The sequence below is a fragment of the Dactylosporangium sp. NPDC050588 genome (assembly GCF_040654975.1).
In the GTDB taxonomy this organism is placed as follows: Bacteria; Actinomycetota; Actinomycetes; order Mycobacteriales; family Micromonosporaceae; genus Dactylosporangium; species Dactylosporangium maewongense.
In genome coordinates this window covers 12,462-63,685 of record NZ_JBFAJA010000082.1, presented here as the reverse complement: position 1 = coordinate 63,685, position 51,224 = coordinate 12,462, and the positions used below count along the sequence as shown (strand labels likewise).

Annotated in this window: 40 protein-coding genes, 1 pseudogene and 1 CRISPR repeat array; of the genes and pseudogenes, 31 read left to right on the top strand and 10 right to left on the bottom strand. The window is 72.7% G+C overall.

What is annotated here, in order from left to right:
• Window positions 1-76 precede the first annotated feature (76 nt).
• Window positions 77-2,001: direct repeats of the CRISPR family, unit length 28 nt; unit sequence GTGCTCCCCGCGCACGCGGGGGTGGTCC.
• A gap of 528 nt (window positions 2,002-2,529) precedes the next feature.
• Window positions 2,530-2,913, top strand: coding sequence for a hypothetical protein (locus tag AB0I21_RS43415; RefSeq protein WP_360569619.1), 384 nt, complete (start codon window positions 2,530-2,532; stop codon window positions 2,911-2,913).
• Window positions 2,914-2,965: 52 nt separating this feature from the next.
• On the opposite strand, the gene AB0I21_RS43410 is transcribed toward AB0I21_RS43415, so the two are convergent.
• Window positions 2,966-3,592, bottom strand: coding sequence for a TetR family transcriptional regulator (locus AB0I21_RS43410; RefSeq protein WP_360569617.1), 627 nt, complete (start codon window positions 3,590-3,592; stop codon window positions 2,966-2,968).
• A gap of 99 nt (window positions 3,593-3,691) precedes the next feature.
• Here AB0I21_RS43410 and AB0I21_RS43405 point away from each other — a divergent pair, with 99 nt between their 5' ends.
• A complete protein-coding gene (locus tag AB0I21_RS43405; protein WP_360569615.1) occupies window positions 3,692-4,057 on the top strand; it encodes a nuclear transport factor 2 family protein in 366 nt (121 codons plus the stop codon).
• A gap of 74 nt (window positions 4,058-4,131) precedes the next feature.
• Here the strand turns inward: AB0I21_RS43405 and AB0I21_RS43400 are convergent, their stop codons facing one another.
• Both AB0I21_RS43400 and AB0I21_RS43395 read right to left on the bottom strand, forming a co-directional pair.
• The gene (locus AB0I21_RS43400) at window positions 4,132-9,114 is read right to left on the bottom strand and encodes a discoidin domain-containing protein (RefSeq protein ID WP_360569613.1); all 4,983 of its coding nucleotides are present in this window, start codon (window positions 9,112-9,114) and stop codon (window positions 4,132-4,134) included.
• A 266-nt stretch (window positions 9,115-9,380) separates the two neighbouring features.
• Window positions 9,381-10,556, bottom strand: coding sequence for an ROK family transcriptional regulator (locus tag AB0I21_RS43395; protein WP_360569611.1), 1,176 nt, complete (start codon window positions 10,554-10,556; stop codon window positions 9,381-9,383).
• A gap of 139 nt (window positions 10,557-10,695) precedes the next feature.
• On the opposite strand from AB0I21_RS43395, the gene AB0I21_RS43390 reads away from it, so the two are divergent.
• The 6 genes from AB0I21_RS43390 to AB0I21_RS43365 all read left to right on the top strand — a co-directional run bounded on the left by AB0I21_RS43390 (window position 10,696) and on the right by AB0I21_RS43365 (window position 19,417).
• Window positions 10,696-11,559 carry a substrate-binding domain-containing protein gene (locus AB0I21_RS43390; protein ID WP_360569609.1) on the top strand — a complete coding sequence of 288 codons (864 nt, stop codon included), beginning with the start codon at window positions 10,696-10,698 and terminating at the stop codon, window positions 11,557-11,559.
• A gap of 210 nt (window positions 11,560-11,769) precedes the next feature.
• A complete protein-coding gene (locus AB0I21_RS43385; RefSeq protein ID WP_360569607.1) occupies window positions 11,770-13,053 on the top strand; it encodes an extracellular solute-binding protein in 1,284 nt (427 codons plus the stop codon).
• Between the two features lie 177 nt (window positions 13,054-13,230).
• Window positions 13,231-14,184, top strand: a complete 954-nt coding sequence (locus AB0I21_RS43380) for a sugar ABC transporter permease (RefSeq protein ID WP_360569605.1) — start codon at window positions 13,231-13,233, stop codon at window positions 14,182-14,184.
• Window positions 14,181-15,017 (top strand): carbohydrate ABC transporter permease, encoded by an 837-nt coding sequence (locus AB0I21_RS43375; RefSeq protein ID WP_360569603.1) that lies wholly within the window; start codon window positions 14,181-14,183, stop codon window positions 15,015-15,017. Before AB0I21_RS43380 ends, AB0I21_RS43375 begins: the two co-directional genes overlap by 4 nt.
• On the top strand, window positions 15,014-17,554 hold the full coding sequence (locus tag AB0I21_RS43370; protein WP_360569601.1) for a glycoside hydrolase family 2 TIM barrel-domain containing protein: 2,541 nt from the start codon (window positions 15,014-15,016) through the stop codon (window positions 17,552-17,554). The genes AB0I21_RS43375 and AB0I21_RS43370 overlap by 4 nt, the downstream gene beginning before the upstream one ends.
• Window positions 17,555-17,764: 210 nt before the next feature.
• Window positions 17,765-19,417, top strand: coding sequence for a glycoside hydrolase family 71/99-like protein (locus AB0I21_RS43365; RefSeq protein ID WP_360569599.1), 1,653 nt, complete (start codon window positions 17,765-17,767; stop codon window positions 19,415-19,417).
• Between the two features lie 36 nt (window positions 19,418-19,453).
• Here the strand turns inward: AB0I21_RS43365 and AB0I21_RS43360 are convergent, their stop codons facing one another.
• Window positions 19,454-20,644 carry a hypothetical protein gene (locus tag AB0I21_RS43360; RefSeq protein WP_360569597.1) on the bottom strand — a complete coding sequence of 397 codons (1,191 nt, stop codon included), beginning with the start codon at window positions 20,642-20,644 and terminating at the stop codon, window positions 19,454-19,456.
• A 266-nt stretch (window positions 20,645-20,910) separates the two neighbouring features.
• On the opposite strand from AB0I21_RS43360, the gene AB0I21_RS43355 reads away from it, so the two are divergent.
• The 7 genes from AB0I21_RS43355 to AB0I21_RS43325 all read left to right on the top strand — a co-directional run bounded on the left by AB0I21_RS43355 (window position 20,911) and on the right by AB0I21_RS43325 (window position 28,869).
• Window positions 20,911-22,290, top strand: a complete 1,380-nt coding sequence (locus AB0I21_RS43355) for a cytochrome P450 (protein ID WP_360569595.1) — start codon at window positions 20,911-20,913, stop codon at window positions 22,288-22,290.
• Entirely contained in the window at window positions 22,287-23,921 is a 1,635-nt protein-coding gene (locus AB0I21_RS43350; protein ID WP_360569593.1) for a prenyltransferase/squalene oxidase repeat-containing protein, read from the top strand. Before AB0I21_RS43355 ends, AB0I21_RS43350 begins: the two co-directional genes overlap by 4 nt.
• Window positions 23,922-24,108: 187 nt before the next feature.
• Window positions 24,109-26,568 carry a nitrate- and nitrite sensing domain-containing protein gene (locus AB0I21_RS43345; protein ID WP_360569591.1) on the top strand — a complete coding sequence of 820 codons (2,460 nt, stop codon included), beginning with the start codon at window positions 24,109-24,111 and terminating at the stop codon, window positions 26,566-26,568.
• Between the two features lie 33 nt (window positions 26,569-26,601).
• Entirely contained in the window at window positions 26,602-27,021 is a 420-nt protein-coding gene (locus tag AB0I21_RS43340) for a roadblock/LC7 domain-containing protein (protein WP_354900824.1), read from the top strand.
• Between the two features lie 65 nt (window positions 27,022-27,086).
• Window positions 27,087-27,398: a DUF742 domain-containing protein gene (locus tag AB0I21_RS43335; RefSeq protein ID WP_354900875.1), complete on the top strand. Its 312-nt coding sequence runs from the start codon at window positions 27,087-27,089 to the stop codon at window positions 27,396-27,398.
• Window positions 27,379-27,978 carry an ATP/GTP-binding protein gene (locus AB0I21_RS43330; protein ID WP_360569588.1) on the top strand — a complete coding sequence of 200 codons (600 nt, stop codon included), beginning with the start codon at window positions 27,379-27,381 and terminating at the stop codon, window positions 27,976-27,978. The genes AB0I21_RS43335 and AB0I21_RS43330 overlap by 20 nt, the downstream gene beginning before the upstream one ends.
• Window positions 27,979-27,993: 15 nt before the next feature.
• Window positions 27,994-28,869, top strand: a complete 876-nt coding sequence (locus AB0I21_RS43325; protein ID WP_360569586.1) for a terpene synthase family protein — start codon at window positions 27,994-27,996, stop codon at window positions 28,867-28,869.
• A 59-nt stretch (window positions 28,870-28,928) separates the two neighbouring features.
• Here the strand turns inward: AB0I21_RS43325 and AB0I21_RS43320 are convergent, their stop codons facing one another.
• Window positions 28,929-29,747: an MBL fold metallo-hydrolase gene (locus tag AB0I21_RS43320; protein WP_360569584.1), complete on the bottom strand. Its 819-nt coding sequence runs from the start codon at window positions 29,745-29,747 to the stop codon at window positions 28,929-28,931.
• The gene (locus tag AB0I21_RS43315) at window positions 29,741-30,337 is read right to left on the bottom strand and encodes a dihydrofolate reductase family protein (RefSeq protein WP_360569582.1); all 597 of its coding nucleotides are present in this window, start codon (window positions 30,335-30,337) and stop codon (window positions 29,741-29,743) included. The genes AB0I21_RS43320 and AB0I21_RS43315 overlap by 7 nt, the downstream gene beginning before the upstream one ends.
• A 74-nt stretch (window positions 30,338-30,411) precedes the next feature.
• On the opposite strand from AB0I21_RS43315, the gene AB0I21_RS43310 reads away from it, so the two are divergent.
• Together AB0I21_RS43310 and AB0I21_RS43305 are read left to right on the top strand one after the other, a co-directional pair.
• Window positions 30,412-30,906: a helix-turn-helix domain-containing protein gene (locus tag AB0I21_RS43310; protein WP_360569580.1), complete on the top strand. Its 495-nt coding sequence runs from the start codon at window positions 30,412-30,414 to the stop codon at window positions 30,904-30,906.
• A gap of 111 nt (window positions 30,907-31,017) precedes the next feature.
• Window positions 31,018-31,359: an STAS domain-containing protein gene (locus tag AB0I21_RS43305; protein ID WP_360569578.1), complete on the top strand. Its 342-nt coding sequence runs from the start codon at window positions 31,018-31,020 to the stop codon at window positions 31,357-31,359.
• A gap of 11 nt (window positions 31,360-31,370) precedes the next feature.
• Here the strand turns inward: AB0I21_RS43305 and AB0I21_RS43300 are convergent, their stop codons facing one another.
• Window positions 31,371-33,296, bottom strand: a complete 1,926-nt coding sequence (locus AB0I21_RS43300; RefSeq protein WP_360569576.1) for an amino acid transporter — start codon at window positions 33,294-33,296, stop codon at window positions 31,371-31,373.
• Between the two features lie 464 nt (window positions 33,297-33,760).
• Between AB0I21_RS43300 and AB0I21_RS43295 the strand changes: the two genes are divergently transcribed.
• The gene (locus AB0I21_RS43295) at window positions 33,761-34,021 is read left to right on the top strand and encodes a hypothetical protein (RefSeq protein ID WP_360569573.1); all 261 of its coding nucleotides are present in this window, start codon (window positions 33,761-33,763) and stop codon (window positions 34,019-34,021) included.
• Between the two features lie 469 nt (window positions 34,022-34,490).
• A complete protein-coding gene (locus AB0I21_RS43290) occupies window positions 34,491-34,862 on the top strand; it encodes a DUF2750 domain-containing protein (protein WP_360569571.1) in 372 nt (123 codons plus the stop codon).
• Window positions 34,863-34,888: 26 nt separating this feature from the next.
• Here the strand turns inward: AB0I21_RS43290 and AB0I21_RS43285 are convergent, their stop codons facing one another.
• Window positions 34,889-35,998, bottom strand: a complete 1,110-nt coding sequence (locus tag AB0I21_RS43285) for an AI-2E family transporter (RefSeq protein WP_360569569.1) — start codon at window positions 35,996-35,998, stop codon at window positions 34,889-34,891.
• A gap of 113 nt (window positions 35,999-36,111) precedes the next feature.
• Between AB0I21_RS43285 and AB0I21_RS43280 the strand changes: the two genes are divergently transcribed.
• The 9 genes and pseudogenes from AB0I21_RS43280 (at window position 36,112) to hpnH (ending at window position 45,579) form a co-directional block, all read left to right on the top strand.
• Entirely contained in the window at window positions 36,112-36,825 is a 714-nt protein-coding gene (locus AB0I21_RS43280) for a polysaccharide deacetylase family protein (RefSeq protein WP_360569567.1), read from the top strand.
• A gap of 144 nt (window positions 36,826-36,969) precedes the next feature.
• Window positions 36,970-37,836, top strand: coding sequence for a squalene synthase HpnC (gene hpnC / locus AB0I21_RS43275; RefSeq protein ID WP_360569565.1), 867 nt, complete (start codon window positions 36,970-36,972; stop codon window positions 37,834-37,836).
• A complete protein-coding gene (gene hpnD / locus AB0I21_RS43270; protein WP_360569563.1) occupies window positions 37,833-38,702 on the top strand; it encodes a presqualene diphosphate synthase HpnD in 870 nt (289 codons plus the stop codon). Before hpnC ends, hpnD begins: the two co-directional genes overlap by 4 nt.
• The gene (hpnE, locus tag AB0I21_RS43265) at window positions 38,699-40,096 is read left to right on the top strand and encodes a hydroxysqualene dehydroxylase HpnE (protein ID WP_360569561.1); all 1,398 of its coding nucleotides are present in this window, start codon (window positions 38,699-38,701) and stop codon (window positions 40,094-40,096) included. The genes hpnD and hpnE overlap by 4 nt, the downstream gene beginning before the upstream one ends.
• Complete coding sequence (locus tag AB0I21_RS43260) at window positions 40,093-41,106, top strand: polyprenyl synthetase family protein (protein WP_360569559.1); 1,014 nt, start codon at window positions 40,093-40,095, stop codon at window positions 41,104-41,106. Before hpnE ends, AB0I21_RS43260 begins: the two co-directional genes overlap by 4 nt.
• A complete protein-coding gene (gene shc / locus AB0I21_RS43255; RefSeq protein ID WP_360569557.1) occupies window positions 41,106-43,016 on the top strand; it encodes a squalene--hopene cyclase in 1,911 nt (636 codons plus the stop codon). Before AB0I21_RS43260 ends, shc begins: the two co-directional genes overlap by 1 nt.
• Window positions 43,013-43,450: pseudogene (locus AB0I21_RS43250) on the top strand (hypothetical protein); the annotation flags it as partial. The gene shc and the pseudogene AB0I21_RS43250, both read left to right, overlap by 4 nt.
• A 174-nt stretch (window positions 43,451-43,624) precedes the next feature.
• Complete coding sequence (ispH, locus tag AB0I21_RS43245; protein WP_360569621.1) at window positions 43,625-44,578, top strand: 4-hydroxy-3-methylbut-2-enyl diphosphate reductase; 954 nt, start codon at window positions 43,625-43,627, stop codon at window positions 44,576-44,578.
• Window positions 44,575-45,579, top strand: a complete 1,005-nt coding sequence (gene hpnH, locus AB0I21_RS43240) for an adenosyl-hopene transferase HpnH (protein ID WP_360569555.1) — start codon at window positions 44,575-44,577, stop codon at window positions 45,577-45,579. Before ispH ends, hpnH begins: the two co-directional genes overlap by 4 nt.
• Before the next feature lie 19 nt (window positions 45,580-45,598).
• On the opposite strand, the gene AB0I21_RS43235 is transcribed toward hpnH, so the two are convergent.
• The gene (locus tag AB0I21_RS43235) at window positions 45,599-46,351 is read right to left on the bottom strand and encodes an SDR family NAD(P)-dependent oxidoreductase (protein ID WP_360569553.1); all 753 of its coding nucleotides are present in this window, start codon (window positions 46,349-46,351) and stop codon (window positions 45,599-45,601) included.
• Between the two features lie 75 nt (window positions 46,352-46,426).
• On the opposite strand from AB0I21_RS43235, the gene AB0I21_RS43230 reads away from it, so the two are divergent.
• The 3 genes from AB0I21_RS43230 to AB0I21_RS43220 are packed head-to-tail and all read left to right on the top strand — an operon-like array spanning window position 46,427 to window position 49,959.
• The gene (locus AB0I21_RS43230; RefSeq protein ID WP_360569551.1) at window positions 46,427-47,578 is read left to right on the top strand and encodes a glycosyltransferase; all 1,152 of its coding nucleotides are present in this window, start codon (window positions 46,427-46,429) and stop codon (window positions 47,576-47,578) included.
• An 18-nt stretch (window positions 47,579-47,596) separates the two neighbouring features.
• Window positions 47,597-48,505: a DMT family transporter gene (locus tag AB0I21_RS43225; RefSeq protein WP_360569549.1), complete on the top strand. Its 909-nt coding sequence runs from the start codon at window positions 47,597-47,599 to the stop codon at window positions 48,503-48,505.
• A 26-nt stretch (window positions 48,506-48,531) separates the two neighbouring features.
• Window positions 48,532-49,959, top strand: a complete 1,428-nt coding sequence (locus AB0I21_RS43220) for a transketolase C-terminal domain-containing protein (RefSeq protein ID WP_360569547.1) — start codon at window positions 48,532-48,534, stop codon at window positions 49,957-49,959.
• On the opposite strand, the gene AB0I21_RS43215 is transcribed toward AB0I21_RS43220, so the two are convergent.
• Entirely contained in the window at window positions 49,950-50,852 is a 903-nt protein-coding gene (locus AB0I21_RS43215) for a DMT family transporter (RefSeq protein WP_360569545.1), read from the bottom strand. The genes AB0I21_RS43220 and AB0I21_RS43215 overlap by 10 nt on opposite strands.
• Window positions 50,853-51,224 lie beyond the last annotated feature (372 nt).

Here is a 51,224-nt window from a genome sequence, read left to right as displayed (position 1 = left end):
CTCAACAAAGACCGCACCAACCACAACTGACCAACCACGGGAGGGGTCAAAATTCCCGAACCCAAACGGGGTCAATTTTCAAAAATCGGCGACAGGGGTGGTCCGACGCTGACGTTCGCGGGCTGGACTCGAACAACGTGCTCCCCGCGCACGCGGGGGTGGTCCTGGATGACCGTCGAACAGGCGGCCGAGTTCATCGTGCTCCCCGCGCACGCGGGGGTGGTCCGGAACGCCTCGCGGTCGACGCCCGGACGGCCGCGTGCTCCCCGCGCACGCGGGGGTGGTCCTGGGAGTTCTGCGACCGGCCCGAGAGCGACCCCGTGCTTCCCGCGCACGCGGGGGTGGTCCCACGCGGCGGGCGTCGGCCGGCGCCGGTGGCGTGTGCTCCCCGCGCACGCGGGGGTGGTCCGTCGTCGACGCCGGCGAACGCCCCGGTGAGGTACGTGCTCCCCGCGCACGCGGGGGTGGTCCCAGGCTGTCGAGAACGGGCCGGATCGCGTCGATGTGCTCCCCGCGCACGCGGGGGTGGTCCGACGTCCGACCAGTCGTTGCTCGTGCTCATGGTGTGCTCCCCGCGCACGCGGGGGTGGTCCGCGTAATATCCGGCGGCGCGACGCCACAGCACCGTGCTCCCCGCGCACGCGGGGGTGGTCCGTCGCGGTTGAACGGCAGGATGAACACGCCGTTGTGCTCCCCGCGCACGCGGGGGTGGTCCGTTAAGTGGATTCCGATGCTTTTCGCCGCATTCGGTGCTCCCCGCGCACGCGGGGGTGGTCCCCGGTCCAGGCTGGCGCGCAGCTTGGTCAGGGCGTGCTCCCCGCGCACGCGGGGGTGGTCCCTGGAAGCCCGCCGCGCAGGGCGGAAAGCCGTCGGTGCTCCCCGCGCACGCGGGGGTGGTCCGCCGTGGCGGTAGCCGACGCGCTCGTAGGACGGGCGCTCCCCGCGCACGCGGGGGGTGGTCCCTGAACCTCCCGGGCTACATGCTGCGGTCGGTGGTGCTCCCCGCGCACGCGGGGGTGGTCCGGCTTGGCACGTCGGCCGTTCGTGGGAGATCGAGTGCTCCCCGCACACGCGGGGGTGGTCCCCAGTTCACTGGCGCGATGTCGGCACAGCTGACGTGCTCCCCGCGCACGCGGGGGTGGTCCGTTCCTCAACAAGGCGCCTGATGGGAGTTGGCTGTGCTCCCCGCGCACGCGGGGGTGGTCCGTCCGACGTCTGCCCCAGGTCGATCACGTCGCGGTGCTCCCCGCGCACGCGGGGGTGGTCCCGGCGCCGGAGCCGGAGGCTGCGGCACGGGTGCCGTGCTCCCCGCGCACGCGGGGGTGGTCCCAGGGTGTACGCAAGCGAACCCGTCGCGGCGTCCGTGCTCCCCGCGCACGCGGGGGTGGTCCCTGGGAGTTTCGGATCTTGCGGGATGGCACGTCGTGCTCCCCGCGCACGCGGGGGTGGTCCCGAGTCGTTCGATGCCCTGCCGGGTGCGGTGGCGTGCTCCCCGCGCACGCGGGGGTGGTCCCAACCGCGGGTCCGCGGTCAGGGTGGTGTAGTAGTGCTCCCCGCGCACGCGGGGGTGGTCCTCGTCGGTCGTCGTCATGGGTGCCTCCCTCCGTGTGCTCCCCGCACACGCGGGGGTGGTCCCCGAAGCGAGGTGAGACTGAGGTTCCCCAGGCTGTGCTCCCCGCGCACGCGGGGGTGGTCCCAGCAGGCGCAGCCGGCGGTAGGTCGCGCCGTCGTGCTCCCCGCGCACGCGGGGGTGGTCCCCACCAACCGCGCCAGACGGACCGCCCGAAGACGTGCTCCCCGCGCACACGGGGGTGGTCCGACGCATCCAGGTCTGCGCAGCCTGACCAGGTCGTGCTCCCCGCAACACGCGGGGTGGTCCCGCGGCGGCGCCGAGCAACCCGAGCGCGACAACGTGCTCCCCGCGCACGCGGGGGTGGTCCGGTGGTGTGTAGCTGCCACTCCCCGTGCCCGTCGTGCTTCCCGTGCACGCGGGGATGGTCCCTGGGCAAGGGTGGTCCGGACAATGGCCTGTACGTCGAGACACACACCAGCGTCCCCGTGTATGCGGGGTCCCTCAGTTCGTAATGGACTCACGGATCGCGCCGCCACGACCCTGCGCACGCGGAGCAGTTCCGAGATCGTCCAGGATCGGCACGTTCTTGCGCTCTCCGCGCACCCGGGAACGATCCCGGTCCGGCTCGAAAGCGTGCTGCGCACCGGGGCGCAATGCGGAACGCTGACTCCGCCGGCCAGTTGCAGAGACACTGTCGAGGGCCTGGTCGACGACGGTCCACAGTGGCTCTAACGCGGCGTCGGAACGTGCGCCGGCTGCGGCGTCGCATCGGACCGGGCCGCGCTGACGTTGCCGGCGGCCATGCCCGTACGGTGTTGGCAGCGCGGAACGGCTTCGGCGATGACCGAAACGGTGATCCGGAATTCGGCCGCCTGGTACTGGAGATTTATGTCCGACTATGGTATGATTAGGTGCCTTTGTGTCTACGGTGGGTGTACGCCTTCGAAAGGACACACATGGCGACTTCTGCCAATGTCGAACCGAACGTCCACGCGTTCCTGGCAGCGCTCGGCGGTGCGGGCAGTGTGGAGCTGTTCGCGGACCCGTTCCTGTTCGCCGACGCGAGCGGCGCCCGGCCGGTCTCCAGAGCGGACTTCCTCGCGACACTTCCCCGCAGGGCCCAGATGTTCGCCGCCGCCGGCTACGGGCCCGCGCAGCTCACCAGCACCGAGCAGCAGCGCCTCGACGAGCACTACCTGCTAGTCCGCACCGACTGGTCCGCGCCCAGCATCACCGGAGGCGAGCCGGCTGAGCTGTCCTCGTCGTATCTGCTGCATGAGGACGGCACGTCGGTGTCCGTTGTTGCCTACCTCAACCACAAAACCGTGCCCGGCATGTAACCGAATCCCGGCGGGCGGGGCGTCGAGCACCGTGACGGCCCGCCCGGCGTGATCACGATCGCGGGCGTAGCCCGTCGAGGATGATCTGGGCGATGCGGGCCGAGCGTTCGGGGCTGGTCTCGGCGCCGGCGTGACGGATCGCGCTGAAGGCGCCCGCGACGAGCGCCATCACGTCGTCGGCCGTGACGTCCGGGCGTACGGCGCCGGCGGCGTGCGCGCGGGCGAGCAGGTCGGCGACATGGCGGGTGAGGTCTGCCGCGACCTTCGGGGCGGCGGTGCGCAGGTCGAGCTCGGCGGCTTCGAGGGCGCTCTTGACGGTGACGTTCTCGGCGCCCGTGGCAATCATCCGGGACAGTTGCGTGAACAGGGCCGCGGGGTCGTCGGTGGTTGCGAGTTCCTCCGCCTCCGCCACGAGCCGTTCGAACTCGTCGGTCGCGACGGCGAGGTACAGCGCCTCCTTGCTGGGGAAGTGCCGGTGGACGGTGCCGGGGCCGACGCCCGCGCGGCGGGCGATCTCGTCGAGCGAGACGCCGAGGCCTTCCGTCGCGAACAGCCGCTGCGCCGTGCGCAGGACCCGCTCGCGATTGCGACGCGCGTCGGCTCGCAGCGTCCGGTCACTGCCGGGAGCTGCCGGCGACTCCGCTGAGGCTGAGGCCCGTTTGGGCGGTTGGCTGTTCATGGCACGCCTAGCTTAACCGGGGCGGCGCACCGTATGCTGGCCACATAAACGGGGCGGCGCACCGCTTACAAAAAAGCCAACCACGAGGGAGACCATGCGATGAACACGCGCGACGATGCCGGCGCACTGGTCCTGCGGATGCAGGAGTGCTTCAACACACGGCAGTTCGACGAGGCAGAGGGCCTGTTCACCCCGGACTATTACAGCCATGCGCTCGGCACCATCGGGTTCGAGGCGGGCAAGGAGGTCTGGCGTCAGGTCGTGACACAGTTCCCCGACATGCGCGTCGTCGCCGAGGACGTTCTGGTCGACGGCGACAAGGTCGCCATCCGCTCGTCCGTCCACGGGATCACGACCCCGGACGGCGCCGTGCAGCCGACGCTGATCGAGATCTTCCGTATCGAAGACGGCCGCCTCGCGGAGACCTGGGGAATCACCGAAGGCCCGGACCCGCGCTCGCGTTGACCGCGTGCCGGTGCTCGCTGTGGACGCGGCCGCGCGGGAGGGGCGCCGACACCCCTCCCGTGCGGGCCGGGAGATCAGGCGTACACCTCCATCTCGTACAGCGAGTAGCCCCACTGCCCGGACTTGGCGGTGCCCAGCATGCGGACGTATCTGGCCGGGCCGGTCACCGCCAGCCGTTCCGTGCCGCCGGGTGAGTTGGCCTGGACGTAGACGTCGCGCCAGGTGGAGCCGTCGGTGGAGGCCTGCAGCCGGTAGGACTTGGCGTAGGAGGCCTCCCAGCGCAGGACGACCTCGCGCAGGTTGTACGTCGTGCCGAGGTCGACCCGCAGCCAGTTGTCCACGGCCTCGCTGGCGGCCCAGCGGGAGGACTGGTCGCCGTCGAAGGCCTTCGCGGCGGTCTGTTGCGCGTTGGACTCCGACGACGCCGTGGCGGGCTTGCCCTCGGCGAGGTTGGTGGCCGTCGCGCCGAGGGTCAGGTCGAGTGTGACGGTCCGGCCCTTCTGCAGCGGCACGACGCGGGCGATGCCGCCGAGCGGTGAGCTCTGGACCGCGCCGCCGGTGACGGCCGTGATGCCGGAGCGCTGGATCAGGGTCAGGTTCTGGTCGATGCTCGAGGTCAGGGTGACCTGGACCTTGCGGGCGTCGGTGTCCCAGACGAGGTTGTCGATCTTGAACTGGCCCTTGCCGAGCATGCCGGCGACGCCGCCCTTCTTCAGGCTCTTGGGCAGGGCCGGCAGCAGCTCCAGGGTGCCGGGCCGGGTCGCGGCGAGCATCTCCATCATGATGGTGGGCACGGAGTTGACGACGTCGGTGGCGAACACGCTGTGGTTGTTGTAGTGCGACGTGGCCATGCTGCTGTAGTAGTAGTCGTCCTTGGCGAACCGCAGCAGTTTGGCGTTGACGGAGTCGGCGTTGTTGAGGTCGGCGGCGATCAGCGCGCCGTGCAGGAGGCCGTGTCCGGCGTTCTCGTAGCTGCCGGTGTCCTTCTTCTGCAGGAACACCTTGGCCGCGTTGTACTGTGCGAGGTTCGTCTCCGGGGTGATCTCGCGGTACGGCCAGACGGGCATCAGGCCGCTGGAGTGCCGGTGCTGGTACTGGTTCTGGTTGGCCAGGCCGGGCCACGCCCATTCGGCCAGCGCGCCGTCGTTGTTGATGAGGTACGGCGGCAGGTGGTCGAGCTTCTCCTGCCAGACCGGGACCTTGTCGGCGTCGCGGCCGAGGGTCCGGCTCGCCTGGATGAGCGTCGACAGGGCGAAGCGGGCGCCGGAGATGTCGTACACGGAGTTGTTCGTCAGGGGCACGCCGCCGGCGGGCCGGTTCTCCGGCGAGATCGATCCGGCGAGGATGTACCGGCCGTTGGCGTCCTTCTTGACGAGGAAGTCCTCGTAGAAGTCGCCCATGTCGCGGATCAGCGGGTAGTACTTGTCGGCGAGGAACGTCGTGTCGCCGGTGACCTGGTAGTACTCCCAGAACGGTTGCAGGAGCCAGGATTCGCCGCCGGTGACGTACTGGTACGGGTAGTCGAAGTTGATGTTGGAGATGAGCCCTTCCTCGTTGGGCGTGTTGCCGCCGGTGAGCATGCCCCGGGTGCCCAGCAGTTTGCGGGCGTTGGTGCGGAAGTCGTTCTGCCACTGCTGGTTGAGGTAGAAGTACCCGGCCATGGCCTCGGGCATGTTGCCGACATTGCCGCCGGAGATCTGCAGGTTGAGGTTCGCGTCGAGGTGGTAGTAGCCGTCCCAGCCGACGTTGCTGTCGCCGGTCCAGTTGCCCAGCAGGTCCGGTGCCGCCGTCTCGTTGCTGGAGGCCAGCAGGTGGTAGCGGCCGGCGTAGAACATCCGCTCGTACAGCGCCGGGACGGGGTTGCCGGCGGTCTTCTGCTCGGCGAGCAGCTGCTCGGTGGGCTTGGCGCGGTCCGCCGCGCTCGCGCCGAGGTCGAGCGACACCCGGCCGAAGATCTCCCGGTGCTTGCTCGTGTGCCGGTTCAGCAGCGCCTGGTAGGAGTCCGTGATCGCCGACAGCCTCGACTGCAGCAGCTGCCGGTTCCATTCCGTCTCGGCGGTGACGCCGCCGTTGTAGGTGCCGTTGTACCGCTGGGTGAGCGACAGCAGCGTCACGTAGGTGGCGTTGGTGACGGTCACGTTGGTGCCGGACATGGACTTCGTGCCGTCGGTGACGATGCGGGTGACACCCTCGTATCCGGCGTTGTAGGTGCCGTTGGGGTACTTCACGCGCAGGTTGAGGAAGTTGGTGTTGGAGGCGTTGGTGGCGGTGACGCCCTTGTTGGTCAGGTTCATGCCCGGGTCGATCGACAGGCCGAGCGTCACGTTCAGCCGCTGCCCGCTCGGCGCCGGCAGCTGCTGCACGGTGACGCCGTCGGTCCTGGACACGAACGAGTCGCGTTGCCAGCTGCCCTTGTCGTCGGTCCACTTCACCGACACGACGCCTGAGGCGTAGTCGGTCGAGCGCACGTAGTTGCGCACGGTGCCGGCGTCGGGCATCTGCATGGTCATCTTGAAGCCGGGGTGTTTGCTGCCCTCGCCGCCGCCCTGGTACCCCTGGACGTCGGCGGCGAGCTGGTTCGCCTGCTGGTACTGCCCGGCGATGGACAGGTCCCGGATCCGGTTGATGTTGTCGGCGCTGACGGTGTTGAAGGTGCGGTGCGGGCGGGCCTCGGAGCGGGCCATGAAGAACCGCTTGTCGTTGAACACGACGGTCTCGTTGCGCGGGTTGCCGAAGACGATGATGCCCTGCTTGCCGTTGCCGGCGAGCAGCCCGTTGGCCCAGTCGCCGTAGGTCTGCGGGTAGGTGTTCGACGGCGCGACGGTCGCCGTGCCGGTGCCGCCGCCGGTCGGGCCGGTGCCGTACACCTCGAACTCCCACAGCGAGTAGCCCCACTGCGTGTTCGGCGTGACCCCCTGCATCCGCACATATCGAGTGGTGCGGCCGACCGTCACCGTGTCCGAGCCGCCGTCGCCGGCGGTCGTCGAGTACACGTCCGTCCACTGTGCACCGTTGTCGGAGACCTGCACCTTGTACGCCTTCGCGTACGCCGCCTCCCACGACAGCACCGCCGTCGTCACCGGGTACGCCGCACCGAGATCCACGGTGATCCAGGCGTTGTTGTCGTTGCTGTGGTCACTGGACCACCGCGTCGCACCGTTGCCGTCGATCGCGTTCGCCGCCGTCAACGCACCGTCCTGATAGGACGCCGTGGCACGAGCGCCGGGGTTGCGGGACAGGTTGACCGGCCCGGCCGGGTACGCCGGCGGCTTCGGCACGCTCTGCCCGGCCGGCGGCCACAGCGTGAAGGTGTTCGCGCCGTTCTTCGCGGCGGCGAACGGGCCGGCCATGACGTTGCCGGCGTTGACCGCGGCGCCGAAGAAGTCGGTGGTCACGTCGGCGGCGATGCTCTCGTTGGCGCGCGGGATGGTGCCGACGCGGGCCTTCGTCACCGGGGTCAGCCCGCTGATGCCGGTGGCGTTGAGGGTGAAGCTCAGCTGCATCGCCGTGTTGGTGGCGGTGTACTGCACGTTGGACACGACGCCGGTGAAGTTGCCTTCCTTGACGTGGGTCTTGCCGGTCGCGTTGTCCGGCAGGGTCGAGCCCTGGACGAGGTTGTTGAACCAGAAGTCCTTCTGCGGTGAGGTGAGCGCCGTCGACTCGTTCATCGTGCCGGGCTGGAAGTAGTAGGCGTCGCGGCCGCCACCGTCGATGGCGAAGCGCCCGTTGTCGATGAACAGGTTGTTGGCGAAGACGATGCCGGTGGCGTCCAGCGTGCGGATGTCGCTGTTGCCGATGAAGACGTTGTTGTCCACCAGGATCGGGCCGTGCACGGCCTCGGCGTAGTAGCCCCACGGGCTGTTCATGACGATGTTGCCGGTGACGCGGACGTTCTGGTTGCCCCAGTCGGTCCAGATGCCGGCGGAGTTGCCGCCGCGGGAGTTCTTGATGTAGTTGCCCTTGATGAGCCCCTCGTTCATGTAGTGCACCTTGATCGGGGCCGTTTCCGCGCCGCTGAACTCGTTGCGGTAGTTGGTGTCCTCGATCATGTTGTAGAGGATGTCGGAGTTCCAGGAGAAGACGCCGGCGATGCCGGACTGCCCGGACCTGCCGATGTAGTTGTTGCGCACGACGTGCGAGCCGTACTTGCTCGTGTCGCGGAAGTTGGTGCGGGTCGTGCCGGGCCGGTTGCCCGCCCACTCGTCGTTGCCGAGGCCGATGTCGATGCCGATGGTGCGGGCGTTGAGCACGACGTTGTTCTGGATGACCCACCGCAGGCCGCCGTTGACGCTGATGGCGCCGGCCTGGCGCCGCGTCGGGCTGTCCGGGAAGTCGGAGTACGTGTTGGCCGCGTGCTTCACCGTGAACCCGTCGACGGTGATGTAGCCGAGGCCCCACGCGTCCGGCGCGAAGATCTGCCGGCGGACGTTGATCTCGCCCAGCCTGGCGTTGGGGTCGGCGCCGCCGAAGTTCGCCGAGATCGTCGTGCTCGACGCGCCCACCTGCGAGTACCAGGTGCCGGCCGCGGCCTGGACGTCGCTCAGCGCCGGCTTCTCCAGGTACGCCTGCTCGTCGAGGTAGACGTCACCGGCGTTGTAGCCGGGGAAGACGCCGCCTCCCCCGCCCTGCGGGTGTCCGGTCGCGTAGGGGTTGTAGGCGCCGAAGAACGTGTTGGGCAGCGTGACGCTCCAGACGTTGCCGGTGCCGCGGGTCCAGGTGTTGACCTCCTCGGAGCCCTTGATCACCACGTCGCCGTCGCCGGCCCTGGTGTAGGTGATGCGGTTCGTGTCGCCGGTGCCTCCGCGGGCCGGCTTGACCGTCTCGCGGTACAGCCCGGCGTGCACGTAGACGGTGTCGCCGGGCTGCGCGTCCTGCGCGGCGCGGTTGATGGTCAGGTAGGGCGCGGCGGCGGTGCCGGCGTTGGCGTCGTTGCCGTTCTTGGCGACGTGGATGGCGCGCACCGCTTGGACCGCGGTCTGCGCCGCGATCGAGGGCACCGCGATCCAGACGAGCGCGAGGGCGGTGCCGGCGGCGCCGAGCGCCTTGAGGTACTTCATGTGGCGGTCCTTCACGAAGGCGGATTCGTGCGACGTGATCGCCGTTCGCAGGGCGCGGGGGTGCGCCGCCTGGCGAGGACTCAGGCGGTTGGCGGTTGCGAACGGGCGCCCGGCCGTGGCGGATGCGGCCGGGCAGCGAGGCGTCTCGGGCCGCCGATGACCCAGAGCGCCCTACTAAGTTAGATTAATAATCTATGCGTGCTGATGCGGGACGTCAACCTGACGGTCGTTGATCCGTGCACCGTACCCGGGCCCGGCGGGCGGCGCTAGACCCTCGCGGCGAGCTCGGGGCCGTGGCCGGGCGCGACCGAACCCTGCAGGACCAGCGCCGCGCCGCCGATCGCGGCGGAGTCGCGCGGGTTGCTCGACAGGTCGACCCGCACGTCGTGCACGTCGCGGGCGAAGGCCCGCTCCGCCAGGCGGCGGCGGATCTCGGTGACGTAGATCGACCCGGCGACGGCGAAGCCGGGCCCAGCGAGCACGAGCGTGTCGATGTCCCACATGTTCGCCAGCAGCACGGCACCCTCGGCGAGCATCGCCGCGGACTCGTCCAGCAGCGCGCGCGCCTGCTCATCGCCGTAGATGGCGGCGCGGGCGAGCACGTCGAAGGCCCGCGCGTCGTCGTCCTCGCCACGGATGCGCAGGCGGCGGGTCAGCCCCCGGACGGCGCGGGCCCGGGCGACGAGCACGCGCGGCGCGGCGTACTGCTCCAGGCATCCGCGGCTGCCGCAGTGGCACGGCTCGCCGTCGCGGACGACCGGGACGTGGCCGAGCTTGCCCGCGTTGGAACTCGCGCCGCGGTGCAGGGCGCCGTCCAGCACCACGCCGGAGCCGATGCCGGAGTTCATGTACAGGCAGCCGAAGGTGCGCTCCCGCGACACCTGCCGCCCCCAGAACTCCCCGACGGTGGCCGCCGCGGCGTCGCTGTCGACGAGGACCGGCACGCCGAGCCGGCCGGTGAGGGCGTGGGTGAGGTCGAGCCCGGCCGACCCCTGCCGGCCCGGCAGCGCGAGGAACCGGCCCCGCGTCACGTCGACCGGTCCCGGCCCGACGACGGCCATCCCGGCCACGCTCTGCGCCGGCAGCCCCAGACCGTGGGTGACCTCGTGGTACAGGGTGGCGAGCCGGGCCGCGACGCTCTCGGGCCGGCCGTCGGCGGGGGCGGCGACGAGCTGCCGGCCGACGGTGCCGCCGCGGGTGTCGGTCACCACGCAGGTCAGCGTGTCCGCGCCGACGTGGATGCCCACCCCGTAGGCGGCGCGCGAGTTGATGACCAGCATGGCGCGCGGCTTGCCGCGGGTCGCGACGGTGTCGCCGGTCTCCCGCACGACGCCGTCGTCGATGAGGCGGCGCACGATGTTGGAGATCGTCGGCTGGGTCAGGCCGGTCGCGTTGACCAGCTCGACCCGGCTGATCGGCCCGGAGGAGCGGATCAGGTCCACGATGAGCGCACGGCTACCGGGGCCCGCGGCCGCAGACTCCCGTCGCGCCACGCTGAACCGCCTCTCGTCTCGCCGTACGCTGTCGCACGACTACATTACGGGGACGAGGCTAGACCACTGCGTCGGCGAGGAGGAGCGCATGCCCGCGGTACCCACCGCATCCGCGTCCGGGCCGCGGCTGGACACGCCGGTCGGCCTCGCGCTCGTGCGCGACGCGGAGGTGCTGGGCGCCGAGCCGTTCTTCCACGAGTTCATCGCCGGCATCGAGCGCGTGCTGGTCCTGCAGGGCGTGCCGGTGCTGCTGCAGGTCGTGGCCACGGTGCCGCAGGCGGTGGAGCGGATGCGGGCCTGGGCCCGGTACGGGCAGGTGCAGGGCGTCATCCTGATCGACCTGCTGCCCGGTGACGAGCGGGTGGCGCTGGTCAAGGGGCTGGGGCTGCCGTGCGTCGTCATCGGCGACCCGGTCACGGCCGACGGGCTGCCGACGGTGTGGACGCAGGACGAGGTGGCCATGCGCGACGTCGTCGGCGAGCTGGTCGCGGCCGGCCACACGCATCTCGGCCACGTCGGCGGCCCGGCGCAGATGGCGCACACGATCATCCGGCGCCGCACGTTCGAGACCGTCGCGGCGGAGCACGGCGTCCGCACGACGTCGTTCGACGGCGACTACTCCGAGGCGGCGGGCGTCCGTGCCGTCACCGCCCTCGCGGCGCTCGACGAGCGGCCGACCGCGCTGGTCTTCGACAACGACGTCATGGCGCTCGGCGCGCTGCACGAGGCGGCCCGCCTCGGCCTGGCGGTGCCGGCCGAGCTGTCCCTCGTCGCGTGGGACGACTCGGCGCTGTGCCAGCTGGCCGTGCCGTCGCTGAGCGCGGTCAGTCACGACGTGCAGGAGCTGGGTGAGCTCGTCGGATCGGTCCTGGCCGAAGCCCTGTCGGGGGCGCGGCCGCGCACGGTCACTGCGGCGCCGGCGCGCCTGACCGTCCGCCAGTCCAGCCGCTGACCCGGCTCCACTTCACCGGTCCCGGCACACGAAACCCCGGATCTCTGAGTTCATAGATTAAAAATCTTTGTTATTGACTTCGCCTTGGACGTCGGCGACGCTGTGTCGAGCACAGCCCGGGACACCCCTTCCCACGCGGCGAGCAGCGCCGGTCGTCACGTCGACGCGCTGCCGCCTTCCCCTGCCCGAAGACGCGTAAAGGAAGCCCTTATGGACCACCGCACCAGGCCGCGGGCCGTGCGCGCCGTGGCCGCACTCGTCGCCCTCGCCCTCAGCCCCACCCTCGCGGCCTGCGGCGACGACGCCGCCGCCCCGGACTCCATCGACGTCGTCACCCGCTGGTCGGCCGGCAACTCCGCCGCCGCCGCGCAGAACCGCGTGTTCCAGGCGTTCACCGCCGAGACCGGCATCAAGGTGAACGTCACCGAAGGCCTCGAAACCATCGACGACCAGGTCGAGAACGCGGTGGCCGCGGGCAAGTCGCCCGACGTGGTCATCGTCAACCTGTTCGACAAGACGCTCGGCTGGCTCGACGCCGGCGTCACCGTGCCGGTCGACCAGTACGTCAAGGACTGGGGTCTCGCCGACAAGATCAAGCCCGCGGCGCTGGACGAATGGCGCGCCGGCGGGAAGCTGCAGGGGCTGCCGTTCTCCGGGTTCAGCTGGCCGCTGTGGTACAACACCGAGCTGCTGAAGCAGGCCGGTGTCGACAAGATCCCGGCCACCACGGACGAGCTCATCGCCGCGGCCGCGAAGCTGCGCGCCACGGGTGTCGCGCCGCTCGCCGTCGGCGGCAACGACTGGACCGGCCAGAAGTTCTTCTACCAGGTCGCGCAGTCCTTTACCGACGCCGCGACGATGCAGAAGGTCATGCAGCAGGGCGGCTACTGCGCGACGCCGTCGGTCCTGGACGGCATCAAACTGTTCACGCAGCTGCGCGACGCCGGCGTGTTCGTCGACAACGCCGCCGGGCTCATCGCCGACGGCATGTACGCGGCGTACTACTCCGGCAAGGCCGCGATCATGCCGGCCGGCTCGTGGGCGTACACCGAGTCGACGGCCGCCGGCACCGGCATCGACAAGCGCACGACCCTCGGCGGGTTCCCGGTGCCCAGCGGCGCCACGTTCAAGAAGCCGACGGCGTACCGCGGCTTCACCGGCGTCGGGTTCATGATCACGAAGCGCGGCGCCGAGCCCGGCCGGATCGACAACCTGCGCAAGTTCATCACCAAGTTCTACGCCGACGCGTCCGTGGGCGACTTCGTCAAGGACTCCGGCATCCTGCCCCCGACCACCGGCGACTTCGCCGCCTACGCCACCAACCCGCTGCTGACGCAGTCGCTCGGCCTGGACGCCACGGTGGACTACGCGGTGCTGCCCGACGTCTGGATCGGCTCCGCGTCCGATCGCATCATCCAGGTCCTGACCGGCGCCTACGGCAAGTCGACGCCGCAGCAGATCTGCGCCGGACTCGACACCGCCACCAAGGGCTGACCCCCGGAAACCGGGCCCAGCACGGCCTCAAGGTCCGACGCTCCGGAAACCGGGCCCGGCACGGCCCCAAGGGCCGACGCCCCGGAAACCGGGCTCGACACGGCCACCAAGGGCCGACCCCGCAAGCCGGGCGGGACGGCGCGCACCGCCGCCCCGCCCGCAGCGACGAAGGAACGCATGATGTCACCCACCAGCACCCTGGTCCGCACCCGCGCGCGGCCACCGGCCGCCCCGGCCGGCCGGCGACGCGGCGGCGGCCTGCACTCGCCCCGCATCCTCTGGCTGACGGTCCCGTCCCTGCTCTGGTTCGCCGTCTTCGCCGTGGGCCCGCTCGCCGCGATGTTCGTCATCGCGACGCTGCGGTGGAAGGGGCTGCTGTACGAGCCCACCTACGCCGGCACGGAGAACATCGGCAAGGTCTTCGCCGACCCGGCGTTCTACGCCGCGGTGCGCAACAGCGCCGTCCAGGTCGCCGTCGTGATCCCGCTGATGATCCCGCTGGCGTTCATGCTCGGCTACCACCTCAACACCAAACCGCGCGGCTACCGGGTGCTCTCGGTGCTGTACTTCTCCCCCGGCCTCATCTCCATCTCCGTCACCGGCATGGTCTTCTACGGCGTGCTGTCCCCCGACGGCGGCGTCAACGGCCTGCTGCGCGGCGTGGGTCTGGACACGTGGGCCACCGCGTGGCTCGCCGACCCCGACACCGCCCTGGCGAGCCTCATCGTCATCGACCTGTGGCGCGGCATCGGCTGGACCGCCGTGCTGTTCGCCGCCCGGCTGGCGAGCCTGCCGGCCGACGTCCTGGAGGCGGCACGCATCGACGGCGCGGGACGGTTCCGCACGATGTGGCAGATCGCGTTCCCGATGGTCAAGGACTACGTCCGCACGCTCACGATGCTGCAGTACCTCTGGACGCTGTTCACCTCCGCCGCCCTGATCCTCCTGCTCACCAAGGGCGGGCCGGGCACCTCCTCCACCACCCTGTCGTACCTGGTCTACGCGAAGGCGTTCGCGCAGCGGGACCTCGGCTACAGCCAGGTGGTTGGGGTCGTGCTCCTGCTCCTCGGCATCGCCGGGATGGCCCTGATCCACGTCCTGCTGCGCAGCCCACGGGAGAACCCTCGATGAACCCCCGCACGACCCGGCGCACGGCGGGCCGCACCGCGACCGTGCTGTCCTGGCTGTACGCGCTGCTGCTCGCCGCGCCGCTGTACTACCTCGCGGTGAGCGCACTGAAGACGAACGTCGAGATCTTCACGCGGCCGTTCGCGTTGCCGTCGCGGTGGCTGTGGGGCAACTCCGCCACCGCCTGGCGCACCGCCGGCCTCGGACAGGCGCTGTTCAACTCGCTGCTCATCTCGGTCGTCGCGATCGCGCTGACCCTGGCGCTGGCGGTGCCCGCGGCGTACGCCCTGGCCCGTCAGGACACCAGGCTCTCCCGGTGGATCACCGGCGCGTTCTCCGCGGGCTTCCTCATCCCGCCGTTCGCCGCGCTGATCCCCACCGTCATCCTGGCGATCAAGCTGGGACTGTTCTACACCCGCGAGTTCCAGATGCTGTTCCTGCCGGCCAGCGCCCTGCCGCTGTCGGTGCTGCTGCTGACCCAGTTCATGCGGACCGTGCCGCCGGCCCTCGTGGAGTCCGCCGCGCTCGACGGCGCCGGTCACCGGCGGCTGCTGACCAGCGTGTTCATCCCCATCGCGATGCCGGGCATCGTCAGCGTGACGATCCTGCAGCTGCTCACGTTCTGGAACGAGTACCTGTTCTCGCTGACCGTCACCGGCACCGCCCCGAACGTGCGGACGGTCCAGGTGGCACTGCCCACGCTCATCTCCGACGCCACCAACGTCGGGGTGCTCACCGCGGGCACCGTGCTCACCCTGTTGCCGGTGTACGTCACCTACGCGCTCGCAAGCCGTCGTATGCAGGAAGCACTCACCGCAGGGGCGGTAAAGGGATGACACTCACCACGCCGGCGACGACCGCCGCCACCAACCGGTTCGACCTCGGCGGCACCTGGGAGCTGACCTGGGAGGGCGGCCCCGCCACCGTCCCGGACCCCGTGCGCGCGGCGCGGATCCCCGCGCAGGTGCCCGGCGAGGTGCACACCGCGCTGCTCGCCGCCGGGCTCATCGACGACCCGGACGCCGGCTGGGGCGAGCACGCGCAGGAGTGGGTCGGCCGCTCCCACTGGAAGTACCGCCGCCTCGTCCGGTGGGCGCCCACCCCCGGCGCCCGCACCGACCTCGTCGCCGACGGCCTGGACACGGTCGCCGAGGTCCACGTCAACGGCCGGCACGTCGGCGCGGCCCGCGACCAGCACCTGGCCTACCGGTGGCCCGTCGACGACGCGCTGCGGCCCGGCGACAACGTCATCGAGGTGCACTTCACCTCCGTGTGGGACGCCGCGCTCGCGCACGAACGCGCGCACGGGCCGCTGCCCAGCCCGTACGACGAGCCGTACGCGCACGTGCGCAAGGCCGCGGCGAACTTCGGCTGGGACTGGGGTCCGCACCACGTCACCGCCGGCATCTGGCGCGGGATCCGCCTGGAGACGTACACCGGCCGGATCGAACACGTCAGGCCGCTCGTGACGCTGGAGCCGGCGCATGACACCGCGCACGTCACCGCCCACGTCCGTTGTGACGCGCCGGAAGGTGCGCTGGTGCGGGTCGAGCTGACCGACCCCGCCGGACGGCCCGCCGGATCTGCCACGGGCACGGTGACCGGGGACGAGGTGGGGCTCACCGTGCCCGTCGAGGACCCCGAGCTGTGGTGGCCGATCGGGCTCGGCGCGCAGCCGCTGTACCGCGTCCAGGTGCGGCTCGAACACGAAGGCACCGTGCTGGACACCGCGGCCACCCGCGTCGGCCTGCGCACCGTGACCGTCGACGAGTCCCCGGACGCGCTCGGCACCCGCTGGGCGCTCGTCGTCAACGGCCGGCGGGTCCGCGTCCGCGGGTACAACTGGATCCCCGACGACACGTTCGCCGGGCGCGCCACGCCGCAACGTGTGACCGCCCGCATCGAGCAGGCCGTCGCCGGCAACGCCAACCTCCTGCGGGTCTGGGGCGGCGGCCACTTCGCGACCGAGGAGTTCCTGGACGCCTGCGACGAGCGCGGCCTGCTCGTCTGGCACGACTTCCTGTTCGCGTGCGCCGCCTACTGCGAGGACGACGACATGCTCGGCCTCGTCACCGCCGAAGCCGAGCAGGCCGTCGCCCGCATGTCGGCGCACCCCAGTCTCGTGCTGTGGTGCGGCGGCAACGAGAACGTCGTCGGCTGGCACCACTGGGGCTGGGCCGACCAGCTCGGCACCCGCGGGTGGGGCGCCGCCTACTACCTCGACGTGCTGCCCTGGGTGCTCGCCCGCCTCGACCCGACCCGGCCGTATCTGCCGAACTCCCCGTGGTCGGGCACGGTCGACCGCGACCCGGCCGCCGACACGCACGGCCCGAGCCACCTGTGGCACCCGTGGAACGAGGCCGACTACGCGCACTACCGCGATCACGATCCGGCGTTCGTCGCGGAGATGGGCTGGTGCGGGCCGGCCGCCTGGAGCACCCTCGAACGCGTCGTCGACGGCCAGACACCTGGGCCCGGCTCGACGCTGACCCGCCACCACCTGCGCGCGATCGACGGCATGCACAAGCTCACCCGCGGCCTCCAGCCGCACGTGCCGGTGCCCGCCGACGGCGCCGACTGGCACTTCGCGACCCAGGTCGTGCAGGCCCGCGCCGTCGCCACCGGCGTCGAGTGGCTGCGGTCCCGCGACCGCTGCGGCGGCGTCGTCGTGTGGCAGCTCAACGACTGCTGGCCGGCCATCAGCTGGTCCGCGGTCGACCACGCGGGCATCGAGAAGCCGCTGTGGCACGCGCTGCGCCGCTCGTTCGCGCCGCGGCTGGCCACCGTCCAGCCCGTGCGGCCGGGGCCGACGCACGACCCGGCCGGCGACGCGGGGCTCCTGCTCGCGCTCGTCAACGACACCGGCACCGCCTGGCACGCCGACGTCCTCGTCCGGCGGATCGGGTTGGACGGCACGGAACACGCCCGCGCCCGGCTGCGGGCCGGCTGTCCCGCCGGTGGGCTCGTCCACCTGCCCGTCGACGCCGGCGTCGGCCGTCCCGCGGACCCGCACGCCGAGCTGCTCGTCGTGGACGCCGATGGCGTACGGACCACGTGGAGCTACCGGCCCGAGCGGGAGCTGACCGCGCCCCGCCCCGAGCACCGCGCCGACGTGCGCGTCGTGGACGGCGCGCTGCACGTCACGGTCACCGCCGTGACGCTGCTGCGGGACGTGTGCGTGTTCGCCGACCGGCTCGCCGCCACGCTCGGCGTCGCGGCGCACGAGCTGGTCGTCGACGACGCCCTGGTCACCCTCCTGCCGGGCGAGGACCACACGTTCCGTGTCGCCCGCCGCGACGGCGGCGCCGTCACCGCGTTCGACGGGCGGCTGCCCGACCTCGTGGTGCGGTCGTTCGGTGAGGTCGCCCGCTGACACCACCGATGTCTGCACGGTTTACGTTTGCCTTTGGTGTGGTTCAAAACTGTCTTGGGCAGGCATTCATCCGATGTACACATTGACAGCTCGCCATGCGCTTGACACAGTCGTCAACGGCGGTGATCCCTCCCCTCCCTCACGGGAGGTCCCGTCCCAGCAGGTGCGTCGGCGCGCTCCTCCCCGCGTTCCCTCTGGAAGGAACCTCCCATGAGCCTGTCCCGCCGCCAGGTCCTGTCCACCGGGCTGGCCGTCGCCGGTCTCGGCGCGACCGCCTACGTCGCCGGCACCGCCGACGCGGCCAGCGCCCCCGGCGACGTCGTCGGCAAGATCTCCGTCGGCTACCAGGGCTGGTTCGCCTGCCGCGGCGACGGGTCACCGATCAACGCCTGGTGGCACTACAGCGCGAACAACAGCCAGCCGCCGTCGCCGAGCAACACCACCCTCGTGTCGTGGCCCGACATGCGCGAGTACACGAAGACGTACGCGACGGCGTACGCGAACCTCGGCAACGGGCAGCCCGCCACGCTGTTCTCGTCCTACGACCAGCAGACGGTCGACACCCACTTCAAGTGGATGCGCGACTACGGCTGCGACACGGCCGCGTTGCAGCGGTTCAACCCGTTCGGTGGCGAAGGACCCATCCGCGACGCGATGACCGTCAAGGTCCGCGGCGCCGCCGAGGCGTACGGCCGCAAGTTCTACATCATGTACGACGTCACCAGCTGGACCGACATGCAGTCGCAGATCAAGACCGACTGGACGACGAAGATGTCGGCGTACACCGCGTCACCGGCGTACGCGCGGCAGAACGGCAAGCCGGTCGTGTGCATCTGGGGCTTCGGCTTCAACGACTCCGGCCGCCCGTTCGCGCCGGGCCCGTGCCTGGACGTCGTCAACTGGTTCAAGGCCCAGGGCTGCTACGTCATCGGCGGCGTGCCGACCTGGTGGCGCACCGGCGTCAACGACTCCCGCCCCGGCTTCCTCGACGTGTACCACGCCTTCAACATGATCTCGCCGTGGATGGTCGGCCGCACCGGCGACATCGCCGGGCTCGACTCGTACTACGCAGGCGTCAACGTCGGCGACCAGGCCGACTGCAACGCCCGGGGCATCGACTACCAGCCCTGCGTCATGCCCGGCGACCTGTCCGCCGGCGCCCGCGCCCACGGCGACTTCTACTGGCGGCACATCTACAACATGACCCGGCTCGGCGCGCAGGGCCTGTACGTGTCGATGTTCGACGAGTTCAACGAGGGCAACCAGATCGCGAAGACGGCGGAGAACGCCTCGATGCAGCCGACGAACTTCGGCCGGCCCGCGCTGGACGCCGACGGGGTGGCCTGCTCCTCCGACTACTACCTGCGCATCACCGCCGACGGCGGCCGGATGTTCAAGCGGCAGACGCCGCTGACCGCCACCCGCCCCACCCAGCCGATCGCCGGCGGCCCGTCGACGCCGCCGCCGTCGACCGCGGTCGCGCTGCGCTCCCGGGCGAACAACCGGTACGTCTCCGCGCAGAACAACGGCGCCGCGCCCCTGCTCGCCGCCGCCACCGCCGTCGGCGCCGCGGAGCGGTTCGAGCTCGTCGACCTCGGCGGCGGGAACGTCGCGCTGCGCGCCCAGGTCAACGGCCGGCTCGTCTGCGCCGAGAACGCGGGTGCCGCGGCGCTGATCGCGAACCGTACGGCGGCCGGCCCGTGGGAGACGTTCCGGCTGATCCGCAACGGCAACGGCACGGTGAGCCTGCTCGCGACGGTGAACAACCGCTATGTCTGCGCGGAGAACGCCGGCGCCGCGGCGCTGATCGCCAACCGCACCGCGATCGGCGCCTGGGAGCAGTTCGACCAGGTCCCCGCGTAGTAAGCCCGGGTCACGCGTCCAGCGGCCGGTGCCTGATCACAGGGCACCGGCCGCGGGACGGCAGAGGTGCGCAGGCACGCCTGTCTTCGCCAGGGACACGTCGAGCAGCGCGGTCCACTGTGGACGCCACCGCTCGGTGCGGGCGGCCGTCTCTTCGCGGAGCAGCGGCAGGCCGGCGGTGGGGTGCGGTGCCCGCCACCAGCCGGGGGCGTGGTCGTAGGCCCGTTGCACCGTCGTCTCGGGTCCGGTGACGTCGACGCGCAGGTAGAGCCAGCGCCCCGAGTCGGGGTCAGCGTCGGCGTCATGGAGCGCCGTCACGAGGTCGGTGAGCGCGCCGGTGACCTGCTGGCCGGACTCGGTGCTGAACGCCGTGCGATACCGCGGGCCCCACTGCAGCGTCAGGACGGTGGTGCCGTCGGCGCGTAGGTGTGCCGCGAGGTCCCGCAGCGCGCCGCCGTCGGCGGGCGCCGGCCGCGGCTGCTCCGGCGCGTCGCGCATGACGCGCTCGACGAGCGCGGCGTGCTGGTCGGGGCCGCTGAACAGCACCGTGCGCCCGGCCGGTTCGCCGTCGCCGGCGGGGTGCTCGGGCCGACTGCTGCCCGGAGTCAGCCCGGCCCGGGTCGCCGCCGCGAGGGCGGTGGCCGGGTCGATCGCCGGTTCGCGCGCCGAGGTGCGGGCGTGCTCCACCGCGGCGAACAGGGCCAGGTCGGCGGTGCGGTCCCGGGCCGCGTCGCGCAGGCGGGCCAGCAGCAGCTGCCGGTCGGCGTCGTCGTCGGTGAGCTGCTCGACCGCCTCGGCGAGCGCCGTGGCCGCCTCCTCGAGCAGGATCCGGCAGCCGTCCTCGCGCAGGTCCGCCGGGTACCGGGCCCGGCTCCACGCGGTGCCGTCCCACCAGTACACGAAGCCGATCACCTCGCCACCCGCGAGCAGCGACTGGAGGAAGGACCACGGCAGCCACGCCGGACCGCCCGCGAGCAGGTCGACGGGCTCCCGACACAGCTCGATCTCGCTGTTGTCCAGGTCGAGCCCGTAGAGCACCGCCCGGCCGCCGGCCACGGGCAGCAGCGCCCACCAGCCGTTGCCGATGTCGCGCATCCGCAGCCCGTCGGCGGTGACGTCGTAGCCCGGCATGATGCTGGACGGCCGGCCGGCGGCCAGGGCGGACAGCAGGGCCGGCTCGGCCCACAGGTCGTGCGGCGGCGGCAGGTCCGGCACGCGCACTGTCATCGTCGATCCCCCGTCTGGTCCGGTGCGTGACCGCCGCGAGTGTACGGCGCTCGGGCAAAACGCTCAGGACCGTGCGGCAGGGTCGTTCTGCCACAAACGACATCGTCGATCTTCGCACCCGTATGCGGGCAGTCCGGGCGGGTGGGAGCGGCCGATGTGGAAACGCTCTCACCTTCCGCCATTCCCTTACCGATCGTGATCACGTAGCTTCGTCATGTGGCATCGGTGGAAAATGATGGATGCCCGGGCACAAAGGGGCGAAAGACTTGCAGGCAGGCACCCCTCCCCAGCGGCTGGCGCCGCACCATGAGCTGCCGCGGGACGCGGCCACCGTCGCCGCCTACCGCACACCCGTCAGGTTCGCCCGCGACCCGCTCGCCGAGCTCGAGGCGATCTCCGGCCGGGCCGAGGGCGCGGTCGTGCGGCTCAACCTCGGGTTCCTGCGGCCCTACCTGATCACCCGGCCCGACGACGTGCAGCACGTCCTGAGCGGCCACGCCGACCGGTACGTGCGCGAAGGCATGATGTGGCAGCCGGTGCGCCGGCTGACCGGCAACGGCATCTCCGGCGACGGCCCGCGGTGGAAGGCCAGCCGCGAGGTGCTGCGCCCGATGTTCGCCGCCCGGCACGTCGCCGCGCTGACCGACCTGCTCGCCGTGACCGTCAACGAGGCCGTCGACGCCCTCGACGGGCACGCCGCGACCGGTCGGCCGTTCGACGTCGCCGAGGCGATGACCCGCGTCGCCGACCTCGCGCTGGGCCGGGCTTTCTTCGGCGGCGGCATCGCGGCGGCCGACGGTGACCGGCTCGGTCAGGCCGTCGCCACCGCGTTCACCTCCCTGACCGCCCGGATGCTGCTGCCGTTCGCGCCGCGGTGGCTGCCGCTGCCCGGCGACCGCGCGTTCCGGCGGGCGGTGCGCACCGTCGACGAGGTCATGTACCCGCTGGTCGCGCAGCGACGCCGGCAACCCGACGCCGACGACGTCGTGGCGCTGCTCTGCCAGACCCGCGACGGCGACGGGCAGCCGCTGGACGACCGGCGCATCCGTGACGACGTCGTCGGCATGTACGTCGCCGGCACCGAGACCACCGCGATGGCCCTCACCTGGCTGTGGGTGGCGCTGGACGCCAACCCCGCCGTCGCGGAGCGGCTGCGGGCCGAGGTCGAGGACGTGGTCGGCGACGAGCGTCCGGGTGCCGCGCACCTGCCGCGGCTGCGGTACACCCGCATGGTCGTGCAGGAGGTGCTGCGGCTGTACCCGTCGGGCTGGTTCCTGCCGCGCACCGCGCTGGCCTCCGACGTGGTCGGCGGGGTGCGGATCCCGGCCGGCAGCACCGTGGTGATGAGCCCGTACCTGACCCATCGCATGCCGTCGCTGTGGGAGCGGCCGGACGTGTTCGACCCCGAACGGTTCGGGCCCGAGCGGACCGGCCGGCACCGGTTCGCGTACCTGCCGTTCGCGGGCGGCCCGCACCAGTGCCTCGGCAGCCAGCTGTTCATGGTCGAGGCGCAGCTGGTGGTGGCGGCGATGCTCAGCCGGTTCCGGCCGCGGCTGCGCGACGACGGCCCGGTCCATCCGAGGGCCGCGGTGACGCTGCGGCCCAGCCGGCGGCTGGCGATGACGATCACCCGGCGGGAGCGGTGAGCGGCGTGGCCGGCGCCGCGCCGGACCCCGGCCCGGCGCCGGCCGGACCCGCCCTCCAGGCCGCCGCGGCCGACCTCGTGGACGAGGTCGCCGCCACGCGGTGGGGGCGCATCTCCCCGTCGGTGTACGAGACCGGCCGGCTGGTGTCGATCGCGCCGTGGCTGGTCGACCACGCCGCCCGGGTCGCGTTCCTGCGCGCCACCCAGCGCCCCGACGGCGGCTGGGGCCAGCCGGGCGGGTACGCCCTCGCGCCGACCCTCAGCGCGACCGAGGCGCTGCTGGCCACCGCCCGCGACGGCGACCCGTCCGCCGCGGAACCCGCCGGGCAGGGCCTCGACCGGCTCGTCGACTGGCTGGCCGGCCCGGCGCCGCTGCGCGTCGCGGACGTGCCGGACACGCCGGCGGTCGAGCTGATCGTGCCGGCCCTGGTCGACCTCGTGAACGCGCACCTCGACGCCCTCACCGACCGGCCGGTGCCGGGCCTGGACAGGTTCGCCGGCGTCCGGCTGGCGGCACCGGCCGGCATGGACGACCGGCCGCTGCGGGGCATCCGGGCGATGCTGGACGCGGGCGCGCCGGTGCCAGACAAGCTCCTGCACTCCCTCGAGGTCGTCGGCCCGCTCACCGCGAGCCAGCCGGTGCGGCCCGCGCCGATCGGCGGGGTCGGTGCGTCGCCCGCCGCCACCGCCGCGTGGCTGGCCGGGCATCCGGCCGGCCCGACCTCGGCGACGTTGCGCTACCTGGAGGCGGTCACCCGCCGGCACGGCGGGCCGGTGCCCAGCGTCGTCCCGATCGCGCCGTTCGAGCGGGCCTGGGTGCTCAGCCTGCTGATCGGCGCCGGGTTCCCGGTCGGGCGCCCCGACCGGGTCGCCGCCGCCCTGGCCGCGCCGCTCGGCCCGGGCGGGCTCGCCGGCGGTGAGGGCCTGCCGCTGGACGCCGACACCACCTCGGTCACCCTGCTGACGCTGGCGCAGCTCGGCGCGGCGCAGCCCGTCGACTGCCTGTGGCCGTTCGAGGTCGACACCCACTTCAGCACCTGGCTCGGCGAGCGGACCCCGTCGACGACCACGAACGCGCACGTGCTGGAGCTGTTCGGCCACCACGTCGCCGCGCACACCTGGGCGGGCGCGCGGGACCGCGCGGTCGTCGCCAAGCTCACCGCGTGGCTGTGCGCGCAGCAACTGCCCGACGGCGGCTGGATGGACAAGTGGCACGCGTCGCCGTACTACGCGACGTTCTGTGTCGTGACGGCGCTGCACCGCCACGGCCGCCTGGGCGGCGGCCAGCCGGCCGCCACGATCCGCAGGGCGGTGCGCTGGATCGTCGCGACCCAGGCGGCCGACCGGTCCTGGGGGCGCTGGCACGGCACCGCGGAGGAGACGGCGTACGCGGTGCAGACCCTGCTGCTCACCGCCGCGCTGGACGAGCCCGGGGCGCACGCCGCCGCGGCCGACGGGCTGGCCTACCTCGCCGCGACGTCCGGGCAGCAGCCGGACCCGCCGCTGTGGCACGACAAGGATCTCTACGTGCCGCCGCGCATTGTCCGGGCCGCGGTTCTCGCGGCATTCCGGCTGGCCGGATCGGACAATGCAATGCGTTACGGAATTTCGTCGCCGGCCGCCACGGATTAGTGCCGGCACCGAAGTCCGCACACCGGTCACCAGCCAACTTGAGCGGCCGTTCGCACGCTGCTACGGTGCCCGTTGTCGAATGACGGTGACCACACCACTGCATGTCCAACATCAACAGCGCATCGCGTGATCCGGGTTTATCCCAGGTCAATCCGTTGGGCGCGTGGGCTTTCGGGAGACAATGTCAATGAGATCCGGCAGCTCACACGTGCGGGTGAAGATCGTCGCCCTGCTGGCGTCGCTCGTCGCGCTCTGGGGGTTCGCCGCGTTCGTGACGCTGCGGGAAGGCCTCAACCTGCTGACGGTCACGACGCTCGACGAGACCGTCGGCCGGCCCGCGGAGTCCCTTGTGGAGGCGCTGCAGCAGGAGCGGCGGCTCACGGTCGTCTACGTCGCCAACCCCACCGCCGAGCGCCGGCAGGCACTCGCCGACCAGCGGACCCGCACCGACTCGGCACGCCAGGACTTCGAGCGGCTCGCGCGCGGCGGGGATGCCAGGGACGCCGGCAGCGACACGCTCGACCGGCGTATTGAGAATGTCGCGGGAAAGCTCGGCCGGCTCGGTGAAACACGCGCCGGTGTCGACGCCCGCACGGCGGACCGGACCCAGACCGCCGCATTCTTCAGCGACATTGTTTCCGACACGTTACTGGTATTCGGTGCGCTGTCGTCACTCGACGACCCGGCAATCATCAACGACGGCCGGACACTCGTCGAGGCCAGCTATGCCCGTGAAATCCTGTCCCAGGAGGACGCGTTGCTCGCCGGTGTCCTGGCCGCGGGCAGGTTCACCGTCGCCGAGCACACCCAGTTCGTCAAACTGGTCGGGGCGCAGCGGGTCCGGTACGCGGAGGTCGCCGCCGCACTGCCCGAGGCGGACCGGGCCGCGTACGACGAGCTGGTCAACGGCGACGCGTTCAACAAGCTGCGCGCGGCCGAGGACATGGTCGTCGAGCGGGGCCGGGTGAACGGGCCGCCGCCGACGGACCTGGCGACCTGGCAGGCCACCGTGGAGCCGGTCTTCGCCCAGCTGCGGGAGCTGGTGCTGCGCGCCGCCGACCATCTCATCGACCGCGCCGGATCCGCCGCGATCGGCGTCATCGTGCGGATCTCGCTCGCCGGCGGCCTCGGCCTGCTCGCCGTCATCGCCTCGATCATCATCTCGATCACCACCGCACGGTCGCTGCTGCGCCAGCTGGAGCGGCTGCGTAACGCGGCGTTCACACTCGCCAACGAGCGGCTGCCCGGGGTGGTCGACCGGATCCGCCGCGGCGAGACGGTCGACGTCGCGACCGAGGCGCCGCCCCTGGCGTTCGGCCGCGACGAGGTCGGGCAGCTCGGCACCGCGTTCAACCTGGTGCAGGAGACCGCGATCCGCACCGCCGTCGAGCAGGCGGAGATGCGCCGCAGCGTCCGCGACGTGTACCTGAGCCTGGCCCGCCGCACCCAGGGACTCGTGCACCGGCAGCTGACGCTGCTGGACGACATGGAGCGCCGGGAGAACGACCCGGACAACCTCGACGGCCTGTTCCGGCTCGACCACCTCGCGACCCGCATGCGCCGCAACGCCGAGAACCTGATCGTGCTGGCCGGCGCCACCGCCGGGCGGACCTGGCGCCGGCCGGTGCCGGTCATCGACGTCATCCGCGCCGCCGTCGCCGAGGTCGAGGACTACACCCGGGTCACCGTCGCGCCGCCGAACCCGGCCGGTGTCGCCGGTGTCGCCGCCGGCGACACCGCCCACCTGCTCGCCGAGCTGATCGAGAACGCGACCGCCTTCTCCCCGCCGCACACCCAGGTGCAGGTGAGCGGCCAGCTGGTCACCAACGGCTACGTGGTGGAGGTGGAGGACCGCGGGCTCGGGATGAACGACGAGGACCTCGCCGCCGCCAACGCCGAGCTGAAGGCACCGGCGGAGTTCGTGCTGTCCAGCACGGTCCGGTTGGGGCTGTTCGTCATCGGCCGGCTCGCGGTCCGGCACGGCATCCGGGTCGAGCTGCGCAGCTCGCCGTACGGTGGGACGACCGCCATCGTGCTGATCCCGGCGTCGCTCATCGTGGCCACCGACCAGGTGGGGCCGTCCCAGGCGGCGCCCGCGGAGGCGGCGCAGCCGGAGCTCACGGCGGGCGACGAGGGCGCTCAGGTCACGGCGATGCACGCGACCGCGCGCACCGGCGGCCTCCTGGTCGCCGCTCCCCCGGCGCGGACCGCCCCGCCTGCCGCACGCCCCCCGGCGGCGGTCCCCGTGCGGGCCTCGTTGCCGGCCTCACCGCCGGCCGCCGTGGAGCAGTCCGCGCCGCCCGCGGCCGCCGTGTCTTCCGCGCCCACCGTGCCTGCCGTGCCCTCCGTATCTTCCGCGCCCGCTGGGCCTCCCGTTCCTTCGGCGCCGTCTGTACCGGCCGCGCTGCCACCGACGCCGAACGGCCTGCCCCGCCGGGTCCGCCAGGCCGCCGCGAACGGCACGGCGCAGGACAACCCCAACGGGGCGGCAGGCGCGCCCCTGAGCCCCGACGAGACCCGCCGCCGCTGGGCCAGTTATCAGCAGCAGACGGTCCGCGGCCGCGAACAGGCCGAGCAGGTTGGACAGGCGTCCGACGGCACCGGTGACCCGGGGCCGGGAGCCGACGACGAGAACCGGACCCGGTAAGTGCGGCGGGACCTGGTAGAAGGAGACAGTTCGGTGCAGCAGAAACATCCGGTCGCTGAGTTGCAGTGGTTGCTCAATGACCTCGTCAAACGCGTCGGGCACCTGCAGCAGGCCGTGGTGCTGTCGGCCGACGGGCTGCTGCTCGCGGCGTCCGACGGCCTCACCAAGGACGACGCGGACCACTTCGCCGCGATCGCGTCCGGCCTGCAGAGCATCGCCCGCGGCGCCGGGCGCCGCTTCGGCACCGGCGCGGTCCGGCAGACCATCGTCGAGATGGAGTCCGGGTTCATGCTGGTGACGGCCGCCGGGCACGGCGCCTTCCTGGCGGTCCTGACCGGTTCCGACGCCGACATCGGCCTCATCACGTACGAGATGGCCATGCTGGTCGCCCGGGTCGGCAAGTACCTGGCCACCGCCGAGCGCACCCCCGCGGACCCGGTTGACGCGAAGTGAGCGGGCAGACCGACGGCCCCGGCTGGGCTGACGACGAGGCCGGGCCGTTCGTCCGGCCGTACGCGATGACACAGGGTCGCACCCGGCCGTCGGAAGGCGAGTTCGACCTCATCGCGGTGGTCGTGTCCACGCAACCGGCCGCCTCGATCCGCGGCGACCTGCCGCCGGAGCAGGCCGCGATCCTGAACCTGTGCCAGCGGCCGCTGTCCGTGGCCGAGGTGTCGGCGCACCTGCACCTGCCGCTCGGCACCGTGCGGGTGCTGCTCGGCGACCTGCTCGGCGCCGGGCTGATCCTGACCAGCGGCCCCAGGCCGGCCGCGCAGCCGCAACGTCACCACCTACTCAAGGCGGTCATCAATGGTCTCAACGCTCTCTGAACCGGCCGCGGGCGGCGGGCTGCTGCCCTCCACGGTGAAGATCCTGATCGCCGGAGGGTTCGGTGCCGGCAAGACCACGTACGTCGGCGCGGTCAGCGAGATCGAGCCGCTGACGACCGAGGAGCGGCTGACCGAGGTCGGGGTCGGCATCGACGACACGTCCGGCGTCGATGCGAAGACGACCACCACCGTGGCCATGGACTTCGGCCGGATCACCATCACGTCCGACCTGGTGCTGTACCTGTTCGGCACCCCGGGCCAGGACCGGTTCTCGTACCTGTGGGACGAGCTGGCGCTGGGCGCGATCGGTGCGGTCGTGCTCGCCGACACCCGGCGGCTGGCCGACTGCTTCCCCTCGGTGGACTACTTCGAACGCCACGGCACGCCGTTCATCGTGGCCGTCAACTGCTTCGACGGCGCGCCCGTGTACGACGCGGAGGAGGTGCGGATGGCGCTCGACCTGGACCCGCAGGTCCCATTGGTCCTGTGCGACGCGCGGAACCGCAAGAGCGCCAAGCAGGGGCTGATCAGCCTGGTGCAGCACGTGATCGCCTCGGAGGAGCCGGCGCCGGTCGGCTGACCGTATGATCATGCGGTGACCGCGATCGCTGATCTCCTCGCGCCGAGGGAGGCCGGCGCGGTCTGCGCCGTCGCCAGCCACGTCCAGCGGGACCTGATCGCCTGCGCCGGGGCGTATCCGGAGCTGTTCCCCGCCAAGCCGTTCGACGGCCCGTTCTTCAGTACGATCGCCTTGGCGAACACGTTCTGCGCGCCGTGGCTCGACGCCGGCCGGCTCCGCCCCGCCAACCGGATCACGATGTGGATCTTCGCGGTCGACCGGTTGATGGACCTCCTCGCCACCTCCCGGGCCGAGATCGACGAGATCGTGGCCCGCTGCCTCGCCGTCGTCGACGGCGGCCCGGCCCCCGCGGGCGACGAGCTGGCCGGCCTCCTCGCCGACATCCGCGCCGAGCTCGCCACCTCACCGGCGTTCCCCGGCCTCGCCGAGATCTGGCAGGACGACGTCCGCAGGATGCTCGAGTCGATGACCCGCGACTGGCAGTGGAAGGCCGACCCCGCCGCGGCACTGCCCACATTGGACGAATACCTCGCCGGCGCCGAGTTCGGCTACTCCCTGGTGTTCCTGTCGCACTGGATCGCCACCACCGACGCACCCGTCACCGACACCAGCGCGCTGGTCGACGCCGGCCGGCTGGTCCAGCGGATCATCCGGATCCTCAACGACTACGGCACCTACCAGCGGGACGTGACGTGGGGCGACGTCAACGCGTTGCTGCTCGGCGTCGACCGGGAGGTGGTCGACGCCAGGCTGGCCGCGCTCATCGAGGAGGCCGGCGAGCGGCTCGCGCCGCTGATGGAGACGGACCGGCCGCTGGCGGTGTTCCTCGCCCGGCACATCACGTTCAACCAGGGCTTCTATGGCCTCGCCGACTACTGGGGCAGCCGCTGACCCACCGTCGCCCGCGGTGCGGCAGCACCGCCCCGTGGCCGGTGCTGCCGCACGGGTCGTCAGCTTCGGGCGGCGAGGCGGTGGACCTGGCCGTTGTGCACGTCGCTGACCCACTCCCAGCCCGGCTTGGCCGACGGGCCGATCCGCGGGTCGTCGGGGACCCGGCCCTCGCGCAGGGCGAGCACGTACGCCCGGTCCAGCTCGATCCGTGCGCGCACCTGACCGGCGCCGCCGACCGACCCGTGGCCGGGGACGACGACGCCGGCGTCGCCCGCCACGTCCTCCAGCAGCCGCAGCGCGGCGAGGTAGTCCTCGACCGGGTCGGCGGCGGCGCCGTGCAGGTCGAGCATCGGGATCAGGACGTCGGAGAGCATGTCGCCGGCGACGAGCACGCCGCGCTCCTCGATGAGCAGCGCCGCGTGGCCCGGGGCGTGCGCCTGATGCTCGATGATCCGGACCCGCGGGCCGTCCCATGGGATCCGCGCCGTCTCTGCGGGCAGGGCGGTGACGAGGCCGTACAGGTCCAGCGGGACCTGGCCGGCGATCTCCGTCTCGGCCAGGTGGGCGGTGATGTCGGCCTTCGCGTCCGGGTCGGACAGCTCCTCCCGGACGCTGTCCGCGCAGCTGGCCGTGCAGTACCGCGGGGGCGCGCCGAGCTGGGCGTGCCAGAGCAGGTGGTCCCAGTGCGGATGGGTCGAGAAGCCGGCCACGACGGTCTGACCCGAGGTGGACAGGTCTGCCGCGAGGCAGGCCATCTCGTGGTCCTGCACCCCGGGGTCGATGAGCAGCACGCCGGCGCCGCTCTGCACGGCGATGGCGTTGCTCTTCAGGAACTCGCTCTCGTGGACCAGCACACCGTCCGCGACCCGCGTCAGCACGAGCCCGCCTTCTTCGCGTCGCGCACCGAGTAGCGATGCATCGTGACGCCGTGCTCGAACGAACGCTGCTCCAGCAGGTCGAGATCGATCGGCAGGTCGTAGTCGTCGAACAGCGGCCGGCCGAAGCCGAGGATCGTGGGATGGGTGAAGAGCAGCAGCTCGTCGAGGAGCCCCGCCCGCAGCAGCTGCGTGGCGAGCGTCGCGCCGCCCACCCCGATGGCGCCGTCGGTCTCGGCCCGGAGGGCGGCGAGCTGCTCGATCGCGTCGTCGCCGCCGATGACCCGGGTGTTGTGACCGGCGGTGTGCCGGGTGCGGGAGACGAGCACCTTGGGCGCGGTGGTCCAGATCTCGCCGTACTCGCGCATGACGTCCGGCAGCGACGCGTCCTCGCGGGCCCGTGGCCAGTACTCCTCCATCGTCTCGTAGACGACGCGGCCCTGGACCATGAGCGCGAGCGCTCGCGCCCGCGCGTTGAACTCGCGGTGCAGCTGCTCGTCGATGCGCAGCCACTCGCCGGCACCGTTGTCCCCGGGAACCTGCTCGATCCGCAGGTCGAGCGACACGTTCATCCAGTAGACGAAGTGGCCCATCCTCACCCTCACCCTATAGTGGTTGCGTTCTGCAACCACTATATTGGTGGCGAATCACCTGTCAAGGAGGAGTCGTGGAACCACGGTCCGGGTGTCCGGTCAACGCCGCCGTCGAGGTCCTCGGGGACCGCTGGTCGATGCTCGTGCTGCGCGACGTCATCTTCGGCGACCGCCGCTACTTCCGGGCGCTGCTCACCGGGTCGATCGAGGGCATCGCCTCGAACATCCTCGCCGACCGCCTCGTGCGGCTGGTCGAGGCGGGCATCCTCACCCGCGGCACCGCGTTCCGGGGGCAGCGCGCCCGCTACAGCCTCACCGAGGCCGGCATCCAGACGCTGCCGATCATCTACGCCCTCGGCAACTGGGGCCTCGACTGGCGCCAGGGCAGCGACGAGCTGCGGACCCGGCAGCAGCTCATGCGCGACGAGGGTCCGGCGTTCATCGAGGAGCTCATGGACGAGCTCCGGGAGCGCCACCTGGACGCCCCGCCGAAGCCGCGCCACGGCCCGGGCCCCCTTGAGCGTCTCAACGCCGCCCACGCCGCCCACACCGCAGAACGACAGCCCTGACAAGAAGGACCGTTCGAACAATTTACAAAGCCAGCACTTGCTGGTGTTACTAAGTGAGGACGTTCGCCGTTAGGGTCAGACTCGGGTTCCTCACCGGTGAGGGAGAGCGCGGTGGCTCTGTCGTTCGAGGTGCAAAATGAGACCGCTGGGCGGGTGCTCATCGTGCTGCACGGCATGCTCGACAGTCACGGGGTGGCGGTGTTCCACCGTGCCCTCGCCGCGGCGCTGGAGTGGTATCCGACGCTGGTGGGCGTCGACCTGACCGAGGTCACGTGGATCGACTCCGCCGGCGTGGGCGCGCTGGCGGCCGCGTTGCGCGTCGGGGGGCAGGTGGGATACCGGCTCGTCGTCGCCGCCGTCAGCGCGACCGCGCATGAACGCCTGCGGCGCAGCGGCCTGGCCGACTCGTTGGCCGTCGCCGGGCAGGAGCGTCCAAGGCGCCCGGCGGGCTGACGTCGCTTTTACTATCCGACGTGGACGTGCGGCCGGTGGATGCGGTCGGGCTCCTGCCGGCGCAGCACCTCGCGGGTGACCGGTGCGACCTCACCCTGCCCGAAGATCAGGAAGCGGAGGAAGTTGACGGCCGGGTTGCCCTCCGTCCACTCGAAGTAGATGTGCGGGCGCCGGCCCGTGCGGTCCCGGATGCCGAGCAGCAGCGCCGCGATCGCACTCGCGACGGCCGGGTTCTGCAGGGCGAGGACGCGATAGCGACCGTGCATGACCTCGCCACGCACGACGACGGCGGACGCGAAGTCGGAGGCGTCGGTGATGGACACCTCGACGAAGATCACGTCGGCGGCATCGGGGATGTCGTTGTCGGCCTGGATCTGCTGGAGCTTCTCCCGGTAGTCGAGGGCCGAGCGGCGCGCGGGCTCCTTGGCGACCAGCCGGATCGTACGCCGGGCGCATTCGTGGATGAAGGTGCTGGCGGTCGCGTCGAACTGCAGGTCGGTCACCCGCAGCTCGAATGACCGGTCGATCCGGGACAGCACCGACACCAGCACGATGCCGACGATGAAACACCCGGCGATCTTCACCCCGTCCGGGCGTTCGGCGATGTTGGCGATCGTGGTGTACGTGAGGACGGCGGCGATGACCACGAACGAGACGAACTTGCGGTGCTCGTGGTGCCGGCGGGCGGACAGCGCGGCAGCGACCGCCGCCGAGGTGATCAGCACGAGGACGCCGGTCGCGTAGGCGCCGCCCTGGGCGTTGACGTCGGCCCGGAAGTACACGGTGATCACGACCGCGATCACGAGGAACACCAGGACCAGCGGCCGCACCGCCCCGGCCCAGTCAGGTGCCATGCCGTAGCGGGGCAGGTACCGGGGCACCAGGTTCAGCAGGCCGGCCATCGCCGACGCGCCGGCGAACCAGAGGATGGCGATGGTGGACAGGTCGTACACCGTGCCGAAGACCGGACCGAGGTGCTCATGCGCCAGGTAGGCCAACGCCCGGCCGTCAGCCTTCCCGCCCGCCTTGAACTCCGCCGGCGGGATCAGGACCGTGGTGACGACGCTGGTGGTGAGCAGGAACCCGCTCATGATCAGCGCGGCCGTGGTGAGCAGCTTCCTGGTGTCACGGATCCGCCCGGCCGGCGCTTCCTCGCTGTCGGCCGGGTCACCGCGCACGTGCGGCATCACCGCCACACCGGTCTCGAACCCGGACAGGCCCAGCGCCAGCTTCGGGAACACGACCAACGCGATCGCCACGACCAGCAGCGGATTGCCGTGCTGGGCGGTCAACGCCGCCGACCAGTCGGTGACCGTCGACGGGCGGCTCACGATCAGCCACAGGCCCTCGACGACCACGACCAGGTTCAGCGTCAGGTACAGCCCGACGATCGCGACCGCGATGCCGACCGCTTCGGTGAACCCGACGAGGAACACCGCGCCGAGCAGCACCAGCAGGACCAGCGTCACCAGGACCTCGTGGTCGCGCAGCGCCGCCGGCCAGAACGGGTTCTCGTCCAGGTGCGCGGTCGCGTCCGCCGCGGACAGCGTCATCGTGATGACGAAGTCGGTGGCGGCGAACCCCAGCAGGACCAGCACGAACAGCTTCCCCTGCCAGAACGGCAGCAGCCGCACCAGCATCGCGATGGACCCTTCACCGTGCGGGCTCTCCTGCGCCACCCGCCGGTACACCGGCAACGCCCCGAACAACGTGACCAGCACCAGCACCACCGTCGCCACCGGCGACAGCAGCCCCGCGGCGAGCGCGGCGATCCCCGGCTGGTAGCCCAGTGTGGAGAAGTAGTCCACCCCGGTCAGGCACATCACCTTCCACCACGAGTGCCGACGGTCCGCAGCCGGTTTGGCACCCGGACCCGCGTGCTGCAGCGACCGGTCGTTGATCCCCGACAGCAGCCAAGCCCGGAACCCGGCCGTCACCGGGCCCGACATACCTGCCCACCGAGACCACCTCGCGAAGCGTCGGACATGTCCTGCACGGCGAGCCCCTACCCGACGGGCCCGGAAGTAGTAACCGACAACGGATGACTACTCGCGGCCCTGAGTCGTTGCGGCCATGACCGTCCTCACACGCCGCCCGAAGGCCTGACGCCGGTGACCCGTGTGACGGCAGCGCGCCGCTGAGGCGTCGCGTGTCGTCCGCCCGGCGGCGCCATCGACCCCCGAGGGCCGCCGCCGGCACCGTCCGACCAGGCGAAACCGGCCCCTGACCCGGCCGGTCGCCGGGGGACTCACCCTCACCCTGTTCGAGACGAATGCTCACGCTCGAAGGGCTGTTGATGACGAGTACGGCGCACGCTTCCAGGTCCACCGAGCCAGCTTGCCAACATCGAAGCAAGGATCGCGGGAACAGGTGGGCGCGTAGGCCGAATTGAGGTGATGCCGTGATGGCGAAATTCCGCTGCGCCTGCGCTACGATCATCCACACGAGCGGGTTCATTCCAAATGAAACAGAGTGGAAGATTATTTCGGACATCGAATTCGATAGGTTTGAAGGCATCGTAGATGCTGAAGAGATCTACATGGCTTGCAGATCGGCGTTTCGCTGTCCCACCTGTGGTCGTCTCTGGATCTTCTGGAACGGCATTGAGCAGCCACCGGATTGCTACAAGCCCGACACGCCCAACGAATCAGGAGAGGCCTAACGGTGCGCTGTTGCGCGCTTCCCACCTCTTCAGCGGGCGCCGGTAGCATCGGCACTAGCCTTGGTTGCCAATTCGCGAGAATTGGCAACCAAGGCGTCGAATGTGCGCGGGTCGCATGCACGCGGCCCAGCTTCGGCCCTCCCGAGTCGTCATCGCCTCTCGAGTCGGCGAACAGGTGCGTCGTGGGAGTGTGGACAACGTAGAGTTCGATCGAGTTATCAGCACCGCTGGAAGGGCATTCTTTGAGCGAATGGCTGAGCTGCTTCCCGACAAGGCCAATGCTTACGCCGCGGCTCAGTCGAACCTGATGGGGCAAGCGGCCATGCATCCTGCCCGCCCTGACAGGCGGAAGGGTGGCGAACGCGTGGACGGCGGCGAGTAGACGCCCAGCGCCGTGTCACGAGGCGCTGTCGGTGTCGGCGGGCGGCGCGGGCAAGCACTGTCGTGAATCCGGCGAGGAAGGACACCTGTGAGCACGAGCGGGGCACAAGCAGCGGCGTTCTTCCGTGAGGTCGCTCAGCACCGGACGGTCTGGTGGGTCCGAGACGACCAGGGGAGCCCCGCGCCGCTGTTGTCCACGGGTGAGCGGGCGTTCCCGTACTGGTCGTCGGAGTCCCGCGCGCGACGCGCGGCGCAGATCTGGGGGGCGCAGTTCCGTCCGGTGTCGATGGCACTGGAGACCTGGCGGACCAAAGAGCTGCCAGACCTCGCCAAGGACAACTTCCGGGTCGGCATCAACTGGAGCGGCCAGCGTCTGACGGGATGGGACTTCACGCCCGACGAAGTGGTCAACCGGCTTGCGCACGCGCTCGGTGAGCCGCCCTTCGACTCGCCTGCCTGACGGAGGCGAGCGCACACGGCGTCGTGTCACGGGTCGCCGCCGGGGTCGGTGTCGGTGTCGGCGGGTGGGGCGGGTGGGGCTGATTCCGCCAGTGCGGCGGCGCGGTAGCCGGCCACGGCGTGGTAGACGAAGGCGCACGTCGGCACCGCGACGACGGCGCCCGCGATGCCGGCGAGGAGGGTGCCCACGCCGATGGCGAGCAGGGTCACCACCGGGTGGAGGCGGACCGCCCGGCGCATGACCATTGGGTGCAGCAGGTGGCCTTCGGTCTGCTGGACGAGGAGCACTGCTGCCAGGACGAGCAGGGCGGTGGTCGGGCCGCGGGTCACGAAGGCCACTGCCACGGCGATCACGCCGGCGACGGTCGCGCCGACGATCGGCACGAAGGCGGCGATGAAGGTCAGCAGGATCAGCGCCAGGGCGAGCGGGACGCGCAGCACGATCAGGGCGATGCCGATGCCGATCGCGTCCACCGAGGCGATCACGACGATGCCGCGCACGTACAAGGTGACGGAGTGCCAGCCTGCTGCCGCCGCGGCCGTCACCCTGGCCCGGCGGGACGGCGGCACGAGCGTGGTGGCCCGCTGCCACGCCGTCGGTCCGTCCCGCAGCACGAAGAAGAGCAGCAGCAGGGTCAGCACGCTCGCGGTGAGGATCTCGGCGGCGCTCGCCGCTGCCGCCGGGCCGGGGATCGCGCTGCGCAGCGCCCGTTCCGCCGCGTTCGTCAGTCCTGTGATCTGCTGGGCGTCGAGGTGCAGTGGGCCGGACACCAGCAGCTCGTGCAGCCGGCCCACGCCGGCGGTCAGCTGCCGCCGCAGGTCGCCGAACTGGCTCACGACCCGCACGCCGATCAGCACCAGGCTGCCGAGCAGGACGAGCAGGAGCAGCAGCACCGTCAGCAGCGAGGCCAGCCAGGCGGGCAGCCGCAGCGACCGCAGCAGCCGGGTCAGCGGGCCGAGGAGCGCGCCGAGCAGCAGCGCCGCCACGACCGCCAGCACGACGGGAGCGATCACCACGAGGACGTGGATGAGCGCGTAGACGCCGGCGCCCAGGACGAGCAGGCATCCGGTCACCGCGGCGGCGGTCAGCAGCCACCCGGGCACGCGCGCGGCCAGCCGCACCGAGTCCGGTCGCATGTGGCCGCCGTACCCGGTCCGGGGTCTCCGAACCTCACCCGCGACGGCCCGCCGTTTCGAGGTCACGCCACCGGGTAGCCGTCCCCGCCACAGGGCGAGCGTGGAGGTGCCGCATGCACAGACGGCTTCTGGCGGCAGGCGTGTCCGCGGCCGTCGTGGCCTTGCACGCCGGGCCCGCGGTGACGGCGCTGCCCCTGGTCCGCCGGCGCCTGCGGGCGCTGAGCGGCGCCGGCGGCCCGGGCACCGTCGCGCTCACCCTGGACGACGGCCCCGACCCCGCGTCCACGCCGGCCTTCCTGGGGTCGCTGGCGCGGCTGCGCGTCCCCGCGACCTTCTTCGTGCTCGGTGCCATGGCGGTGAAGGCACCCGGCCTGCTGCGCCGGATCCAGGAGGACGGGCACGAGATCGGGGTCCACGGCTGGACCCACCGCGATCACCTGCGGATGACGCCGGGTCAGGTCTACGACGAGCTCGCCCGGACCGCTGAACTGATCGCCGGGACGTGCGGGGTCCGGCCCGCCTGGTTCCGGCCGCCGTACGGCATCCTCTCCGCGGGGAGCCTGCTCGCGGCGGCCCGGCTCGGCCTGCGTCCGGTGCTGTGGAGCGCCTGGGGCCGCGACTGGGAGGCCGGCGCCACCCCGGGCACGGTGCTCGCCCACCTCCGGTCCGGCGGCATCCGCGGCGGCGCCACCCTGCTGCTGCACGACAGCGACTGTGCGGCGGCTCCGGGCGCCTGGCGGTCGGCCCTCGGCGCGCTGGCCGCGGTCGCCGGCGAGTGCGAGCGGCAGGGCCTGCGACTCGCCCGGATGAGCCAGCACGTCCCGTGACGGGCCGCCACGTGCGAGACGGCCGTCGCGCCGGGCGGCGGTGCCGGTTACGGGGGCGTGATTGCGGGTAGCGCGCCGCCATGTGCGGCACGGAGACCTTCGCGGCGTCACAAACCACCTTCTGCGCCGGGGCGGGCGCCTGACATGAGCAGTGCGACGAGAGCGCCGGCGGCACCCGTGCCGCTGGAGGCGCGGGCCCGGGCGGAGAACTTCCCGGTGGCGCTGCGGATCCTGCCCAGGGCCACCCGCGGGCACCTGTTCGCGCTGTACCGCTACGCCCGGTTCGTCGACGACCTGGGTGACGAGCCGGTCGTGGGGGTGACCGCGGCCGACCGGACGGCGATGCTCGACGTGTTCGAGGCGGAGGTCCATCGGCTGTACGACGGGCGGCCGGTGCAGCACCCGGTGCTGTGCGCGCTCGCCCCCACGGTGGACGCGTGCCGGCTGCCCGCCGGGCCGCTGCTGCGGCTGATCGAGGCGAACCGCGTCGATCAGGTCGTCACCCGCTACGCCACTGTCGAGGAGCTCGTGCGGTACTGCTCGCTGTCCGCCGACCCCGTCGGCGAGCTGGTCCTGCACGTGTTCGACCAGGCGGGTCCGGCACAGGTACAGCTGTCGGGCCGCATCTGCACCGCGCTGCAGGTCGTCGAGCACCTGCAGGACATCGCGGAGGATCACCGGCGCGGCCGCGTCTACCTGCCCGCGGCGGACCTCGACCGGTTCGGCGTGCCCGAGACCGACCTGGCCGCGGCCACGGCGAGCGGCGCGCTGCGGGCGGCCGTCCGGTTCGAGGCCGACCGCGCGAAGGCGTGGCTGGACGCCGGCGCACCGCTGCTCGCGACGCTGCACGGCTGGGCCCGGGTGGCGGTCGGCGGCTATCTCGCCGGCGGGTACGCGACGCTGCGGGCGCTGGAGCGCTGCGGATACGACCCGCTGCCCGGACCGCCACGCCCGCGCCGGCGTGACATCGCGGCGTCCTGGCTGGCCGCGATGGCCAGGAGCATCGGGTGAGCGCCGCCGCGACCGTCGACGAGGCGTACCGGCGGTGTGAGGAGATCACCGGCCGGGAGGCCCGCAACTTCTCCTACGGCATCCGCCTGCTACCCAGGCACAAGCGACGCGCGCTGTCCGCGGTGTACGCCACCGCCCGCCGCATCGACGACATCGGCGACGGCGACCTGCCCGCGGACGAGAAGCTGGCCCGGCTCGACCGGGTCCGCGAGTCGCTGCGCCGCCTGCCGGAGGCGGCCGCCGATGACCCGGTGCTGCTGGCCCTGCACGACGCCGCGCGCCGGCTGCCCATCCCGCTGGAAGCCTTCGACGAGTTGATCGACGGCTGCGCGGCCGACGTCCGCGGCACCACGTACGCCACCATCGACGACCTCCTGTGGTACTGCCGGTGCGTGGCCGGCTCCGTCGGCCGCCTGTCGCTGGGCGTGTTCGACACGGGCGCACCCGGACGGGCCGCCCAGCTGGCCGACGCGCTCGGCATCGCCCTGCAGCTGACCAACATCCTGCGCGACCTGCGGGAGGACCGCCACAACGGCCGCGTGTACCTGCCCAAGGACGACCTCGACCGGTTCGGCTGCAACCTGGAGCCCGACGGTGACGGCTTCGCCGACCCGCCCGACCGGTTCAGCGCCCTCGTGCGCTTCGAGGCCGAGCGGGCCGAGCGGTGGTACGAGACCGGCCTGCGGCTGCTGCCGATGCTGGACGCCCGCAGCGCCGCCTGCACCGCCGCCATGGCCGGCATCTACCACCGGCTGCTGGCCCGCATCGTGAGCGACCCGATGGCCGTCACCCGGACGCGGCTGTCGCTGCCGTCCCGGGCGAAGGCCACGGTCGCCGTCCGCGCGCTCGTCAGGCGGACGGCATGACGCCGGGCCCGCCGGCGGCGGACGCGGGCCGCGAGGTGTGCGTCGTCGGCGGCGGGCTCGCCGGCATCACCGCCGCCGTCCGCCTCGCGGACGCCGGACACCGGGTGACGCTGCTGGAGCGGCGCGCCGAGCTGGGCGGGGCGACGTACTCGTTCGACCACGGCGGTCTCGTCGTGGACACCGGGCAGCACGTGTTCCTGCGCTGCTACGAGCGGTACCGGGACCTCCTGGACCGCCTCGGCAGCACCGGCCTGACCCGGCTGCAGCCGCGGTTCTCCGTGCCGGTCCTGGCTCCCGGGCGGGCGCCGCACGTGCTGGCCCGCGCCCGTGGCCTGCCCGCCCCGGCCCACCTGCTCCCGCCCCTGGCCGGGTACTCCCTGCTGAACGTCCGGGAGCGGTGGCGCGCGATCACGGCGGCCAACGCGTTGCGCGCCGTGGATCCCGACGATCCGGGCAACGACCGGATCAGCTTCGGCGGCTGGCTCGCGGACCACGGCCAGGGTTCCCGCGCGGTGCGCCGGCTGTGGGACCTGATCACCGTCGCGGCGCTCAACACCCCCGCGGAGCAGGCGTCGCTGGCCCTCGCCGCGCGGGTGTTCCGGACCGGGCTGCTGGAGCGGGCCGACGCCGGTGACATCGGGCGCCCGATCGCACCGCTGTCCAGCCTGCACGGCCGTCCCGCGCTGCGGCTGCTGACCCGGCTCGGCGTGCGGGTGGACACCGGGCGACGGGTGGAGCGGGTCGAGCCGGACACCACCGGGTTCCGGGTCGCGATCGGCGGCGCCGCCGGTCGCGCGGGCCGGGACGAGCTCGCCGCCGACGCGGTCGTCCTGGCCGTGCCGCACACCGCGGCCGCGCGGCTGGTGCCGGCCGCGGCCTGCGACGACCGGGCCGGCTGGCAAGGGCTGGGCAGCGCCCCGATCGTGAACGTCCACCTGCGCTACGACTCGGTCGTCACCCGCCTGCCCTTCGCCGCGGCGGTGGAGTCCCCGGTCCAGTGGGTGTTCGACCGTACGCCGCCGGCGATGCCCGACGGCCAGTACCTCGTGGTCTCGATCTCCGCCGCGGACGACACCATCACGGTGCCCGCCGGGCGGCTCGCCGTCACCTACGCCGCCGCCGTCGCCGGGCTCTTCCCGGCGGCGCGGTCGGCGCGGGTGCTGGAAACGTTCGTCACCCGCGAGCCGCACGCCACGTTCCGGCAGGCTCCCGGCACCCGCGCGCTGCGTCCCGGCGCGGCGACCCGCCTGCCCGGCCTCGTCCTGGCCGGCGCGTGGACCGACACGGGGTGGCCGGACACGATGGAGGGCGCGGTCCGCAGCGGTCACCGCGCCGCCGACGTCGTGCTCGCCCACCTCATGTGTTCGAACCGAAACCTGGAGGGCACCCGTTGACCATCGCATCCGTCGCCTGCCTCGATCAGGTGCCCGTCCTGGTCGAGCCCCGGATCAGGGACCTCCTCGGTCGCCTCGATCCCCGCAACCAGCGCGTCGGCGCCTACCAGCTGGGCTACTGCGACGCCGGCGGGGCACCCACCGCCGCCGGCGGCAAGGGCATCCGCCCGGCGCTGGCCCTGCTGTCGGCCCGCGCCGCCGGTCACCCGCCCGAGCAGGGCGCGGCCGCGGCCGCCGCCGTCGAGCTCGCCCACAACTTCTCGCTGCTGCACGACGACGTCATGGACCAGGACACGATGCGCCGCCACCGCCCCACCGCCTGGGCGGTCTTCGGCACCGCCGCGGCGATCCTCGCCGGCGACGCCCTGATGGTCCTCGCGCACGACGCGCTCGCCGGCGACGGCCGGCCGGGCAGCGCGCAGGCGGCCCGGCGGCTGGACGCGGACGTGCAGCGGCTGATCGCCGGGCAGGCCGCCGACCTGGAGTTCGAGCGCCGCGACGACGTCAGCCTCGACGAGGCCCTCGCGATGTCCGCCGACAAGACCGCGGCGCTGATGTCGTGCGCCTGCACGCTGGGGGCGCTGCTGTGCGGCGCGCCCGCGGCGCTGACCCAGGGCCTGTCCCGCTTCGGCACGCACCTCGGGATGAGCTTCCAGCTCGTCGACGACCAGCTCGGCATCTGGGGCGAGCCCGCGCGCACCGGCAAACCGGTGGGGTCCGATCTGCGGGCGCGCAAGAAGTCGGTGCCGATCGTGCACGCGCTCACCTCCGGTACCGCCGCCGGCGACGACTTCCGGTCGCTGTTCGCGTCCGCGGAGGAGCTGCAGGAGGCCGACCTCGCGACCGCCGGCCGGCTCCTGGAGGAGTGCGGGTCCCGGGACTGGGTCCAGGACGAGGCCGACCGGCACCTGGCCCGCGCGCTGGACCAGCTCGCCGCGCTCGAGCTGCCCGCGGACGTGCACGACGACCTGGTGGACCTCGCCCGCCTGGTGACGGGACGGGACCACTGATGACCCAGGTGCTGACGCAGGTCCCCGCCGTCGACGAGCTCTACGACCGGGCCCGGGCCGGCCTGGACCGGGCGGCGGCACACCTGCTCGGCCTGCAGGACGCGGCCGGCTGGTGGAAGGGCGAGCTGGAGACCAACGTGACGATGGAGGCCGAGGACCTGCTGCTGCGCCGGTTCCTCGGCATCTGCGACGAGCAGCTGACCGCGCAGACGGCCCGCTGGATCCGCTCCCGGCAGCTCGACGACGGCGCCTGGGCGACATTTCACGGCGGGCCGGGCGACCTGTCCACCACCATCGAGGCGTACGCGGCGCTGCGGCTGGCCGGCGACGCGCCCGACGCGCCGCACATGGCGGCGGCGTCCGCGTTCGTCCGGGACCACGGCGGTGTCGAACGCAGCCGCGTGTTCACCCGCATCTGGCTGGCGCTGTTCGGCGAGTGGCCCTGGCACCAGGTGCCCGCCATCCCGCCGGAGCTCGTCCTGCTGCCCGCGTGGATGCCGTTCAACGTGTACGACTTCGCGTGCTGGGCCAGGCAGACCATCGTGCCGCTGTCGGTCGTGCGGGCCACCCGGCCCGTCCGGTCGCTGGGCTTCTCGCTGCCCGAGCTGCGCACCGGGCTGCGGCCGCCACCACCGCCGCCGCTGTCGCGCCGGACCGGCTGGCTGCACCGCCTCGACCTGGCTGTGCGCGGCTACGAGCGGGTCGCCGCCCGCTCGGTGCGCCGCCACGCGCTGCGCCGCGCCGCCGAGTGGATCGTGGCCCGGCAGGAGGCCGACGGTTCCTGGGGCGGCATCCAGCCGCCGTGGGTGTATTCGCTCATCGCCCTGCACCTGCTCGGCTATCCGCTCACGCATCCGGTGCTGCGGGCCGGGATCGAGGGACTGGAGCGGTTCACCGTCCGGGAGCGGACACCCGACGGGACCATCCGCCGGCTGGAGGCGTGCCAGTCGCCGGTGTGGGACACGGCGCTCGCGGTCACGGCGCTCGCCGACGCGGGGGTCCCGCACGACCATCCCGCGCTCGCCCGTGCCGGGAGCTGGCTGGTCGGGCAGGAGATCACCACCCGCGGCGACTGGGCCGTGCGCCGCGCGGGCGTCCCGCCGAGCGGGTGGGCGTTCGAGTTCGACAACGACGGATACCCCGACACCGACGACACCGCCGAGGTGATCCTGGCGCTGCGCCGAACCCCGCTGCGGGACCACGCCGTGCTGGACCGGGCCACCCGCTGGCTGGCCGGCATGCAGTCACGCGACGGCGGGTGGGGCGCCTTCGACGCCGACAACGACCGAGCGCTCGTCGCCGAGCTGCCGTTCTGCGACTTCGGCGAGGTCATCGACCCGCCCAGCGCCGACGTCACCGCCCACATCGTGGAGGCGCTGTGCGCCCAGGGCCTGGCCGGCTCGGCCGTCACCCGCGGCGGCGTGCGATGGCTGATGCGGGCCCAGGAGCCCGACGGTTCCTGGTTCGGCCGGTGGGGCGCCAACCACGTGTACGGCGTCGGCTGCGTCGTCCCCGCCCTGATCGCCGCCGGCATCCGGCCGCGGCACCCGGCGATCGTGCGGGCCACGGACTGGCTGCTGCTGCACCAGAACGGTGACGGCGGGTGGGGCGAGGACCTGCGCTCCTACGACGACGAGGCCATGCGCGGGCGCGGGACCTCGACCGCGTCGCAGACCGCCTGGGCCCTGCTGGCGCTGCACGCCACCGGCCAGCACCGCTCACCCGCCGCGCGCTGGGCGGTCGCGTGGCTGCTGCGGACCCAACGCCCCGACGGCACCTGGGACGAGCCGCAGTACACCGGCACCGGCTTCCCGGGCGACTTCTACATCAACTACCACCTGTACCGGCTCGTGTTCCCGATCAGCGCCCTCGGCCGCGTGCTGCGGGACGCCCCGCAGGAGGACCGATGAGCGCGCCGGCACGGCAGCGGGCGGACGGTGACTGGGTGCTCTGCGCACCGATGCGCATGGAGGCGGCGCAGCTGCGTCGCGCCCTGCCCGGCTCGGCCGGCACCGTCCTGCACACCGGTGTCGGGCGCCGCCGGTCCGAACGGGCCACCCGCTCGGCCGCCATGACCGGCGCCGGGGCGCTCGCCGTGGCCGGTGTCGGCGGCGGGCTGGACCCGACGCTGAAGCCCGGCGACGTCGTCGTGGCCACCGAGGTACGGACCGCCCCGGGGGCCACCTGTCCGCCGGGGACGACCGTGCTCCCCGCGGCCGGCCTGCTCGCGGGCGCGCTGCGCCGGCGCGGGCTCACCGTCCGGACCGGCCCGGTGGTCAGCACGGAGTGGCCGGTCGGGGGGACGACGCGGGACCGGCTCGCCGCCACCGGTGCGCTGGCGGTGGACCTGGAGTCGACCTGGCTGCTCGCCGGGCCCACCGACCGGCCCACGGACTGGCCGGCGGACCGGCCCGCGGCCTGCGTGCGGGTCGTCGCCGACACCGGTGCGCTGGTCCGGCCGGGCACCCTGAGGCAGCTGCGCACGGCGCTGGCGGCCCTGCCGGCCGTGGCCGCCGGGCTGGACGAGTGGGCGGCCGCCACCACGCTCCGCCGGGTCGTGCTCGCCGCGCCCCGATCGTTCTGCGCCGGGGTCGAGCGCGCCATCCTCGTCGTGGAACGCGCCCTCGAGCTGCACGGGCCGCCGGTGTACGTCCGCAAGCAGATCGTGCACAACACGCACGTGGTCGCCGACCTCGCCGCGCGGGGCGCCGTCTTCGTCGAGGACATCGACGACGTCCCGAAGGGAGCCGTGACCGTGTTCTCTGCGCACGGCATCTCGCCCGCGGTCCGGTCGGCCGCCGCCGACCGGCGGCTGGACGCCATCGACGCCACCTGCCCGCTCGTCACGAAGGTGCACAGCGAGGCCCGCCGGTTCGCCGACCACGGCGACACCGTCCTGCTCATCGGGCACGCCGGTCACGAGGAGACCGACGGCGTGCTCGGCGAGGCACCCGACCGGATCCGCCTCGTCCAGGACGTCCGGGACGCCGAGCAGGTGCGCGTCGACGACCCGCGACGGGTGTCCTACCTGGTGCAGACGACCCTCGCCGTCGACGACGTCGCCGACGTCGTCGCGGTGCTGCGGGACCGGTTCCCGGACCTGGCCGCCCCGCCGTCCGACGACATCTGCTACGCCACGACCAACCGGCAGCTCGCGGTGTCCGAGGTCGCGGCGGCCTGCGGGGCGATGATCATCATCGGATCCGGCAACTCGTCCAACTCCCGCCGCCTGGTCGAGGTCGCCGAACGCGCCGGGACGCCCGCACACCTGGTGGACGGCGCGGGCGGCATCGACCTGCGGTGGCTCGCCGGGATCCACACCGTCGGCGTTTCCGCCGGCGCCTCGGCACCACCCGTCCTCGTCGACGAGGTCGTCCGCGCCTTGTCCGGGCTCGGCGCGCGGGCCGCCCACGAGCACACCGCGGCGAGCGAGGACGTCGAGTTCATGTTGCCCAAGGAGGTACGGCGATGAGCATTCCACTACGGCAGCGACTGCGGATCGGCCGGTACCTGGTCGCGCAGAAGCTGCGGCGCCGCGAAAAGTTTCCCCTGCTGGTCGAGCTGGAGCCGCTGTTCGCCTGCAATCTCAAGTGCGCCGGCTGCGGCAAGATCGAGCACCCGGCCGACGTCCTCAAGCGCCGCATGTCCGTCGAGCAGGCGCTTGCCGCGATCGACGAGTGCGGCGCGCCGATGGTGTCCATCGCCGGCGGCGAGCCGCTCATGCACCCGCAGATCGACACCATCGCCGCCGAGCTCGTCAAGCGCAAGAAGTACGTGTTCCTGTGCACCAACGCGGTCCTGTTGCCGAAGAAGATCGACAAGTTCCGGCCGTCGCGGTACTTCGCGTTCACCGTCCACATCGACGGCCTCCGGGACCGTCACGACGCCTCGGTGTGCAAGGACGGCGTGTTCGACGAGGCCGTGGCCGCCGTACGGGAGGCGCAGCGGCGCGGGTTCCGGGTCACGACCAACACGACGTTCTTCAACACCGACACCCCGCAGACCGTCATCGACGTGCTCGACCATCTCAACGACGAGCTGCGGGTCGACGAGATGATGATCTCCCCGGCGTACGCCTACGAGAAGGCCCCGGACCAGGAGCACTTCCTCGGCGTGGAGCAGACGCGCGAGCTGTTCCGCGAGGCGTTCGCCAACGGCCGGCGGCGGCGCTGGCGCCTCAGCCACTCGCCGCTGTTCCTCGACTTCCTCGAAGGCCGGGTCGATTTCCCGTGTACCGCTTGGGCGGTGCCGTCGTATTCGCTGTTCGGCTGGCAGCGCCCCTGCTACCTGATGGCCGACGGATACGCCGCCACCTACCGGGAGCTGGTGGAGTCGACCGAATGGGAGCGCTACGGCCGGGGCCGCGACGCGCGCTGCGCCAACTGCATGGCCCACTGCGGCTACGAGCCGACGGCCGTGCTGGCGACGATGTCGTCGCTCAAGCAGTCGCTGCGGGCGTTGCGCACCGGGTAGCACCGGGCAGGCGGCGGCGTCAGCCGAACCGGGCGGCCAGCCGACGGTACAGGCCGGGGGCCGCCCCGCGGACCGCGACCGGCAGCCGCAACCAGCCGGGCGCGTAACGTTCGGCGCTGCCGGTCACGATCGCCCGGACCAGCAGGTCCGCGACCCGGTCCACGGGCAGCGGCCGGGGTCTGCTGCGCTCGTAGGGCCGGCCGCGGCGCCGGAAGAACTCGGTCTGCACGACGCCCGGCACGAGCACGCCGACCTCGACGCCCGAGCCCCGCGTCTCCAGCCGCAGGCTCTCGGCGAAGGTGTCGAGGCCGGCCTTGGTCGCCGCGTAGACCGCCTCGCCGGCCACGCCCGTGCGGCCGGCGATCGACGTCACGAACATCACGCACCCGTCCCCGCGGGCGCACATCGCCGGCAGCAGCGCCCGGGTGAGCCGCACCGGCGCGACCAGGTTGACCGTGACCAGCCGGTCGATGTCCGGCGGCGTCATCCCGCCGAACGGCCCGGCCCAGCCCACGCCGGCGTTGTTGACGAGGATGTCCACCCCGCCGGCGAGCCGCCGCGCCTCCGCGGCCAGCCGGTCCGCCTCCTGCGGGTCGGCGAGGTCGCCCTGCACCGGCAGCCCGCCGGTGCGCCCGGCCAGCGCCGACAACCGCCGCCGGTCCCGGCCGTGCAGGACGAGCCGCGCGCCCGCGTCGGCGAGCCGGAGCGCCGCCGCCCAGCCCAGACCCGAGGAGGCGCCGGTGACGAGCGCGACCCGGCCCGCGATCCGCATCGGATCTCCCTTTCCGCGAGCTTCCGGCGACGCCCGGCGGTTAGAACCGCACGGTTTCGCGGTAGATCGCCTGTCGTGTCAACCACCGAGTCTGGTCCGGTCCACACGGACCCGCACCGCCGCATCGTGGTGATCTCCGCCAGCGTCGGCGCCGGGCACGACGGCACCACCCGCGAGCTGGCGGCCCGGCTGCGCGATCACGGCTTCCAGGTCGACTGCCTGGACGTCACGGACGTGTTCCCGTGGCGGCTCGGGCGGCTGCTGCGCGGCACGTACCACGGCCTGCTGTTGCGGCTGCCGTGGATCTACGACGGCCTGTTCGCGATCGCCTGCCGGTTCCGGGGTGCCGGGCCGGTCATCCGCGCCCTGCTGCGCCCGGTGCGTTCCCGGATGCTGCGGGCGCTGCCCGCCGGCGCCGCCGCGGTCGTGTCGACCTACCCGATCGCCAGCCAGCTGCTCGGCCCGCTGCGCCGCGACGGGCGGCTCACCGTGCCGGTGATCACCTACCTGACCGACTTCGCCGCGCATCCGATCTGGTTCTCCCCCGGCGTCGACGCCCACTTCGTGGCGCACGAGACCGGCCGACTCCTGGCGCTCGCCCACGGAGCGGGCGACGTCCGGGTGGCCGGCCGGGTGGTGTCCCCGCGGTGCCGCCCGGCGTCCGCCGCGGCGAAGCTGCGGGCCCGGCAGCGGTTCGGCCTGCCGCCGGACGGCCGGCTCGCGCTGCTCGTCGCCGGCGCCTGGGGGGTCGGCGAGGTCGCGCCGGCGGCCGCCGAGATCGCGGCCACGGGCGCGGCGATCCCGGTCACGGTCTGCGGGCACAACACGGCGCTGCGGCGCCGGATGACGCGGGCCGGCACCGGGCACGTCCTCGGCTGGGTGGACGACATGCCGGAGCTGCTGCGCGCCGCCGACGTGCTCGTGGAGAACGGCGGCGGGCTCACCGCGCTGGAGGCCATGGCCAGCGGGCTGCCCGTGCTCACGTACCGGCCGCTGCCCGGCCACGGCAAGGCGAGCGCGGCCACCATGGCCGAGGCCGGGGTGACCACGCTCGTGCGAGGCCCGGACGAGCTGGGGCGGGCGCTGGCCGAGGCCTCCGGTGGCGAGCGGGGCCGGCGGTCCCGCGACGCCGGGATGGCGCTGTTCGCCACGGATCCGGCGGTCGGCATCGCCGGCATCGCCGCACGCGGACGGCCGACGCTCGCGGGTGCCGATGCACTCGGATGACACCCCCGAGCGGGCGTCATGAGTGCTGTCGCGGTCGTCGCGGCGCTGGGTTCGGCGGCGGCCTTCGCCGTCGGTGCCGCGCTCGAGCAGAGCGAGGCCAAGAAGGAGGAGCGGGCGCCGCCGCTCGATCCCCGGCTGCTCCTGCGGCTGGTGCAGCGGCCCAGATGGCTGCTGGCCTGGGTGCCGGAGGGCATCGGCACCGCGCTGCAGGCCGTGGCACTCACCTTCGGGCCGCTCATCCTCGTCGAGCCGCTGCTGATCACCGGCCTGTTCCTGGCCATTCCGCTGGCGGCGGCGCTCAACCGGCGACCCGTCCACACCCGCGACTACGCCGTGGTGGCGCTCGGCGGCGCCAGCCTGGCCGCGTTCCTCATCGCCGCCGACCCCCGCCCCGGCATCACCGAGCCGTCGGTGAAGGACTGGCTCGGGGTCGCGCTGTGGGCCGGGCCGATACTCGGGGTGTGCCTGGCCGGCACGGTGTTCGCCCACAACGGGCTGCGGGCCGTGCTGCTCGGCGTCGCCAGCGGCCTGCTCTACGGCATCGCCGCGTCGTTGCTCAAGGCGTTGACCGAGCAGCTGTCCGTGGATCCGATCGCCGTCCTCACCCGCGGGCAGACCTATGCGCTCATCGTCGTCGGGCTCGCCGCGGTGATCCTCAACCAGAACGCCTTCCAGAGCTCGCGGATCGCCGTGCCGCTCATGGCGATCACCATCGTCGACCCCGCCGTCGGCGTCGCGATCGGGGTCACCGCGTTCCACGAGCAGATCGCCACCGACGGGCCGCGGCTCGCGATCCAGGTGGTCGCCGGGCTCGCGATGATCGGCGGCATCTGGCTGGCCAGCACCACCCGGTCGGACATCCACCAGCAACAGGTGGCGAACGGACACGCCGGCCCGGCGCCGGAGCGCGGACCGGAGACGAGCTGACGCTCACACAGAAAGGACGATGCCCAGTGATCGACTCCGGAGACCCACCGGATCATTGCCGGCCCGGGCCGCTGCTCGACCTGATCACCGGCCCCGAGGACCTCCGCGCACTCGACCACGAGAAGCTCGTCCGGCTGGCGGCGGAGATCAACAACCTGTCGGCGTCGCCCGGCCGGGTCGTGATCCTGCTCAACGACAACGGCCGGTCCTACGCGCCCACCGCCGGCGGCGTCGCCGCGCACCTCGAACGGCTCCGGAGCGGCGACGGTGGCGGTGGTGACCTGTTCGGCGCGCTCGGCCTGGCCTACCTCGGCCCCGTCGACGGCCACGACCCGGCCGCCCTCGACGCGGCCCTGGAACAGGCCCGGGCCTGCGGGCGGACGGTCGTGGTGCACTGCGTGACCCGCAAGGGCCTGGGGTTTCCGCCCGCCGAGACCGACGAGGCCGACCAGCTGCACACCGTGCCGGTGAGCGACCCGGCCACCGGACGCCCGTCCAGGCCGCCCGCGCGCACCTGGACGGACGTCTTCTCCGACGAGCTGCTGGACCTCTTCACCGAGCGCGCGGACCTGGTCGCGGTGTCGGCGGCCATGACCGGCCCGACCGGGCTGGCCGCGCTCGGCCGGGTGTTCCCGGACCGGGTGGTCGACGTGGGGATCGCCGAGCAGCACGCGGTCACCGCCGCCGCCGGGCTCGCGCTCGGCGGCAAGCACCCGGTCGTGGCGATCTACGCGACGTTCCTCGGCCGAGCGTTCGACCAGGTGCTCCTCGACGTGGCGCTGCACCGCCTGCCGGTCACGTTCGTCCTCGACCGCGCCGGCATCACCGGCCCGGACGGGCCCAGCCACCACGGCATGTGGGACCTCGCCATGCTCGGCGTCGTCCCCGGCCTGCGGATCGCCGCGCCGCGCGACGCGACCACGCTGCGCCGGGCGCTGCGCGAGGCGGTGGCGGACCCCGGCCCGACCGTCGTGCGGTTCCCGAAGGCCGACGTGATGGCCGACGTGACACCGGTGACCCGGGTCGAGGGCCTGGACCTGCTCCGCGCACCCCGCCGGGCGGCCACGCTCCTGGTGCCGGTCGGCGGACTGGCCACCGCCGCGACGGGGGCGGCCGACCTGGTGGCGGCGACGGGTGAGGAGTGCACCGTCGTCGATCCGCGCTGGGTGCGCCCGGTCAACCCGGCGCTGGCCGACCTGGCCCGCGCGCACCGCCTGGTGGTCACCGTCGAGGACGGCGTCCGCGACGGCGGGGTGGGCGCGGCGCTCGCGCAGTACCTGTCCCGGCGCGGCGTGACCACGCCGGTGCGCACACTCGGGCTGCCGACCAGGTTCGTGCCGCACGGCGGCCGCGACGAGCTGCTCCGCCGCTACGGACTCGACCCGGCAGGGATCACCGCCGCGGTCCTCGACGGCCTGGCGGACCCGGTCCGCAGGCACCCCGCTCAGCGGTGATGACCGATCCCGACCCGCAGATGGGGCGCGTGGAACCGGTGCTGGTGGTGCGCCTCGACCAGCCGTGAGGCGGCCACCGCGTAGACGCCGGCGACCATCACCGCGAGCGCGACGACCTGCGCGACGATCAGCAGCGGCCCGACCTGCAACGCGCCGCCGAGCACACTGACACCGATGGCGACCCCGGCGAGCGGCTCCGCGGCGGTCACCGCCGGATAGGACACCGACAGCGGCGCCAGCTTGTACGCGCTCTGGGCCAGCAGGATGCCGACGGCGGCGACCGCCACGACCGCGTACGGCGTCCAGGACGTCAGCACCGCAGGCAGCCCGGCGTCGAACAGCCGGTGCGCGGCGGTGCTGGTCAGCGCCGCCTGGAGCCCGAACAGCATGCCGGCGCCGACGCCGAGCACCGACGCCTCGTGCTGCGGCCGCATCCGCCGGGCCACGTGGACCAGCCCCCAGGTGATCGACCCGATCGCCCCGGCGGCGAGCCCCCACTGCCACAGCGGGGCGTCCGCCCGTTGACCCGGCTCCGGCTGGCCGGCCACCAGGAAGGCGGCCAGGCCGAGGACGACGGCGAGCGCGCCGATCCATTCGCGGGGGCCGAGCCGGTACCGGCTCCAGATCGCCGCGACCGGCAGCGCGAACAGTAGCGACGTGACCGTCAGCGGCTCCACCAGCGTGACGGTGCCGAGACCCAGCGATGCCCCGGTCATGATGTTGCCGGCCACGGCGATCGCGAGACCGGCCAGCCACAGCCGCTGCCGGAGCAGGTACGCCAGCAGCCGCCAGTGCAGTGCGCTGCCGGCCGGTGCGCGCACCGCCGCGCGCTGCTGGATGGCGTTGCCGACGCCGCTCAGCGCCGCGGCGCACACCGCGAGGACGTAGATCATCGCCGCGAGCTATCCGACGGCGCGGTGCCGGGCATCCGGGGCCGCTGTCATACCCGTCGTTCCTCCTCGCGTCGTCGATGTCGCAGTCGATGTCGCACCGGGACGCCGTGCGTCCAGCGGGCCGGGATCGCGTCACGCGCGCCCGGATGAGGAGGTGGCGCCCGAACCGCAACGAGCGCCACCGACTGTCACCACGCCTCACGCTACTCGCGGCACGGACCGGGCCGTCGCCACCGCTGGGTGATTGGCGGCCCGGGGTCCGCGCTCATCCCGTGCTCACCGCTGGGTGATTGGCGGCCCGGGGTCCGCGCTCATCCCGTGCTCACCGCTGGGTGATTGGCGGCCCGGGGTCCGCGCTCATCCCGTGCTCAC

Excerpts from the sequence above, each read along its gene's own strand:
- AB0I21_RS43415 (WP_360569619.1), top strand. The coding sequence starts at position 2,530 with ATGGCGACTTCTGCCAATGTCGAACCGAACGTCCACGCGTTCCTGGCA.
- AB0I21_RS43410 (WP_360569617.1), bottom strand. The coding sequence starts at position 3,592 with ATGAACAGCCAACCGCCCAAACGGGCCTCAGCCTCAGCGGAGTCGCCG.
- AB0I21_RS43405 (WP_360569615.1), top strand. The coding sequence starts at position 3,692 with ATGAACACGCGCGACGATGCCGGCGCACTGGTCCTGCGGATGCAGGAG.
- AB0I21_RS43400 (WP_360569613.1), bottom strand. The coding sequence starts at position 9,114 with ATGAAGTACCTCAAGGCGCTCGGCGCCGCCGGCACCGCCCTCGCGCTC.
- AB0I21_RS43390 (WP_360569609.1), top strand. The coding sequence starts at position 10,696 with ATGCCCGCGGTACCCACCGCATCCGCGTCCGGGCCGCGGCTGGACACG.
- AB0I21_RS43385 (WP_360569607.1), top strand. The coding sequence starts at position 11,770 with ATGGACCACCGCACCAGGCCGCGGGCCGTGCGCGCCGTGGCCGCACTC.
- AB0I21_RS43380 (WP_360569605.1), top strand. The coding sequence starts at position 13,231 with ATGATGTCACCCACCAGCACCCTGGTCCGCACCCGCGCGCGGCCACCG.
- AB0I21_RS43375 (WP_360569603.1), top strand. The coding sequence starts at position 14,181 with ATGAACCCCCGCACGACCCGGCGCACGGCGGGCCGCACCGCGACCGTG.
- AB0I21_RS43370 (WP_360569601.1), top strand. The coding sequence starts at position 15,014 with ATGACACTCACCACGCCGGCGACGACCGCCGCCACCAACCGGTTCGAC.
- AB0I21_RS43365 (WP_360569599.1), top strand. The coding sequence starts at position 17,765 with ATGAGCCTGTCCCGCCGCCAGGTCCTGTCCACCGGGCTGGCCGTCGCC.
- AB0I21_RS43360 (WP_360569597.1), bottom strand. The coding sequence starts at position 20,644 with ATGACAGTGCGCGTGCCGGACCTGCCGCCGCCGCACGACCTGTGGGCC.
- AB0I21_RS43345 (WP_360569591.1), top strand. The coding sequence starts at position 24,109 with ATGAGATCCGGCAGCTCACACGTGCGGGTGAAGATCGTCGCCCTGCTG.
- AB0I21_RS43335 (WP_354900875.1), top strand. The coding sequence starts at position 27,087 with ATGACACAGGGTCGCACCCGGCCGTCGGAAGGCGAGTTCGACCTCATC.
- AB0I21_RS43330 (WP_360569588.1), top strand. The coding sequence starts at position 27,379 with ATGGTCTCAACGCTCTCTGAACCGGCCGCGGGCGGCGGGCTGCTGCCC.
- AB0I21_RS43315 (WP_360569582.1), bottom strand. The coding sequence starts at position 30,337 with ATGGGCCACTTCGTCTACTGGATGAACGTGTCGCTCGACCTGCGGATC.
- AB0I21_RS43285 (WP_360569569.1), bottom strand. The coding sequence starts at position 35,998 with ATGCGACCGGACTCGGTGCGGCTGGCCGCGCGCGTGCCCGGGTGGCTG.
- AB0I21_RS43280 (WP_360569567.1), top strand. The coding sequence starts at position 36,112 with ATGCACAGACGGCTTCTGGCGGCAGGCGTGTCCGCGGCCGTCGTGGCC.
- hpnC (WP_360569565.1), top strand. The coding sequence starts at position 36,970 with ATGAGCAGTGCGACGAGAGCGCCGGCGGCACCCGTGCCGCTGGAGGCG.
- hpnE (WP_360569561.1), top strand. The coding sequence starts at position 38,699 with ATGACGCCGGGCCCGCCGGCGGCGGACGCGGGCCGCGAGGTGTGCGTC.
- shc (WP_360569557.1), top strand. The coding sequence starts at position 41,106 with ATGACCCAGGTGCTGACGCAGGTCCCCGCCGTCGACGAGCTCTACGAC.
- hpnH (WP_360569555.1), top strand. The coding sequence starts at position 44,575 with ATGAGCATTCCACTACGGCAGCGACTGCGGATCGGCCGGTACCTGGTC.
- AB0I21_RS43235 (WP_360569553.1), bottom strand. The coding sequence starts at position 46,351 with ATGCGGATCGCGGGCCGGGTCGCGCTCGTCACCGGCGCCTCCTCGGGT.
- AB0I21_RS43225 (WP_360569549.1), top strand. The coding sequence starts at position 47,597 with ATGAGTGCTGTCGCGGTCGTCGCGGCGCTGGGTTCGGCGGCGGCCTTC.
- AB0I21_RS43215 (WP_360569545.1), bottom strand. The coding sequence starts at position 50,852 with ATGATCTACGTCCTCGCGGTGTGCGCCGCGGCGCTGAGCGGCGTCGGC.